This is a genomic window from Streptomyces calvus (assembly GCF_006782915.1).
Taxonomy (GTDB): Bacteria; Actinomycetota; Actinomycetes; order Streptomycetales; family Streptomycetaceae; genus Streptomyces; species Streptomyces calvus.
Genome location: NZ_VCNP01000048.1, coordinates 1 through 57449, shown reverse-complemented (window position 1 = coordinate 57449; position 57449 = coordinate 1). Strand labels below are relative to the sequence as shown.

Annotated in this window: 48 protein-coding genes and 3 tRNA genes (1 of these 51 running past the window's edge); 27 read left to right on the top strand and 24 right to left on the bottom strand. The window is 73.5% G+C overall.

Translation table 11 applies throughout. The annotated features are described in order from the left end of the window. The 3 genes from FGW31_RS23855 to FGW31_RS23845 all read right to left on the bottom strand — a co-directional run. Window positions 1–329: the start of a family 43 glycosylhydrolase gene (locus tag FGW31_RS23855; protein ID WP_142195543.1), read on the bottom strand. The gene continues 1105 nt to the left of window position 1, outside the view; only the first 329 of its 1434 coding nucleotides appear in the window; it begins with the start codon at window positions 327–329; its stop codon lies off the left edge, out of view. Further along, window positions 311–1297, bottom strand: coding sequence for an arabinan endo-1,5-alpha-L-arabinosidase (locus FGW31_RS23850; protein WP_142195542.1), 987 nt, complete (start codon window positions 1295–1297; stop codon window positions 311–313). Before FGW31_RS23850 ends, FGW31_RS23855 begins: the two co-directional genes overlap by 19 nt. Before the next feature lie 330 nt (window positions 1298–1627). Next, window positions 1628–2281 (bottom strand): DUF4360 domain-containing protein, encoded by a 654-nt coding sequence (locus FGW31_RS23845; RefSeq protein WP_142195541.1) that lies wholly within the window; start codon window positions 2279–2281, stop codon window positions 1628–1630. A 317-nt stretch (window positions 2282–2598) separates the two neighbouring features. Here FGW31_RS23845 and FGW31_RS23840 point away from each other — a divergent pair, with 317 nt between their 5' ends. Next, window positions 2599–5460 (top strand): glycoside hydrolase family 35 protein, encoded by a 2862-nt coding sequence (locus tag FGW31_RS23840; protein WP_142195540.1) that lies wholly within the window; start codon window positions 2599–2601, stop codon window positions 5458–5460. Window positions 5461–5511: 51 nt separating this feature from the next. On the opposite strand, the gene arfA is transcribed toward FGW31_RS23840, so the two are convergent. From arfA to FGW31_RS23815, 5 genes are read right to left on the bottom strand one after another with little or no spacing between them, the layout of a single operon-like run. Continuing rightward, window positions 5512–7017, bottom strand: a complete 1506-nt coding sequence (gene arfA / locus FGW31_RS23835) for an arabinosylfuranosidase ArfA (protein ID WP_142195539.1) — start codon at window positions 7015–7017, stop codon at window positions 5512–5514. A 26-nt stretch (window positions 7018–7043) separates the two neighbouring features. Next, window positions 7044–8012 carry an arabinan endo-1,5-alpha-L-arabinosidase gene (locus FGW31_RS23830; RefSeq protein ID WP_142195538.1) on the bottom strand — a complete coding sequence of 323 codons (969 nt, stop codon included), beginning with the start codon at window positions 8010–8012 and terminating at the stop codon, window positions 7044–7046. 17 nt (window positions 8013–8029) lie between these two features. After that, entirely contained in the window at window positions 8030–8893 is an 864-nt protein-coding gene (locus FGW31_RS23825; RefSeq protein ID WP_142195537.1) for a carbohydrate ABC transporter permease, read from the bottom strand. Continuing rightward, window positions 8890–9831, bottom strand: a complete 942-nt coding sequence (locus FGW31_RS23820) for a carbohydrate ABC transporter permease (RefSeq protein WP_142195536.1) — start codon at window positions 9829–9831, stop codon at window positions 8890–8892. The genes FGW31_RS23825 and FGW31_RS23820 overlap by 4 nt, the downstream gene beginning before the upstream one ends. Further along, complete coding sequence (locus FGW31_RS23815; RefSeq protein ID WP_142195535.1) at window positions 9828–11177, bottom strand: extracellular solute-binding protein; 1350 nt, start codon at window positions 11175–11177, stop codon at window positions 9828–9830. The genes FGW31_RS23820 and FGW31_RS23815 overlap by 4 nt, the downstream gene beginning before the upstream one ends. Window positions 11178–11462: 285 nt before the next feature. On the opposite strand from FGW31_RS23815, the gene FGW31_RS23810 reads away from it, so the two are divergent. The 5 genes from FGW31_RS23810 to FGW31_RS23790 all read left to right on the top strand — a co-directional run bounded on the left by FGW31_RS23810 (window position 11463) and on the right by FGW31_RS23790 (window position 17149). Beyond that, on the top strand, window positions 11463–12698 hold the full coding sequence (locus tag FGW31_RS23810) for an MAB_1171c family putative transporter (RefSeq protein ID WP_142195534.1): 1236 nt from the start codon (window positions 11463–11465) through the stop codon (window positions 12696–12698). 109 nt (window positions 12699–12807) lie between these two features. After that, complete coding sequence (locus FGW31_RS23805) at window positions 12808–13311, top strand: toxin (protein ID WP_202432144.1); 504 nt, start codon at window positions 12808–12810, stop codon at window positions 13309–13311. After that, on the top strand, window positions 13308–14492 hold the full coding sequence (locus tag FGW31_RS23800; protein ID WP_142195532.1) for an MAB_1171c family putative transporter: 1185 nt from the start codon (window positions 13308–13310) through the stop codon (window positions 14490–14492). The genes FGW31_RS23805 and FGW31_RS23800 overlap by 4 nt, the downstream gene beginning before the upstream one ends. A 67-nt stretch (window positions 14493–14559) precedes the next feature. Continuing rightward, complete coding sequence (locus FGW31_RS23795) at window positions 14560–15756, top strand: MAB_1171c family putative transporter (protein ID WP_142195531.1); 1197 nt, start codon at window positions 14560–14562, stop codon at window positions 15754–15756. Further along, a complete protein-coding gene (locus FGW31_RS23790) occupies window positions 15746–17149 on the top strand; it encodes an FAD-dependent monooxygenase (protein WP_142195530.1) in 1404 nt (467 codons plus the stop codon). The genes FGW31_RS23795 and FGW31_RS23790 overlap by 11 nt, the downstream gene beginning before the upstream one ends. A 153-nt stretch (window positions 17150–17302) precedes the next feature. Here FGW31_RS23790 and FGW31_RS23780 read toward each other — a convergent pair whose 3' ends face one another. After that, window positions 17303–18157, bottom strand: coding sequence for an SMP-30/gluconolactonase/LRE family protein (locus tag FGW31_RS23780; RefSeq protein WP_142195529.1), 855 nt, complete (start codon window positions 18155–18157; stop codon window positions 17303–17305). Continuing rightward, window positions 18154–18927 carry an IclR family transcriptional regulator gene (locus FGW31_RS23775; protein ID WP_142195528.1) on the bottom strand — a complete coding sequence of 258 codons (774 nt, stop codon included), beginning with the start codon at window positions 18925–18927 and terminating at the stop codon, window positions 18154–18156. The genes FGW31_RS23780 and FGW31_RS23775 overlap by 4 nt, the downstream gene beginning before the upstream one ends. A gap of 126 nt (window positions 18928–19053) precedes the next feature. On the opposite strand from FGW31_RS23775, the gene FGW31_RS23770 reads away from it, so the two are divergent. Further along, window positions 19054–19710: a hypothetical protein gene (locus tag FGW31_RS23770; RefSeq protein WP_142195527.1), complete on the top strand. Its 657-nt coding sequence runs from the start codon at window positions 19054–19056 to the stop codon at window positions 19708–19710. On the opposite strand, the gene FGW31_RS23765 is transcribed toward FGW31_RS23770, so the two are convergent. Continuing rightward, entirely contained in the window at window positions 19691–20563 is an 873-nt protein-coding gene (locus FGW31_RS23765) for an ATP-grasp domain-containing protein (RefSeq protein ID WP_142195526.1), read from the bottom strand. The genes FGW31_RS23770 and FGW31_RS23765 overlap by 20 nt on opposite strands. Window positions 20564–20948: 385 nt before the next feature. Here FGW31_RS23765 and FGW31_RS23760 point away from each other — a divergent pair, with 385 nt between their 5' ends. Continuing rightward, window positions 20949–22049: a MerR family transcriptional regulator gene (locus FGW31_RS23760; RefSeq protein WP_142195525.1), complete on the top strand. Its 1101-nt coding sequence runs from the start codon at window positions 20949–20951 to the stop codon at window positions 22047–22049. Between the two features lie 14 nt (window positions 22050–22063). On the opposite strand, the gene FGW31_RS23755 is transcribed toward FGW31_RS23760, so the two are convergent. Further along, a complete protein-coding gene (locus tag FGW31_RS23755) occupies window positions 22064–22771 on the bottom strand; it encodes a FadR/GntR family transcriptional regulator (RefSeq protein WP_142195524.1) in 708 nt (235 codons plus the stop codon). Between the two features lie 176 nt (window positions 22772–22947). Between FGW31_RS23755 and FGW31_RS23750 the strand changes: the two genes are divergently transcribed. The 4 genes from FGW31_RS23750 (at window position 22948) to FGW31_RS23735 (ending at window position 28442) form a co-directional block, all read left to right on the top strand. Further along, complete coding sequence (locus FGW31_RS23750; protein ID WP_142195523.1) at window positions 22948–24291, top strand: SLC13 family permease; 1344 nt, start codon at window positions 22948–22950, stop codon at window positions 24289–24291. A 156-nt stretch (window positions 24292–24447) separates the two neighbouring features. After that, a complete protein-coding gene (locus FGW31_RS23745) occupies window positions 24448–25908 on the top strand; it encodes an acyl-CoA synthetase (protein ID WP_142195522.1) in 1461 nt (486 codons plus the stop codon). Continuing rightward, on the top strand, window positions 25901–27256 hold the full coding sequence (locus tag FGW31_RS23740) for a carboxyl transferase domain-containing protein (RefSeq protein WP_142195521.1): 1356 nt from the start codon (window positions 25901–25903) through the stop codon (window positions 27254–27256). The genes FGW31_RS23745 and FGW31_RS23740 overlap by 8 nt, the downstream gene beginning before the upstream one ends. 148 nt (window positions 27257–27404) lie before the next feature. Beyond that, the gene (locus tag FGW31_RS23735; protein WP_142195520.1) at window positions 27405–28442 is read left to right on the top strand and encodes a rod shape-determining protein; all 1038 of its coding nucleotides are present in this window, start codon (window positions 27405–27407) and stop codon (window positions 28440–28442) included. A gap of 123 nt (window positions 28443–28565) precedes the next feature. Here FGW31_RS23735 and FGW31_RS23730 read toward each other — a convergent pair whose 3' ends face one another. Continuing rightward, window positions 28566–29528, bottom strand: coding sequence for a sensor histidine kinase (locus FGW31_RS23730; RefSeq protein ID WP_142195519.1), 963 nt, complete (start codon window positions 29526–29528; stop codon window positions 28566–28568). Continuing rightward, entirely contained in the window at window positions 29525–29881 is a 357-nt protein-coding gene (locus FGW31_RS23725) for an STAS domain-containing protein (RefSeq protein WP_142195518.1), read from the bottom strand. Before FGW31_RS23725 ends, FGW31_RS23730 begins: the two co-directional genes overlap by 4 nt. A 245-nt stretch (window positions 29882–30126) precedes the next feature. Between FGW31_RS23725 and FGW31_RS23720 the strand changes: the two genes are divergently transcribed. The 5 genes from FGW31_RS23720 (at window position 30127) to FGW31_RS23705 (ending at window position 34522) form a co-directional block, all read left to right on the top strand. Then, window positions 30127–30843 carry an ANTAR domain-containing protein gene (locus FGW31_RS23720; RefSeq protein ID WP_142195517.1) on the top strand — a complete coding sequence of 239 codons (717 nt, stop codon included), beginning with the start codon at window positions 30127–30129 and terminating at the stop codon, window positions 30841–30843. Window positions 30844–30898: 55 nt separating this feature from the next. Continuing rightward, a complete protein-coding gene (locus tag FGW31_RS35100; protein WP_167530100.1) occupies window positions 30899–31054 on the top strand; it encodes a hypothetical protein in 156 nt (51 codons plus the stop codon). A gap of 179 nt (window positions 31055–31233) precedes the next feature. After that, on the top strand, window positions 31234–32475 hold the full coding sequence (locus tag FGW31_RS23715) for a GAF domain-containing protein (RefSeq protein ID WP_142195516.1): 1242 nt from the start codon (window positions 31234–31236) through the stop codon (window positions 32473–32475). 128 nt (window positions 32476–32603) lie between these two features. Next, window positions 32604–34121, top strand: a complete 1518-nt coding sequence (adh, locus tag FGW31_RS23710; protein ID WP_142195515.1) for an aldehyde dehydrogenase — start codon at window positions 32604–32606, stop codon at window positions 34119–34121. Beyond that, on the top strand, window positions 34121–34522 hold the full coding sequence (locus FGW31_RS23705; protein ID WP_142195514.1) for a DUF779 domain-containing protein: 402 nt from the start codon (window positions 34121–34123) through the stop codon (window positions 34520–34522). The genes adh and FGW31_RS23705 overlap by 1 nt, the downstream gene beginning before the upstream one ends. 44 nt (window positions 34523–34566) lie before the next feature. On the opposite strand, the gene FGW31_RS23700 is transcribed toward FGW31_RS23705, so the two are convergent. The 3 genes from FGW31_RS23700 to FGW31_RS23690 form a co-directional block, all read right to left on the bottom strand. Next, window positions 34567–34643 (bottom strand) — tRNA-Ile (locus FGW31_RS23700). Between the two features lie 176 nt (window positions 34644–34819). Beyond that, a tRNA-Asn gene (locus FGW31_RS23695) sits at window positions 34820–34892 on the bottom strand. A 5-nt stretch (window positions 34893–34897) separates the two neighbouring features. Next, window positions 34898–34970 (bottom strand) — tRNA-Asn (locus FGW31_RS23690). A 172-nt stretch (window positions 34971–35142) separates the two neighbouring features. On the opposite strand from FGW31_RS23690, the gene FGW31_RS23685 reads away from it, so the two are divergent. The 4 genes from FGW31_RS23685 to FGW31_RS23670 all read left to right on the top strand — a co-directional run bounded on the left by FGW31_RS23685 (window position 35143) and on the right by FGW31_RS23670 (window position 40741). Continuing rightward, window positions 35143–35448, top strand: coding sequence for a YtxH domain-containing protein (locus tag FGW31_RS23685; protein WP_142195513.1), 306 nt, complete (start codon window positions 35143–35145; stop codon window positions 35446–35448). A gap of 63 nt (window positions 35449–35511) precedes the next feature. Then, complete coding sequence (locus tag FGW31_RS23680) at window positions 35512–36966, top strand: FGGY family carbohydrate kinase (protein ID WP_142195512.1); 1455 nt, start codon at window positions 35512–35514, stop codon at window positions 36964–36966. A gap of 113 nt (window positions 36967–37079) precedes the next feature. Beyond that, window positions 37080–38813 carry an ABC transporter ATP-binding protein gene (locus FGW31_RS23675; protein ID WP_142195511.1) on the top strand — a complete coding sequence of 578 codons (1734 nt, stop codon included), beginning with the start codon at window positions 37080–37082 and terminating at the stop codon, window positions 38811–38813. Further along, entirely contained in the window at window positions 38813–40741 is a 1929-nt protein-coding gene (locus FGW31_RS23670; protein WP_142195510.1) for an ABC transporter ATP-binding protein, read from the top strand. Before FGW31_RS23675 ends, FGW31_RS23670 begins: the two co-directional genes overlap by 1 nt. Window positions 40742–40821: 80 nt before the next feature. On the opposite strand, the gene FGW31_RS23665 is transcribed toward FGW31_RS23670, so the two are convergent. The 5 genes from FGW31_RS23665 to FGW31_RS23645 all read right to left on the bottom strand — a co-directional run bounded on the left by FGW31_RS23665 (window position 40822) and on the right by FGW31_RS23645 (window position 47728). After that, a complete protein-coding gene (locus FGW31_RS23665; RefSeq protein ID WP_142195509.1) occupies window positions 40822–42084 on the bottom strand; it encodes an RNA polymerase sigma factor in 1263 nt (420 codons plus the stop codon). Between the two features lie 93 nt (window positions 42085–42177). Next, entirely contained in the window at window positions 42178–44106 is a 1929-nt protein-coding gene (gene dnaG / locus FGW31_RS23660) for a DNA primase (protein WP_142195508.1), read from the bottom strand. Window positions 44107–44212: 106 nt separating this feature from the next. Next, window positions 44213–45478 (bottom strand): NAD(P)/FAD-dependent oxidoreductase, encoded by a 1266-nt coding sequence (locus tag FGW31_RS23655; RefSeq protein ID WP_142195507.1) that lies wholly within the window; start codon window positions 45476–45478, stop codon window positions 44213–44215. Window positions 45479–45570: 92 nt separating this feature from the next. Then, window positions 45571–46887 (bottom strand): deoxyguanosinetriphosphate triphosphohydrolase, encoded by a 1317-nt coding sequence (locus FGW31_RS23650; RefSeq protein WP_142195506.1) that lies wholly within the window; start codon window positions 46885–46887, stop codon window positions 45571–45573. A 49-nt stretch (window positions 46888–46936) separates the two neighbouring features. Further along, the gene (locus FGW31_RS23645; protein WP_142195505.1) at window positions 46937–47728 is read right to left on the bottom strand and encodes a sirohydrochlorin chelatase; all 792 of its coding nucleotides are present in this window, start codon (window positions 47726–47728) and stop codon (window positions 46937–46939) included. A gap of 212 nt (window positions 47729–47940) precedes the next feature. Between FGW31_RS23645 and FGW31_RS23640 the strand changes: the two genes are divergently transcribed. Both FGW31_RS23640 and FGW31_RS23635 read left to right on the top strand, forming a co-directional pair. Further along, complete coding sequence (locus tag FGW31_RS23640) at window positions 47941–48642, top strand: SanA/YdcF family protein (protein ID WP_142195504.1); 702 nt, start codon at window positions 47941–47943, stop codon at window positions 48640–48642. A 105-nt stretch (window positions 48643–48747) separates the two neighbouring features. Continuing rightward, window positions 48748–50865, top strand: coding sequence for a molybdopterin oxidoreductase family protein (locus tag FGW31_RS23635; protein WP_142195503.1), 2118 nt, complete (start codon window positions 48748–48750; stop codon window positions 50863–50865). Window positions 50866–51181: 316 nt separating this feature from the next. Here the strand turns inward: FGW31_RS23635 and FGW31_RS23625 are convergent, their stop codons facing one another. Continuing rightward, entirely contained in the window at window positions 51182–52828 is a 1647-nt protein-coding gene (locus FGW31_RS23625) for a M4 family metallopeptidase (protein WP_142195502.1), read from the bottom strand. A 201-nt stretch (window positions 52829–53029) separates the two neighbouring features. Between FGW31_RS23625 and FGW31_RS23620 the strand changes: the two genes are divergently transcribed. Further along, window positions 53030–53503: a gamma-glutamylcyclotransferase family protein gene (locus FGW31_RS23620; RefSeq protein WP_142195501.1), complete on the top strand. Its 474-nt coding sequence runs from the start codon at window positions 53030–53032 to the stop codon at window positions 53501–53503. Between the two features lie 392 nt (window positions 53504–53895). Here FGW31_RS23620 and FGW31_RS23615 read toward each other — a convergent pair whose 3' ends face one another. Further along, window positions 53896–54480: an NADPH-dependent FMN reductase gene (locus FGW31_RS23615; protein WP_142195500.1), complete on the bottom strand. Its 585-nt coding sequence runs from the start codon at window positions 54478–54480 to the stop codon at window positions 53896–53898. A 323-nt stretch (window positions 54481–54803) separates the two neighbouring features. On the opposite strand from FGW31_RS23615, the gene FGW31_RS23610 reads away from it, so the two are divergent. The 3 genes from FGW31_RS23610 (at window position 54804) to FGW31_RS23600 (ending at window position 57435) form a co-directional block, all read left to right on the top strand. Then, complete coding sequence (locus FGW31_RS23610) at window positions 54804–55370, top strand: hypothetical protein (protein ID WP_142195499.1); 567 nt, start codon at window positions 54804–54806, stop codon at window positions 55368–55370. A 115-nt stretch (window positions 55371–55485) separates the two neighbouring features. Beyond that, window positions 55486–56142 carry a class F sortase gene (locus FGW31_RS23605; RefSeq protein WP_142195498.1) on the top strand — a complete coding sequence of 219 codons (657 nt, stop codon included), beginning with the start codon at window positions 55486–55488 and terminating at the stop codon, window positions 56140–56142. Window positions 56143–56397: 255 nt separating this feature from the next. Next, entirely contained in the window at window positions 56398–57435 is a 1038-nt protein-coding gene (locus tag FGW31_RS23600; RefSeq protein ID WP_142195497.1) for a C40 family peptidase, read from the top strand. Window positions 57436–57449: the final 14 nt, after the last annotated feature.

Genomic DNA, 57449 nt, shown 5'->3' with positions numbered 1-57449 from the left:
CCGGCGACGTAGTACAGGTACCAGCGTCCGTTGAAGTGGTGCAGCTCCGGTGCCCAGATGTTGCAGCACCGGGAGGCCGCGTCGCCCTGCCACACCTGCACGCTGGGGGCGGTGGCGAGGCCGCCGAGGGTGGGCGACTTGCGGACGGTGACGACGTCGGTCCAGGACGTGCTGACCAGGTAGTAGTTGCCGTCGTGGCGGACGATCCACGGGTCGGCGCCCTTCTGCGCCTTGACGGGGTTGCTGAAGGACGCCGCCTGCGCGGACGGCTGCCCGAGGGTGAGGGCGAGCAGCAGCGCGGCCAGCAGGGTCAGTAGGCGACGGGCCATCCGCTGCTCCAGTTCAGGAGGTTGATGCCGAGCTTGGGCGTGCCGTTGTCGTTGCCGTCGTAGTAGTGGTAGACGATCAGGTCGCCGTCGACGTCGTTCATGATCGACTGCCCGCCGGGGCCGATGACGCTGCCGTGCGACTCGAGCACCGGCGTCCCGCCGTTGTTCATCATCGACACGCCGTTCTTGTCGCGGTACGGCCCGGTGATGCCGGTGGCGCGGCCGACCTTGACCTTGTAGGTCGAGCCGGTGCCGGCGCAGCAGGTGTCGTACGACGCGAACAGGTAGTAGTAGCCGCCGCGCTTGACGATGAACGGCGCCTCGACGGCCTTCGTCCCGGAGGGGCGGGAGGCGAGGGAGTGGCGGGTGGTGTTCGAGGAGAGCTGCTTGCCGGTGGACGGGTTGATCTGGATCATCTTGATGCCGGTCCACCAACTGCCGAAGGACAGCCACCACTTGCCGTCGTCGTCGACGAAGAGGTTGGGGTCGATGGCGTTGTAGTCGCTGGAGGAGTTCGAGGTGTACACGGTGCCCTGGTCGGTCCAGCTGCCCGGCTGTCCGGTGCTGGAGGTGGCGAGCCCGATGGCGGAGGTGTTCGAGCCGAACTTCGAGACGGAGTAGTACATCAGGTACTTGCCGCCGTGGTACGAGATGTCGGGCGCCCAGGCCTCCGGCACGGAGGAGTAGTTCGACCACCAGCCGGGCCGGGACGGGAACGCGTCGGCGCCGGCGGAGAAGGCGGTGCGGTCGGTGGAGGTCTTGCTGCTGATGCCGCCGCCGGTGGCGTAGAGCAGGTACTGCCCGGAGGACGTGCGGATCATCGTCGGGTCGTGCGTGACGACGGACCCGGTGACGTGGCCGGGGTTGGGGTACGCCGAGGCGGTGGTCGGCATCAGTGCGAGCAGCGCGGCGGTGGGGAGCGCGAGCAGGGTGGTGCGCCTGCGGAGCGTGCGGAACGTGCGGCTCATACGGGTTCTCCTTGCGGTGGGGGTGACAGTGTGTTCGGAATTCCGAACAGCGATCGCAAGTTCGAACGGACCGTAGAATCGAACCACTTGCGCGTCAATGGCCCGCGCAGCCCCGATCGGCGCCGGCCGCGACCGGAAGGGCGAGGCGGACCCTCGGCCTGTCCTCTCCTGGCGTCACCTGGGCGGACTTCCTCACGTACGTCACGAAGCGGCCGCCGGGACCAGCCCTTCCAGCGCGCGTCCACACCGAAGTGCGGCCCGCGCGCCCACAGGAGGCACACGAGCCGCACCGGTTCCGGTTCGGTTCACCGCGTCACGGCATCACCGCGTTCACGGCGTCTCCGGACACTCCTTCCACGCCAGGTGGTAGACGGTGCTGATGTCACCGTCCGTGGAGTCCATCGTCATGAAGCTGACGTCGTTCGGGGAGGTCGTCCCCGCGCTCACGCGCAGCTCCGTGTTGATGTTGAAGTTGCGCTGGACCCCGCAGGGCGCCCAGACCAGTTGGGCCCAGTCGGTGGTGTCCGTGGCCTGCCAGTTGTCGTCGTACGGGCCCGCGAACCGGTGGCTGCGGTACGCCGTGTCCGAGGAGCCCTGGAAGTAGTACGACGCCTTCTGCGTGCCCGTGGCTCCGGGCTGGAGGGAGGCGAAGCCGCGGTAGTCCGCGCTGGCCACGGCGTACGTGAAGCCCTGCGGGACGTGCACCAGCAGACTGAGCTGACAGTTCTTGCGGTAGGCCGTGGGATCGGAGCCGCCCCCGGCCTGCGCGAGGTACTCGCTGTACGTCACGGTGAACGCGGTGTTGTCCGCGGAGACGGCGACCGCGGCGGTGTCCTCGGGACATCCGGAACCGTTCACTGTGGCGACATCGATGACGATCTTGTCCGGGGGCGGGTTGTCGAACCCGGACGACGGGCTGTGCGCGGGTAACGCAGCGGTGAGGAGCGCGGCCGCCGCCGCACTCAGGAGCAGGCCACCAGCCATGATTCTCCATCCTTCGGTGGGCGTGATGTCTCGCTTGGTTTCCCGGGAACTGGTTGAAGCGTCATGTACATGACAGAAATGCGCGCATGCGCTCCCGGCCCCGTGAAGGAGGCATGAAGGTGCGGTGAAGGCCGGGAGCGCTCGCATCGTATGGAGCCGCGGGAGCCTCCGACAGGCCGAACTCCGGCCATTCACTTCCGTCACTCCACGGCACACCAAAAGGCGCATACCGGGACCCTGATGTGAACGAGGAGGCTCCGGTTCATGGACAATGACGCACCGGCACCCCTTGTGGCACCACAACAGGAGGCGCTCCCTTGGAGCTCAGCAGGCGTACGTTCACGGCCCTGGCCGGCACGGCGGCGCTCGGTCTCGCGCTGGCCGGCAGTGGCGGAGCGGCGACCGGCACGAACGGGCCACGCACCGTGCCCACCGGCCCACCACCCCCACCGCCGAGCGCGGACGGCAGACGGCACAGGGTGGGCTTCGACCGCTACTCGATGCTGGTCGACGGCCGGCGCCTGGTGCTGTGGTCCGGCGAGATGCACCCGTTCCGCCTGCCGAGCCCGTCCCTGTGGCGGGACGTGCTGCAGAAGCTGCGCGCCCACGGCCACAACGCGGTCGGCGTCCCCGTGCCGTGGAACCTCCACTCCCCCGCACCCGGCAGGTACGACTTCACCGGCGTGCGGGACCTCGACCGGTTCCTCACCACGGCCGCCGAGGAACGCCTGTACGTCATCCTGCGACCGGGACCGTACCTCGGTGCCGACCTCGACGCCGGCGGCCTGCCGGGGTGGCTGACGGCCACCGGTGGCACCGCGCGGACCGACGACCCGGAGTACCTGCGGCACGTCGACGAGTGGCTCGGCGCGGTCGACGCCATCGCCGTACGGCACCTGTACACCGCGGGCGGCGGCACCGTACTGCTGTACCAGTTCGAGGACGGGTCCGAGGTGCCTGCCGACGATCCGGCAGGACGCGCCTACCTGAGCCACCTGTACACGAAGGTCCGCGCCGACCGCATCGACGTACCGCTGTTCCACGCCGACGCCCGCCTCGACGAACGCGGCGCCGGCCCGCGCACCCCCCGCATCAGGGCCGGGGAGAGCAGCGGGCAGGCCGACGCGTGGGGCGGTACGGCGTCCGGCGGCAAGGGGTACGGCGAGGTGCGGCGCGCCCACGACGCCGCGTCCGAACGCAGCCGCCGGCTGACCGCCCTGGCCGACGGCGTCACCGTGCACAACGTCCGCATGGCGTACGGCGGGACCTCCTGGGGCTGGCTGCCCGGCCCGGGCGTGTACACCTCCTACGACTGCGGCGCGCCGATCGACGAGGCCCGCCGGCCGACGCCGCACCTGGCCCCGTACCAGCAGTTCGGGCACCTGGTGCGGACCGTGCCCGACCTCGCGCGGCTGGACCCGGTGGGTCATGTGCGCGCCGACGACGACCGGCTGACGGTGCGCCACCTGGCCAACCCGGACACCGGCACGCAGGTGTACGTCGTGCGCAACGACTCCGCCGAGCCGGTCACCTCGATGCTGCCGGACAGCGGCATCGACGTGCCGGTCGCCGTCGGCCCGGGCGACGCCAAACTGCTCACCACCGGACTGCGCCTGGGCCGGCGCACACTCGCCTACACCACCGCGCAGCCCATGCTGAGCATGACCACCGGGCGGCAGGACATCGCCGTGTTCGCGGGCCGCGGCGGCGAGACCGCGCAGCTCGCGCTGGACTGCGAGACGCAGCCGGTCACCCACCGGGTCGACCCGGAGTCCGCGTGGTCCTACGACCGGGGCCGGCTGAACGTCGTGGTGCCGCTCGGCCGGGGCGGGCTCAACCGGGTGGTGGTCGAGGGCGGCGACTCCGACACGCCCATGGTGCTGCTGTTCGCCGACGACGCCACCGCGCTGCGCCTGTGGCCCTACGAGACGCCGTCCGGCCCGCTGCTGGTCTACGGGCCCGCGCTGCTGCGCTCGGCCACCCTGCGCGGCTCCACCGTCCACCTCGTCGGCGACGTCGTCGGCGAGACCGGTGTGGAGGTGTGGGGGCCGCGCGGCATCACCGACGTGACATGGAACGGGCAGCCGGTGCCCACCTACCTCGGCATGGCCGGGAGCCTGGTGATGAAGGGCCTGATGCCGGCCGCGCCCACGGTGCCGCTGCCCGTGCCGGGCGGCTGGCGGGCGCGCACCGAGAACCCGGAGTCCGAACCGGACTTCGACGACTCGGCGTGGCCGGTGGCCGACCGCACCGCCTCGCACAGCAGCACACCCGTGCCCGAGGGCGGCCCCGTCCTGTTCGCGGACGACTACGGCTTCCACTACGGCGACGTCTGGTACCGGGGCCGGTTCGAGGACGCGAGCGGCATCGCGTCGGTGTCGCTGTCCTACAGCACCGGCACACAAGGGCTGCTGATGGCCTGGCTGGACGGGCGGGCCCTGGGCACCCACCGCATGCCCGTGCCGGACGAGGACACCGCGCGGCAGGGCACCTGGACGGCGACGGCCACCTTCGAGGTGCCGGCGGCACTGCGCGCGCCGGGGCCGCACGTGCTGTCCCTGCTCGTACGGCCCATGCAGCACGCCGGGGCCGAACGGGCCCGGGGCACGGCGGACGGCACGGCGAGGGACACCTACCGGGCCGCCCGCGGGCTGGTGTCCGTGGAGTTCGGCGGCGGCTCGCCGGCCGTGGAGTGGCGGATCCAGGGGGCCGCCGCACCGGACCGGGTGCGCGGGCCGCTCAACAACGGCGGACTGTACGGGGAACGGAAGGGCTGGCACCTGCCCGGGTTCGACGACCGGGAGTGGCGGACCGCGGAACTGCCGCGCGCGGACCGCTGGCAGGGCGTCGTCTGGTACCGGACCCGCTTCCGGCTGGACGTCGACCCGGACATGGACGCGTCCGTCGGGCTCACCCTGGACGACGACCCGGACCGCGCCTACCGCGCGCAGATCTTCCTCAACGGCTGGAACCTGGGCCAGTACATCAACGACGTGGGCCCGCAGCACACGTTCGTCCTGCCGAACGGGATCCTGCGCACACGGGGCACGAACACACTGGCCCTGGCGGTGCTGTCGGACGGGACCACACCGGCCGGTCCGGGTGACGTCCGGCTGACGCTGCTGGGCGCCGCGCGCGGCGGGATTCCGGTGAAGGCGGTGGACTCACCGGGAAGGTGAGTCTCCGAGGTGGGATTCACGGGTGGGTGAGTCCACCGGCTTCGGTGGGGCTCATGCCAGGCGGATCACGTTCCAGGACAGCGGCTCCAGGACGGCGGAGAGCCGCCCGTCGGCCAGGGTCGTCCCCTCGGCGGGGTGCGGGGTGACCCGCTCGGGCTCGGCGAGGGTGTTGCGGGCGTCCGGGTCGGCGTCCGACAGCACGCTGTGCTCCACGACCGACGTCAACTCCAGGCCGCTGAGGGCGACATCGAGGGGCAGCGCCTCGGTGCGGCTGCGGTTGACGGCGAACACGGTCACCGAGCCGTCCTCGGCGCGCACGGCGGTGGCGTGCAGCAGATCCGCCTCGCCGTACTTCTTCGTCCCGTACGTCGGCGAGTCCACGCGCACGTCCAGCACCTCGCCGCGGCCGTACCGCGAGGCCTGGGCGAACGGGAAGAACGTCGTCTGCCGCCAGGCCGGGCCGCCCGGCTCCGTCATGATCGGCGCGATCACGTTGACGAGCTGCGCCAGGCAGGCGACGGTGACACGGTCGGCGTGCCGGAGCAGCGCGATCAGCAGCGAGCCGAAGACGACCGCGTCGGTGACGCTGTAGTTGTCCTCCAGCAGACGCGGCGCCTCCGGCCAGTCGAGCGCGCTGACCTGCGCTTCGGTGCGGGACAGGTACCAGACGTTCCACTCGTCGAAGGAGAGGTTGATCTTCTTCTTGGACTTCAGGCGGGCGCCGACGTGGTCGCAGGTGGCGACGACGTTCTCGATGAACGACTCCATGTCCACGGCGGAGGCGAGGAAGGAGTCGACGTCGCCGTCGAGCGGCTCGTAGTAGGCGTGCAGGGAGATGTAGTCGACCAGGTCGTACGTCTCCTTCAGGACCGTCGCCTCCCACTCGGCGAACGTCTCCATGGACTGGCCGGAGGAGCCGCAGGCGACGAGTTCGACACCCGGGTCGATCTGCCGCATGGCGCGGGCCGTCTCGGCGGCGAGGCGGCCGTACTCCTCGGCCGTCTTGTGGCCGGTCTGCCAGGGGCCGTCCATCTCGTTGCCGAGGCACCACATGCGGATGCCGAACGGGTCCTTGTCGCCGTGCTCGACGCGCAGGTCCGACAGGGCCGTGCCGGACGGGTGGTTGGCGTACTCCTGCAGTTCCAGGGCCTCGGCGACGCCCCGGGTGCCCAGGTTGACCGCCATCATCGGCTCGGCCTGCGGGCCGATCTTCCTGAGGAAGGCGATGTACTCGGACAGGCCGAAGCGGTTGGTCTCCGTGGAGCGCCAGGCCAGGTCCAGGCGGCGGGGGCGGTCCTCCACCGGGCCGACGGAGTCCTCCCACTTGTAGCCGGAGACGAAGTTGCCGCCCGGATAGCGGATGGCGGTGACGCCGAGTTCGCGGACCAGGTCCAGGACGTCCTGGCGGATGCCGTCGGCGTCCGCGGTGGGGTGGCCGGGTTCGAAGATGCCCGTGTAGACGCAGCGGCCGAGGTGTTCCACGAACGAGCCGAAGAGACGGGGGTCGACCTCACCGACGGTGAAGGCGGGGTCGAGGGTGAAGCGGGCGGTACGCATGGGTTCCTTCCGGGGTTCGGTTTCGTCTAGCGGACGACGGGCCAGCCGTTCTTCTGCCACGTCAGGGCGTTCAGACCGAGCTTGGGGGTGCCTTCGTCCTCGGCGTCGTAGTAGTGGTACGCCAGCCAGTCACGGCCGCGGTCGCGGAAGACCGACTGGCCGCCCGTGCCGACGTACCGGCCGTGGCCGGCCAGGAGGAGGTCGCCGCCGCCCTCCAGGAGCGGGGTGCCTGTGCTGTCGACGTACGGGCCGGTGATGTCCGTGGAGCGGCCGACCTTGATCCTGTAGGTGCTGTTCACGCCCGAGCAGCAGGCGTCGTGGGAGGCGAACAGGTAGTAGTGGCGGCCGTGCTTGACGATCTCCGGGCCTTCGACGGCGTACGGCTCGTCGGGGCGGGTGGCCAGGTGGTGGACGGTCGCGCCCTCGATCGCCCTGCCGGTCGCCGGGTCCAGCTCCACCATGCCGATGCCCGTCCAGTACGAGCCGAACGTCATCCACAGGCGGCCGTCGGCGCGGACCACCGCCGGGTCGATGGCGTTCCAGTGGTCGGTGGTCTCGGAGGAGAAGGCCTTGCCGTGGTCCGTCCAGGTGCCGGGCAGGCCGGTGCGGGAGGTGGCCACGCCGATCGCGGAGTGGTTGGTGCCCCAGGAGGAGACGGCGTAGTAGAGCCAGTAGCGGCCGTCGCGCCAGAACAGGTCGGGGGCCCACGGGTCGCCGGTGTCGTTGTACTCGTACCACCAGCGCGGTGGTTCGGCGAAGGCGTTGCCCGCGTCGTCCCAGTGGACGCGGTCCTTCGAGGTGCGGGCTCCGATGACGCCGCCCGTCGAATAGGCCACGTAGCCGCCGGACTTCAGGCGCATCACGGTCGGGTCGTGGATGATCTGCCGGCCGGTGACCGGCTGCGGGTCCGGGTACGTGACGTCCGCGCGGGCGGAGGTCGGGAGGAGGGCCACGACGGCCGCGGCCAGGAGGGTGACGGTTCTCAGGCGTTTCACGACAGGGTCTCCCGGTGTCACTGGCCGGCCAGACCGGTGTGGGCGACGCCCGCCACGATCTGGCGCTGGAAGAAGACGAACACGACGATCAGCGGCAGGCCCGCCATGAGGCCGCCGGCCATGAGCTGGGCCCACTGGATGCCGTAGGAGTTCATGACGGTCGCGATGCCGTTCGGCATGGTCATCAGGTCGGGGTTGTTGGTCACCATGTACGGCCACAGGAAGTTGTTCCAGGAGCTGATGAAGGTGAAGATGCCGACCGCCGCGAGCGAGGGACGCGACAGCGGCAGGACGATCGTGAAGAAGATGCGCCAGCGGCCCGCGCCGTCGATGAACGCGGCCTCCTCCAGTTCGCGCGGGATGCCCTGGAAGAACTTGTAGAGGATGTAGACCATCGCGGCGGGCGCGCACTGCGGCAGGATCATGCCCCAGTAGGTGTCGACCATGCCCATCTGCTGGACGGTGGTGAACAGCGGGACGCCGAGGACCGCCGGGGAGATCATCAGGCCGGCCATCACCGCGCCCATCAGGACGGCCTTGCCGCGGAACTCGGTGCGGGCGAAACCGTATCCGGCGAGGGCGCTCACCAGCAGGACGACGGTGGTGACGCAGACGGAGACGACGAGGGAGTTCACGAACCAGTCGGTGATGTTGCCGGTCGCGAACATCGCCGACCACGCCTGGCCGGTCCAGTCCTTCGGCAGCCAGTGCGGGGGTACCTCGACGGCCTCCGTCTCCGACTTCAGGGAGGTGAACACGGCCCACGCCAGCGGCGACATGATCACCGCGGCGACGGCGGTGCCGAGGAGGGTGAGGACGATCTGGCTCGGGGTCCAGCTCCGGCGGGGCCTGGTCCGGACCGGTGCTGCGGCGGTGGTCATCGGCCGCCCTCCTCACGGTTGCGCAGCAGCCACATCCGTCCGAGGGCGACGGCCGCGATGAGCACGAAGAAGATGATGGAGATCGCGGAGGCGTAGCCCACGCGGTAGGCGGTGAAGCCCTCTTCGAGGGTGAACTGCACGAAGGTGCGGGTGGAGTCCTCGGGGCCGGGGCCGAAGTCCATCATGACGACGGCCTGGTCGAAGACCTGGAGCGAGGCGAGGATCTGCAGGGCGATCACCAGGCCGGTGATGTTGCGCAGCATCGGCAGGGTGATGTGGACCGTGCGGTGCCAGGCGTTCGCGCCGTCCAGCTTGGCCGCCTCGTACAGGTGGGCGGGAATGCCCTGGAGGGCGGCCAGGTAGAGCAGGAAGCTGAAGCCGACCGTCCACCACAGGGTGCAGATGACGACGGCGAGCATGGCGTACGACGTGTCCGACAGCCACGGCGTGTCGATGCCGAAGACGTGGTTGACCATGCCGGTGCCGGGGTTGAACAGCCACTGCCAGAGGTTGCCGGCGACGGTGGACGGCAGCAGGAACGGCATGAAGAAGCACAGCCGCCACAGCCACGCGCCGCGTTCGATGTGGTGGGCCAGCATCGCCAGCCCGAACGCCAGGACGGTGATGCAGGGCACGACCAGCAGCGTGAAGTAGGCGCTGTGGCCGAGGGAGTCCCACATCAGGTCGTCCCGGAGGGCCTCGCGGTAGTTGTCGAGGCCGACGAAGTTCGCGTCGTCACCGGAGATGTTGGCGTCGGTGAAGCTGAGCCACAGGCCCCGCAGCAGCGGCCAGATCACGAACAGCGCGAACAGCGCCAGGAACGGGGCGACGAACCATCCCCCGTGCTGGAAGCCCTGGCGGCGGCGGACGCCGGCGGTGCCGGCGGCGGTCCTTGCGCGCGCCGGGGCGACGACGGTCTCGGCACTGGCGGTCGTCATGCGGCCGCACCTCCCTCGGCGGCGGTGAGGCCGTCCATCGGGTTCTTCATGGCGAGCAGCTGGGCGAGGACGTTCTTCATCCGGCCGGCCGCGGTTCCCGGCTTGGCAGACCCGGCGGTGGAGGCCATCACGACGGGTCCGATGCGCTGGGCGAGCAGGCCGGTGGAGCCCGCGAACCACACCTTCGGCTCGGTGGCCTGGTGGTCCATCGCGGAGACGTACTCGCTCTGCGGCTTCAGCTTCCGGTACGCGGCCGAGGTCAGGGTCGGCGTGTGGGCGGGGATGTGTCCGCCGCCCGCCCACTGCCGGGCGTGCGTGACGACGTGGGCGGCCAGGCGGTGGGCGGCGTCGTTGCCGGTGCCGCCGCGGTCGGACTGGTGCGGCAGCACGAAGGCGTGGGACTCGGCGTGGGTGGCCTGCGTGCCGAAGACGGGCGGCAGCGGCACGGCACCGTAGTCGAGCTTCGCGGTGTCGAAGACCGGCACCGACCAGTTGCCCTCCAGGGTGAACGGGGCGCCGTTGACGAACTGTTCGGCGTCGGCGGCCCCGGGGACGGTGTAACCGTCGGTGATGTGCCGGCGCAGGAACTCCAGGACCTCGGTGGCCTTGTCGGTGTCGAAGGTGACCTCGGTGTTGCCCGCGTCGAACCAGGTGCCGCCCAGCTGGGTGTAGAAGGCGACGAACATCCACCACTGGATGTTGAGGTCGTTGACGTGCAGGCCGAGCGTCTGCAGTCCGCCGCGGGTGGCCTTCTTGGCCTCCTTCAGCATCGCGAACCAGTCGTCGGTCGACGTCACCGGCACCATCCGGCCGTCGTCGCCGAGCAGCCCCGCCTTCTTCAGCACGTCCCTGCGGTAGAAACAGAGTTGTACGTGGATGTCGAGGGGCAGGGCGTACAGCTTGCCGTCGACGACGGCGCGCCTCCACAGGTCCGGGTTGAAGTCCTTCTCGTGCACGCCGTACCGGGCGAGCAGGTCCACGTCCCAGGGGTCGAGGAGGCGGCCCGGCGAGAAGCCGGGGACCCGGCCGAGGTGCATCACGGCGAGGTCCGGCGCGCGGTTGCCCGCGGCGGCCATCGCGAGCTTGGTGTAGTACGGGTTGCCCCACTGGAGGGTGGAGTCCTTCACGTCGATGCCCGGGTGCTCCGCGCGGAAGGAGTCCAGCATCGCGATCATGTTGTATCCGTCGCCGCCGCTGAAGAGGTTCCAGTAGCGCACCCGGGTGTCCGCCCCGGAGGCGAGCGCGTCGGCCCCCGTTCCGAGCGCCGCGAAGCCGAAGCTGCCGGCGATCGTCAACCCGCCCATTCCGGCGAGGAGTTGCCTGCGATTCAGGCCAGGTCGTCCCATGCCCTGCCCCATCTGCTCATCGTATGTTCGAAATATCGGATGGCGCTCGTAACTTCGAACGGACCGTAAGTGTGATGGACCGGCACGTCAATGGTTCGCACAAGACTCGGGCCGGACTTTTCCCGGGCCCGCTCCGAGCACGAACGGGCACCGTCCGGTCGTCCACCGAGCGACAACGGTCAACGGATCGCATGACGCGGGCACTTCCGTCCGCGTAGGCTCGAACGGCCTCGAGTACGACGAGTACGGCGGCGAGTACGGCGCGAGTGGGAGCGAGGGAGCGGAATGGGGTTCGCGGACGCGGCCATGGGCCCGGCCTCGTTCCTCAGCGAGTTCTACACGTCCTTCTGGTGGATCCCGGCCGCCGTGCTGGCCGCCGCCCTGGCGATCAAACTGCCCACGATCTTCCGGCTCTGGACGGACCCGCTGCTGCGCGCCGTCGGCGGGCTGCTGCTGCTCGCCTGCGCCGTGTTCGTCTTCGTCGCGCCCTCGACGATCGTCTGGGTCAACCGGGTCACCGGCGTGCCGAACATCTCCGCGCCCTGGGTGTACTCGCTGCTCACCGCGTTCTGCGGCTCCTGCCTGCTGCTGATCATCGCCTGGCGCGACGGCCTGTCGGAGCACTCCGCGCCGACCCGCCGCGCCACCCGCCTGGTCGTCGCCGCCTACGGAGGCGTGATCGTCGCGCTGTGGGTGCTGTTCGCCCTCGCCGACGTGCCCGTGGAGCGGACCCGGGACCTGGACACCTACTACGCCAACACGCCGTTCATGCGCGAGGCGATCCTGCTGTACCTCCTCGCCCACACCACCGCCGGACTCGTCACGTCCAAGCTGATCTGGAACTGGATCCGCACCGACGGACTCGACGCCTGGCTGCGCTGGGGACTGAAGTTCCTGGGCGTCGGATACGCGCTCAACCTGGCCTTCGACGCCGCCAAACTCACGGCGGTGGCGGCCCGTTGGACCGGCAACGACCTGGACTGGCTCAGCCTGAACGTGGCCCCGGCACTGGCCTGCGCGTCCGCCGTGTCGATCGCGGTCGGCTTCATCCTGCCGCACGCCGGCCAGTACCTGCACGGACGCTGGCGGATCCGCCTGGCCCACCGCCGGCTGCGGCCGCTGTACCGGCTGATGCGCGGCGTGCACGGCAGCGGCGTGCCACTGCTGCTGCGCGCCAGCCCCGAACTGCGCCTGACCCGCCGCGAGACCTTCATCCGGGACGTCCTGATGCCGCTGGCCCGGCGCACCGACGAGCGGCTGCGCGAACGGTCCTACGCCGCCGCCCTCGGCCTCGGCCACCCGCCGGAGCGGGCCAGGGCCCTCGCCGCGGCCGTGGTGATCCTCGACGCCGTGCGGGCCGGTGCGGAACCGGAGCACGGCGACGGCGGCCAGGGCCCCGACACCACGGAACTCCTCCGCGAGATCGGAGCCGTCTCACGCGCCCTGCGCCACCCCGACGTCATCCGGGAGGTCCGCGCCCGCGCCGCGGCACCCGAGGACACCGCGGCGGTCACCGAGTGACGGGCCCGCACACGGAACTGGCCGGGACGGCACCCGTCTTGGCATATTGCACAGGTGACCGAGCGACACCCAGGGGAACAGGGAGACAGCGGTGCGTACCAGGAAGGAGATGCGTCGTCTCGCTGACGCCCTCATCGACCCCATCCAGGTGGCCGTACCGGCCGACCCGGAGGTCCTGTTCGAGGCGCTCGTCGCGTCCGTCAGCACCTGGCGGGGACGCGACGTCGTCGTCCACCGCGCGTCGTTCCCGCCGCACACCGCGAGCGGACTGTGGCTCGAACGCGACACCCACGACGACGTGGTGGTGGACGAACGGGCCGCCGTGTGGCACCAGATCGTGATCTTCTGCCACGAGGTGTGGCACATGAACCGCCGCGACGCGGACGCCGAAACCGGCCACGGGCCCCGCCCGGTCGCCGCGCGCACCGACTTCAGCCTGGCCGAGGAACAGGAGGCCGACCGCTTCGGCATGCTGATGGGGCGCAGGCTGCGCACCTGGCTGGACGCCTCCACCGACTCGGTGTTCGCCGCGGAGGGCGGCGTCCCCGACGACCCGCAGGACCTCGCCGGGCGCATCGGGGCCGCGCTCAACTACCGCGGGACACGAAGATGAGCGGCCTGATCAACTACGTCAGCTGCGGGGTGCTGTGGCTCGGGCTGTTGGTGAAGGCACCCGACCTGCTGCGGCACCGGCACGATCCCTACCTGCGGGCGATCTGCGCGGTGCTGGGGCTGGCCGGGCTGTGCTTCTTCCTCGGGGCGCCGCCGACGGTCGGCGCGGTCAACCGGATCGGCGGCGTGCCGAACCTCGCCGCGCCGGTCACCTACGCGGCGATCACCGGCTACTGCGCCGCCTCGCAGGTGCTGATCGTGCACTGGCGCGGCGGGCCCCGCGTGCACCGCACCGCCCGCCGCTGGATCCTCGCCTACGCCGTCGTCGTCGTCGGCATCGCGGTGACCTTCACCCTCGGGGACGCGCCGGTGGAGCGCCGCACCGACCTGGACACCTACTACGCCACGACCCCGTTCATCGCCCAGATGATCGTGCTGTACCTGCTCGCGCACCTCACCACCGTCACCGTCACGACGGTGTCGTCGCTGCGCTGGGCGCGCCGGGTGCGCGGCGGACTGCGGGCCGGGCTGCTCCTGCTCGGGGCGGGCGCGCTGTGCGGCGCCGGGTACAGCCTCGCCAAACTGGTCGCGGTCGGCGCCCGCTGGTCCGGGCGGGACTGGTCGCAGCTCGGCACCACCGTCTCCCCCGCCGCCGCCGGACTGGGCGCGCTGCTCACGGTCGTCGGCGTGCTGGTCCCGCTCGCCACGCCCCGGGTCGCCGAGTGGCGGCTGGCCCGGCGGACGTACGCCCGGCTGGAGCCCCTGGAGCGGACGCTGGACGACCTCCTCACCCGCCGCACCCTGCGGCTGCCCCGGCCCCGGTTCGCCTCCCCCACCACCCGGCTGATGTGGCGTCAGACCAGCGTCCTCAACGCGCTCGGCCACCTCGACGTGTACTTCGACCCGGACCTGTACGACCGGACGCGCGCCGCCGTGCTGCGGGCGACGGGCGACGAGGAACGGGCCGGGGCCGCCGCCTGGGCCGCGGTGATCGACGCGGCGGTACGGCGGGAGGCGGACGCGGGACGGCAGGCCGCGCCGCCGGCCGGCGCCGGCCGGGCCCTCGACCGGGTGCCGGACCCGGCCGCCCTGCCCCGGATCGCCGACGCGCTGGCCGGCGGCGTCCCGCTGCCCGCGCCCTCCGCGGTGCCGACCGGTACGACGACGGCGGGCACCGTATGAGGGCCCGGAGCGGCGCGCACGGGCCCGGGCGGGCCGCAGCGGCACCGGCCGCGGGGAGGTGCCCGGCGTGAGCACCGTCGTCTACCTGGCCGCGTTCGTGTTCGCGATGACCTCCGTGCTGCTGTTCCGCCGCCCGCGCCGGGCCATGCGCAACCCGCTGACCCTGTCCACGTGCGTGGCGGTCGTCCTCGGCGCGCTGGTCTTCGTCTGCGCCGCCCCGGCCACCCTGGCCACCGTCAACCGCCTCACCGGCGTCCCCAACTTCGGTGCGCCGCTGACCTACGGGATGCTCTCCGCGTACAGCTGCTCCGTGCTCGTCCTGCTGATCAACTGGCGGGGCGGCTCCCGCGAACGGGTGCGGCGCCTGGTGCTGCGCTGCATGGCCGCCTACGGGCTGCTGATCGCCGCCATCGTGGTGCTGTTCCTGCTCGCCGAGGCGGACACCGAGCGGCTCAACGACCTCGACACGTACTACGCCAACACGCCGTTCATGCGGGAGATGATCCTGCTGTACCTGCTCGGGCACAGCGCGGCGATGCTGGCGATGTGCACGGTGTGCGTCAAGTGGGGGCGCGAGGTCGGCGGGCTGCTGCGGACCGGGCTGCGGCTGATCCTGGTGGGCTCGCTGCTGGACGTGGTGGGCTTCCAGGTCGCCAAGTACACGGCGGTCGTGGCCCGTTGGACCGGACACGACCTGGACTTCCTGTCCACCACGCTGGCGCCGCCGATGGCCTCGCTGGCCGCGCTGCTGTGTTCGGCGGGGTTCGTGCTGCCGCGGCTGCTGCCGTCGGCGCGGGCCCAGTGGCGGGCGCTGGGCGACTACCGGCGGCTGGCGCCGCTGTGGACCCTGGTGCGGTCGGTGTCCACCGCGCCCAAGCCGCCGACCGGCTGGTGGCAGCTGCCGCAGGCCCGCCTGCAGTGGCGCGAGGTGTCGATCCACGACGCGCTGCTCGCGCTCGCGCCGTACTTCGACCACCGCGTCCGCGAGCGGGTCCGCGACGGTGCGCTGCGCGCGGGCGGCACGCCGCACCGGGCCCGGCTCGCGGCGGAGGCCGCGATGCTCGCCGACGCGGCGCGGCGGGCCGCCGCCCGGGAGGAACCGCCCGAGGCCGCCGCCGCGTACCGGCTGCACGCCACCGAGATGTCCGGCACCAGCGGGCTGGTGGAGCTGGCCCAGGAACTCAACCGTCCGCCCGCCGCGGCCACCGCGCCCGGCGGCACGGTGCCGCCGCTGGCCGAACCCGAGGAGCCCCATGTCGCATAGAGCTGTCGTCGTCGGTGCCGGTCTGGCCGGCCTGCTGGCCGCGGCCGTGCTGTCCGCCGCCGGAGTGGACGAGGTGGTCGTGCTGGACCGGGACGACCTGCCCGAGGGCCCCGAGCACCGCAAGGGGCTGCCGCAGGGGCGGCACGCGCACCTGCTGATGACCGGCGGCATGGACGCCGTGGAGGAGCTGCTGCCGGGTGCGGGCGTGCGCGAACGGCTGCTGGCCGCGGGGGCGCACGAGGTCTCGCTCAGCTCGGGCATGCTGGCCCGCACGCCCGAGGGCTGGCTGCGGCGGTGGCGGCGCGAGGGCCCGGTCATGGTGACGTGCACCCGGGCACTGCTGGACTGGGTGGTGCGCACGGCGGTGCGGGAGCGGACCGCGGTGGAGTTCCGCCGGGCGGCGGCGGTGGGACTGACCGGCTCCCGGGATCGGGTGCGGGGGGTGCGGATCGCGGCGCCCGGCGGGGACGTGGACCTGGAGGCGGACCTGGTCGTCGACGCGAGCGGACGCGGCACCCGGGTGGTCGGCTGGCTGGGCGGGCTCGGGGTGAGCGGGGTGCGGGAGCGGGCGGTGGACTCCGGGCTGGTCAACGCGTCGCGGGTGTACCGGGTGCCGGACGGCGCGGAACGGTTCCCGCTGACGATCGTGCAGGCCGATCCGTACGTGTCCCGGCCGGGCCGCAGCGCGATGGTGATGCCGGTCGAGGGCGGCCGCTGGCTGGTGAGCTGCGGCGGCTCCCGCGGCGGTGAACCGCCGGCGGACCCCGAGGGCTTCCTGCGGTACACGCTCGACCTGCCGGACCCGATCGTGGGGCGGCTGATCTCCGGCGCGGAGCCGCTGACCGATGTGCATCTGAGCCGGTCGACCAGCAATGTGCGGCGCCACCTGGAGAAACTGCCGCACTGGCCGGAGGGGTTCGTGGTGCTCGGGGACGCGCTGGCCACGTTTAATCCGGCGTACGGGCACGGGATGTCGGTGGCCGCGTTCGGGGCGCGCGTCCTCGGCCGGGAGCTGGACCGGGCCGGCTCCCTCACCGCGCCCGGGCTCGCCCGGCGGGTGCTGCGGGGCGCGGCGCGCTCGGCGGACGCGGCGTGGACCATGGCGGTCAGCCAGGACGTCCTCTACCCGGGTGTGCGCGGCGGCCGCCCGACGCCGGGCGACCGCGTCCTCACCGCCTACACGCGCCGCATGATGAAGGCGGCCACCGGCTCGTACGCGGCGGCCTCGGCGATCTGGGACGTCACCAGCCTGCGCACGCCGCCGACCCGCATGTTCCGTCCCGGCGCCGTCCTCGCGGCCCTCGCCGGCTCCCCGCTGCCGCCGTCGACCGAACCGCCGTTGACCCCGGAGGAACGCAACGTCCTCCGGGGCCTGGACCGCACCGGCGTGTGACCGGACGCACCGGCGGGCGACCGGGCGCGGCGGCGTGCGATCGGGCGCGGCGGGCGGGGGCGGGCGACCGGGCGCGGCGGGCGGGGGCGGGCGACCGGGCGCGGCGGGCGGGGCGCGGCGGGCGGGGCGCGGCGGGAGGGGGCGGGGGTGGGGTCAGCCCGCGAACGCCGGCTGGGCCACCCCCTGACCCGCTCCCGGGACCACCAGCAGCGAGCCCGCGAGCGGGTGGGGTGCCGTCAGGCCGACGCGGGCCGTGGTGAGGTACAGGTCGGTCAGGTCGGGGCCGCCGAAGGCGCACGCCGTGACGCGGGGCACGGGCAGCGGGATCTCCCGGTCCAGGTCGCCGGCCGGGGTGTAGCGGCGGACCGCGCCGCCGTCCCACAGGGCGACCCAGACGCAGCCGTCGGCGTCGACGGTGAGGCCGTCCGGGAAGCCGGCGCCCTCCTCGATCGTGACCAGGCAGCGGCGGCCGGTGATCCTGCCGTCCGCCTCGCCGACGTCGAACACGTCGACGCGGCGGGTCGGCGAGTCGATGTAGTACATCAGCCGGCCGTCGGGGCTCCAGCCGATGCCGTTGCTCACCGCCACGTCGTCGAGGAGGGCGTGGACCGTGCCGTCGCCGGTGACGCGGGCGAGCGTGCCGCCGCCGGGCGCCTCGTCGTAGCGCATGGTGCCCGCCCACAGGCTGCCGTCGGGGGCGACGGCGGCGTCGTTGGCGCGGCGGCCGGGGACGGGTTCGCGGTGCAGCCAGCGGAAGGTGTCGTCGGCGTCGAGCAGGCCGATGCCGTCCCGCAGGTTCAGCACCAGGCCGCCGCCCGCGCGGGGCTTGACGGCGCCCACGTGCTGGTCGGTGCGGCGCAGGGTGCGGCGGCCGGTGGCCGGGTCGTAGGTGTGGACGCGGGAGCCGAGGATGTCGATCCACAGCAGGCGGCCGGTCGCCGGATCCCAGGTGGGCCCCTCACCGAGGGCCGCCTCCGCCCGGACGGCCACGTCGAAGGTGTGTGTCATGCCATGCTCCGGTGGCCCAGACGCTCGGACAGGTCGGCCGCACCCTTCACGGCGAGTTCCTCCAGTTCGCCCAGCCGCTCCTCGCTCCAGCGGATCATCGGCACGGAGATGGACAGCGCGGCGACCACCTGGCCGGTGCGGTCGCGCACCGGCGCGGCGACACAGCTGACGTCCGGATTGGACTCCCGGCTCTCCACGGCGACGCCCCGGGCACGGATCCCGGCAAGGGTCTCGCGCAGGACGGCCGGGTCGGTGATGCTGTTGGGGGTCATCGCGACCAGGTCCGCGTCGTCGGGAAGGCGCGCGGCGAGCTCGTGCTCGGGAAGGGAGGCCAGCAGCATCTTGCCGACGGACGTGCAGTGGGCGGGCAGCCTGCGGCCGGCCGCCGACACCATGCGCACCGCGTGCGTGGAGTCCACCTTGGCGATGTAGATGACGTCGGTGTCCTCCAGGATCGCCACGTGCACCGTCTCGTCGCAGGTCTCGGCGACGGCCCGGGCGACCTGCTGGCCCTCGGCGGCGAGGTCGAGGTGCTCGGCGTAGCGGGCGCCGAGCTGGTACGGGCGTACCCCGAGCCGGTAGCGGCCCGGCTGGCCGGCCACCGGGACGATGTACTTCCGGGCGGCGAGCGTGGTCACCAGCTCGTGGACGGTGGTGCGCGGCAGCTGGAGCCGGCGCACGATGTCGGGGGCGGAGAGCGTGCCGTCCCCGTCGAGGAAGAGCTCCAGAATGTCGAGAGCCCGGGTCACGGCTGGTACGAGGCGTCCCACGACCGGCCCCCTCCCTAATGTGTCTCAGGCGCCTGCGGTCGTTCGAGATTTCAACAGGCGATCGGAATGGCGAACACACAGGCTAGCCACACGGGCCGTACCGGGCAATGGGCCCACGGTCACCACATGCACCGGTCACCGCTCCACGACACGCACCGCCCGGTGCGCGACGATGGTTCCGTGCCCACCGGACGCCGTCCCGCCGCCCCGTTCACCCCGCGCGACTTCCAGCTCGTGCTGCTGCGCCGCATGGCCGACTTCAACCCGGGCCCGGTCGAGGACGCCCGGCGCGAACTGGGCGCCTCCCCCGCCGACCTGCGCGAGGCCAACAGGCGCTGGCAGGCGATGGTCCGCTCGCCGCGCTCCCGACCGGCCCTGTCCCGGTACCGCTCGGTGCTCGGCGAGCCGGAGTCCCGGACCCCGCGCCGGATCGGCGACCTCGACTGCGAGGCCTGGCAGTGGCCGCTCCCGCTCTGGCCGGACCTGCGCTTCGAGGTCCTGACCCCGGCGGCCGGGGGCGCGGTGTGGAACGAGTGGCTGGTCCGCGCGCCGTCCGCCGCGCCGCCGCCGCTGCGCACGGTGGAGGACCTCACGCCGTGGTCCTGCACGGTCGACGAGGCCGCCCGCGCCTTCGCCCCGGCCCGTCCCCTGGAGGGCACGGCGCCGACCCGCTGGGGCCTGGCCCTGACCGCACCGGACGCCCGCGGTGAACTCCGTGACGTGGTCGCGGAGTTCACGTGGGGGCTGTTGCAGCGTACGGCGGTCAGCGAGCCGCGGCGCTGAGCAGGTGCTTCACGACGCGCGGCACCGACTCCGGGTGCAGCCACAGGAACAGGTTGGGTTCGACCAGTTCCAGTTCCATCACCCGCGGCCGGCCGTCCTCGCCGTCCACGAGGTCGACGCGCGCGTACAGCAGCTCCGGTGCTCCGGGCACGGCGGCCAGCGCCCGCTCCGCGACGTCGAGTTCGGCGGCGGTGGGGGTCCAGGCGGTCAGCCCCGGGTGGGCGACCTTGCGCTGGTCGTAGGGCGTGCCCGGGGCGAGGACCGCGCCCTTGCGGCCGGCGTGCAGCAGGCTCCCGCCGAAGAACTGCACCGCCCGCTCCCCGGCGGTGTCGATGCTGCGCACATAGGGCTGCACCATCGCGGTGAACCCCTCGTCGTGCATGCGCCGCACATGCCGTACGGCCGTGTCGTGCTCGGCGGGCGTGTAGCGGGCGGCGAACCGGGCGCCGGCGCCGGAGGTCGGCTTGACCACGTACTCGTGGGTGTCGGGGAGGACGACGGTGTCGCCGGGCGCCAGGTACCGGGTGTCCACCACCGGCACCCCGGCCGCGGCGAGGTCCCCGAGGTAGCGCTTGTCGGTGTTCCACCGCACCACGTCCGCCGGATTGGCGAGCCGGGTGACGGCGGCGCACCGCTCCGCCCACGCGGTGAACTCGGCGGACCGCCAGCTGTAGTCCCACGTCGACCGGATCACGGCGAGGTCGAAGGCGCCCCAGTCCACGTCGCCGTCGTCCCACACCTCGGCGGACGCCTCCGCCCCGGCCTCCCGCAGGGCGGACACCAGCCCGGGCAGGTCCCGGTCCTCGGCCACGTCGGGCCCGGGCCGGCAGGTCACGAGCGCGATACGGGGCACGGCGACTCCTCCTTCTCCGCACAGCCGGCCGGCCACACGGCCGACCGACCGGCAGGCTAACAGCCCCGCTCCCGCACCCGGCGCCCGCACACCACCCGTCCGACCACGGTGACCTGCACCTTTACGGCCTTCCCGGCACGGCTGTCCGCGCCGACTGGCCGGCCTGGCGGCCTGGCGGCCGGTCGGCCGGTCGGCCGGTCGGGCGGGCGGTCGGCCGGCCGACGATGCGGACCAGCGCCACCGCGGGGCGCCCGGCGCTGCCCGGTCACCGCCGCCGGACGGGACCGGAGCGGGCGCCGGCAGCCGCTTGACCTTCCCCTTCGGGCAAGCCCCAGGATCGGTGGCGGAACGCGGCACGGCGGGACGGACGGAGCGGGGGAGGCCCATGGCCGGGGAGATGCTGACGATCGGTGCGTTCGCGCGGGCGTGCGGGCTGTCGCCGAAGGCGCTGCGGCTGTACGACGAGCTGGACCTGCTGCGGCCCGCCCGCGTGGACCCGGACACCGGCTACCGGTACTACACGGCCGGGCAGTTGGAGCGGGCCCGGCTGGTGGCGTGGCTGCGGCGGCTGGGCATGCCGCTGGCGCAGATCCGCCGGGTGTGCGCGCTCGGCGCCGACGCCGCCGCCGTGGAGGTCCGGGCGTACTGGGCCCGGGTGGAGGCGGACACGGTGGTACGGCGGGACCTGGCCGCGTTCCTGGTCGATCACCTGACGGACGTGTCGAGAAGGGACACCACCATGAGCACCGGCACACTCGAACTGCGGTACCACGCCCACTCCGACCGGGGCCGGGTCCGCACGGCCAACCAGGACGCGGCGTACGCGGGCCGGCGGCTGCTGGCCGTGGCCGACGGCTTCGGTCCCGCGGGCGGACCGGCCGCCGGCGCGGCGGTGGCGGCGCTGCGCCGCCTGGAGACGCGGGAGGTCCCGGCGGGCGGGGTGCTGAACCTGCTGGAGGACGCGGTGCGCGGCGCGGCGCGGGCCGTGCGGGACGTGGCCGCCGGCGCCGAGGAGGCCGGCACCACGCTGACCGCCGCGCTGTGGACGGGATCGCGGCTGGCGCTGGTCCACATCGGGGACTCGCGGGCGTACCTGCTGCGCGGGGGCGAGCTGTTCCGGGTCACGCACGACCACACGGTGGTGCAGTCGCTGGTGGACGAGGGCCGGCTGACCGAGGAGGAGGCGGCCTCGCATCCGCAGCGCACCCTGCTGCTGAAGGCCCTCACCGGCGCGGAGGCGACGGCCGCGCCCGACCTCCGCCTGCACGACGTCCGCGCGGGCGACCGCTGGCTGCTGTGCTCCGACGGCCTGCCGCGCGCGGTCCCGGACGCCGACGTGCGGCGTCTGCTCGTCGCCTCGGCCGGCCCGGCCGAGGCGGTCGGGGCGCTGATCGGCGCGGCCGACGAGGCCGGCGGTCCGGACAACGTCGCCTGTGCGGTGGCGTACGTGGTGGACGCGGCGGACGCGGCGGACGCGGCGGCCTGACCGTCAGGAGGCGGTCAGCGCTCGGCCTCCGGATCCCAGTCCAGCAGGCGGACCTTGGCGACCGTGCGGACGTGGCGGCGCATCGCGGCGGCCGCCCGGCGGGGCTCGCCGGCGGCGACGGCGTCGAGGATGGCCTGATGCTGGGCCAGGGAGCGGTGCGGGCGGCCGGGCTGGCGCAGGGACTCGGTGCGGCTCTCGGCGATCTGCTCGCTGATGGACCGCATGAACTCCGCGAGCAGAGCGCTGTGGGCGGCCGCCGTCACCGCGGCGTGGAACAGGCGGTCGCCCTCCACGCCGTGGCCGCCCGCCTCGATCTCGTCGGCCATGTGCGCGAGGGCCGAGCGCAGCGCGGCGAGGTCCTCGTCCGTGCGGCGTTCGGCGGCCAGTTCGGCGAGCTTCGTCTCCAGCGCCTCCCGGGCCTCCAGTACGTCGGGCAGGCGCCGGCGGCGTTCCACCAGCCGTTCGACCGGTTCGACGTCGAGGCTGTCGCGTACGAGGTAGGTGCCGCCGCCGTGGCGCGCCTCGACCAGGCCCTGGACCTCCAGGACCACGATGGCCTGCTTCACCGAGGCGCGGCTGACGCCGAGCCGCTGGGCGAGGTCCCGTTCGGGCGGGAGGCGGTCGCCGGCCCGCAGGCCGCCCTCGGTGACGTACTGGCGCAGCCGGTCCAGTACCTGTTCGTACAGGCGCTGTCTGGGCATCGGACGCAGGGCGTCGGTCACGGGGTCCCCCTCTCGTCGGGAGACTAGCACCGGGCCGGAACAGTGGACGAGTGGCTGAGCCAATTCATGCGCGACCCCTTGACGGGCCCTTCCCCGGGGCCCACGCTGTCCAGCCAAACGGACCACGCCACTCCAGTGGAAAAGTGGTTCAGCCACTCATCCACTCGGGAGCCCGCATGTCCCCCGAACTCGTCTCGATCCTCGTCCTGGCGGTGGTGTTCGTCATCGCCACCACCCGCTCCGTCAACATGGGCGCGCTGGCCTTCGCCGCCGCCTTCGGGGTCGGCACGCTCGTCGCCGGCCTCGACGCGGACGGCGTCTTCGCCGGTTTCCCCGGCGACCTGTTCGTCGTCCTGGTCGGCGTGACGTACCTCTTCGCCATCGCCCGCGCCAACGGCACCACCGACTGGCTGGTGCACGCCGCCGTCCGGCTGGTGCGGGGCCGGGTGGCGCTGATCCCCTGGGTGATGTTCGCCCTCACCGGCGCGCTCACGGCGATCGGCGCGGTCAGCCCGGCCGCGGTCGCCATCGTCGCGCCGATCGCGCTGAGCTTCGCCGCCCGGTACCGGATCAGCCCGCTGCTGATGGGGGCGATGGTGGTGCACGGCGCCCAGGCCGGCGGCTTCTCGCCGATCAGCATCTACGGCTCCATCGTCAACGGCATCGTGGAGCGCGAGAAGCTGCCCGGCAGCGAGATCACCCTGTTCCTCGCCTCCCTGCTGGCGAACCTCCTCATCGCCGCCGTGGTGTTCGTCGCCTGCGGCGGGGTGCGGCTGTGGAGCCAGGGGGCCGTGGACGACAGCGGGAGCGCGGGCGCCGGCGGCGGTTCCGTCACCTCGGGTGCGGGCAGCGGCGGCGGCACCGGTACGGCCTCCGCCCCCGCCGCCGTGGCCACCCGCCCCGACGCCCCCGCCGCCGTCCCGCTCACCGCGCCCGTCGTCGCCACCCTGGTCTCCCTGGTCGCGCTCGTCGTCGCCGTCCTCGGCTTCGACCTGGACGCCGGACTCACCGCGATCACCCTCGCCGTCGTGCTCAGCACCGTCTGGCCGGACGACAGCCGCACGGCGGTCGGCCAGATCGCCTGGCCCACGGTCCTGCTGATCTGCGGCGTCCTGACCTACGTCGGCGTGCTGGACGAGATGGGCACCATCACCTGGGCCGGTGAGGGCGTCGGCGGCATCGGCGTCCCGCTGCTCGCCGCGGTGCTGCTCTGCTACATCGGCGCGATCGTGTCGGCGTTCGCCTCCTCCGTCGGCATCATGGGCGCGCTGATCCCGCTGGCCGTGCCGTTCCTCGCCCAGGGGGAGATCGGGGCGGTCGGGATGGTGGCCGCGCTCGCGGTGTCGGCGACGGTGGTGGACGTCAGCCCGTTCTCCACCAATGGCGCGCTCGTCCTGGCCGCCGCGCCGGACGTCGACCGCGAACGGTTCTTCCGGCAGCTGATGGCGTACGGGGGGATCGTGGTCGCGGCGGTCCCGGCGGTGGCGTGGCTGGTGATGGTCGTGCCCGGCTGGGGGTAGGCCACCCTGAACCCGGGACCCGAGCACCTGGTCCGGGCCCGCACACGGCCCGCACACGGCCGGCCCGGGGCCCGCACCCGCGCACCGGCCCACGAGCACCCGAACACCCGAGCACCCGACCGCTTCCGAACAACAGCTGGTTAAGGAGTACGACGCGTGTCCTCTCTCTTCCCCGCCCTGACCGCCGGCCCGGCGGCCGCCGACCGGCCCGCCCTGCGCTTCGGCGAGCGCGCACTGACGTACGGGGACCTCGCCGCGGCGGCCGGCGCGGTCGCCGGGGACCTCGCGGGGGCGCGGCGGGTCGCCGTGTGGGCCGCGCCGTCGCTGGAGACCGCCGTCGCGGTGACCGCGGCACTGCTCGCCGGGGTCACCGTGGTGCCGCTCAACCCGCGGTCGGGCGAGAAGGAACTCGGCCACATCCTCTCCGACAGCGCCCCCGGCCTGGTCCTCACCGCGCCCGGCACCGACCTGCCCGCCCCGCTCGCCGGCCTGCCGCGCATCGACGTGGACCCGGCGGTCCGGGCCCCGGGCGCGCTGCCCGACGACCGGGACCTGGACGACGCCCACCCGGCGCTGATCGTGTACACCTCCGGCACCACCGGCCCGCCCAAGGGTGCCGTCGTCCCCCGCCGCGCGATCGCCGCGACCCTCGACGCGCTCGCCGACGCCTGGCAGTGGACCGGCGACGACGTGCTGGTGCACGGGCTGCCGCTGTTCCACGTGCACGGCCTCGTCCTCGGCACCCTCGGCCCGCTGCGCCGCGGCGGATCCGTGCGCCACCTCGGCAGGTTCACCACCGAGGGCGTGGCGCGGGAGCTGAACGACGGCGCGACCATGCTGTTCGGCGTGCCGACGATGTACCACCGGGTCGCGGAGGCCCTGCCCGGCGCGCCGGACCTGGCCAAGGCGCTGGCCGGGGCCAGGCTGCTGGTGTCGGGTTCCGCCGCGCTGCCCGTGCACGACCACGAGCGGATCGCGGCGGCGACCGGCCGCCGCGTCATCGAGCGGTACGGCATGACGGAGACGCTGATGAACACCAGCGTCCGCGCGGACGGCGAGGCCCGCCCGGGCACGGTGGGCGTACCGCTGCCCGGCGTCGAACTGCGGCTGGTGGAGGAGGACGGCTCCCCGGTCGCCGCGTACGACGGCGAGACGGTCGGCGAGATCCAGGTGCGCGGGCCGAACCTGTTCACCGAGTACCTCAACCGGCCGGACGCCACGGCCGAGGCGTTCACCGCGGACGGCTGGTTCCGCACCGGCGACATGGCGGTGCGCGACCCCGACGGCTACGTCCGCATCGTCGGCCGCAAGGCCACCGACCTGATCAAGAGCGGCGGTTACAAGATCGGCGCGGGTGAGATCGAGAACGCGCTGCTGGAGCACCCGGGGGTGCGGGAGGCCGCGGTCACCGGGGAGCCGGACGCGGATCTGGGCGAGCGGATCGTGGCGTGGGTGGTGCCGGCGGACCCGCAGTCCCCGCCGACGCCGGAGGCGTTGGCCGACCATGTCGCCGGGCGCCTGGCCCCGCACAAGCGGCCGCGCGTCGTCCACCACCTCGACGCGCTGCCGCGCAACGACATGGGCAAGATCATGAAGCGGGCGCTGCACCGTGGCTGACCGCCTCTCCGCCCGCGCGGCGATCGCCGTCGTCACCGACGACTTCACCGAACTGCCGTACCCGGAACGCCCATCGGCCCCGGACGGCCCGCTCGGCTGGCCCGGCTACGACGCCGCCCGCGCCCGCGCCGCCGAACGCACCGGCGAGCGGGAGTCGGTGATCTGCGGCACGGCGGTCGTCGAGGGCACCCGGGCCGTCGTCGTCGCGTTCGAGTTCGGCTTCCTCGGCGGTTCCCTCGGCGAGCGCACCGGCGACCGGCTGGAGGCGGCGTACGTCCATGCCCGCGCCCACCGGCTGCCGGTGGTGCCGCTGGTCGCCACCGGCGGCAGCCGGATGCAGGAGGGCATGCTCGCGCTCACCCAGCTCCAGCGGGTCGCGCGGGAGTCGGCGCTCACCCGGCAGGCCGGGCTGCCGCAGATCGCGGTGGTGCGCGATCCGACGACCGGCGGCGGCTGGGCCACCCTGGGCGCGGGCGCCGACGTGGTGCTGGCGCTGCCGGACGCGCAGGTCGGGTTCGCCGGTTCACGGGTGCGGCCCGCGGACGCCGACCCGGCGGCGTACACGGCGCGGGCGCAGGTGGCGGCGGGCGCGGCGGACACGCTGGTGCGGCCGGAGGACCTGCGGGAGACCCTGGGCCGCTGGCTGCGGCTGCTGACCCGCCCCGCCACCGCGCCGGCCCCACCGCCGCACGCGCTGGGCGCGGCCGGTCCGCCGGCCGCCGGCTCGGACGCGGTCCGCCGCGCCCGCGCGCCGGAACGCCCGCGCGCCGCCGCCTACCTGGACGCCTACTTCACCGACCGCGTCACGCTCAGCGGCGACCGCTGCGGCGGCACCGACCCGGACGGCATGCTGTGCGGCTTCGGCGAGCACGAGGGCCGTACGGTCGCCTACGCGGCGCAGACCGGGACGGCCACCCGTCCCGCCGGCTACCGCACCGCCGCCCGGCTGGTGCGGCTCGCCGACCGGCTCGGCATCCCGGTGCTGACGCTGGTGGACACGCCGGGCGCGGCGAACGACGCGGAGGCGGAACGGCAGGGCGTGGGCGCCGCCATCGCCGACCTGTTCGGTGCCGTCGCCGCCGCCCGCACACCGGTCACCACGCTGGTCGTCGGCGAGGGCGGCTCGGGCGGCGCGCTGGCCCTGGCGGCCCCCGGCAACACCTGGGTCACTCCGGACAGCTACTTCTCGGTGATCGCACCGGAACTCGCGGCGGCCATCCTCAAGCGCCCGCCGGACGCGGTTCGGACGACGGCGGACCAACTCCGCGTCCGTCCGCAGGACCTGGTGGCGCTCGGCGTGGTCCGGGGCGTCGTCGGGCCGGCGGGCGCCGGGGCTCCGCCCGGGTGAGGAGCACCCCGGCCCGGGTGGGCTGCCGCCCGTTCGGCGGCCCCCCACCCGGCCCCCCAGGAAAGGCGGGGCCGCGGCCCGGCGCGCACGATGCCTGAGAGGTCCGCCGCCCGGCGGGCCCCAGGGCGCGCACTCGGGAGGAACTGCCGTGACCGCAAGTCTGGAGCAGCTGCGCCGCTGCCACTTCGCCGTCGACCTGGGCGCGGCCCGCACCCGGGTGTACGTCAAGGGCGCCGGGCTCGTCGTCGACCAGCCGTCCGTCGCCGCCGTGAACACGCGCACCGGCGCGCTGATCGCGGTCGGTGAGCTGGCGGAGAAGATGACGGGCCGTACACCGGACTACATCCGCGTGGTGCGGCCGGTGTCCGGCGGCACGGTGGTCGACATCGAGATGGCGCAGCGCATGCTGCGGCAGCTGCTCGGCGACCGGATCCGCCGCACCCTGCGCCGCAAGCCCCGGCTGCGGGCCGCGGCCTGCACCCCGCACGACGCCGACCCGCTCGCGCAGCGCGCCGCGATCGAGACCCTGGTGGGTCTGGGCGCCCGCCGGGTGGAGCTGGTCGACACGCTCATCGCCGCCGCCGTCGGCTGCGGCCTGCCGGTGGAGCAGCCCGAAGCGACCATGATCATGGTGTGCGGGGCGGCGGCCACGCAGGTGGCCGTGCTCTCCCTGGGGTCGATCGTGACGGCGGAACGCATCCCCGTGGGCGGCGAGGCCGTGGACAACGCGATCGTGCAGCACCTGCGCCACCAGCACGAGCTGATGCTGCCGAGCCAGTCGGTACGGCCCCTCCAGCTCGCCCTGCACGGCAACGGGCTCACCCCCGAGGGCCCGGAGTCGACGGAGATCCACGGCCGGGACGTCGCCACCGGTCTGGCCCGTTCCGTGCGGGTCGACACGGAGGCGGTGCGGCAGGCCATCCAGACGCCGCTCACCGCCGTCCTGGACGGCATCGGCAAGGTGCTGCGCGGGTGCCCGCCCGACCTGGTCGCCGACCTCGCCGACCGCGGGATCATGATGGTCGGCGGGAGCGCCCTGCTGCCGGGCCTGGACCAGATGCTGCGTCAGGCGACGGGCATGCCCGTGCACATCGCCGAACGGCCGGACGTGTGCGCCGTGCAGGGGCTGGGCGAGATGCTGGAGGGCAGGATCGCCCCGATCGTCCTGAACCCCCTGGGCGCCTGAGCACCGCACCCACCCGACGACGGGCACGCCCCCGGCCCGGTGCCACGCCCGACCGCCCCGCGCGTCCGACCTCCGAACGCAGGGCGGCGCGTACCGCTGAAGGCCTGCGGGGAGCGCTGCCGCTCAGGGCCGGCGGCGCGGGAACCAGCACCTGATCGTCGTGCCGTCGTCCCCGGTGTGCACGCGCACCAGGTCGGCGATCAGGTTGACCAGCAGCAGCCCGCGCCCGCCGCGCCGGCCGCCGGCCGCGGGCCTGCGGCCGGCGAGCGGGTCGGTGAGCCGGCCACCGTCGCGGACGTCGCACAGCACATGGCCGTCCTCGGCCCAGATCCGCAGCACGCCCGAACCGCCGCCGTGCAGCACGCTGTTGGTGGTCAGCTCGGCCGTGGCCAGGGCCAGGTCCTCCAGGGTGACGCCGGTGAGGCCGAGCCGCCGTCCCTCGTCGGTCGCCGCGTGCCGGGCCGCCGTCAGCGACTCGGCGACGAACGGGAAGGTCATCGCGTCCGCCACCGGCGGCAGCGGCTCGTTGTAGCGGGAGACGACCGCGTCGGGGGCGTACGCCGCGCTGTCCCGCACCGCGCGGGATCCGGCGGGGATGACGGTCGGGTGGGTGGCGTACGCGTCGTCGAGGACGGGACCGGGCAGCCGTACGGCGTCGTAGGGGCACAGGATGGTCACCGCACGGCCCCGGAAGGCGGCGTTGATCAGCGCCTCGTGCTGGACGCAGGCCGGGTACTCGGTCTCGGTGCGGCCGGCCCAGATGGGTTCGCCGATGATCCGTACCCGCTGGCCGGCGGGGTGGCTGTCGGCGAAGGCGCGCAGCACGCCGGGGATGATCCGGCCGGGGTTGCGGCCGGCCTCCCGCATGTCGAGGAGCCGGACGTGTGCGGCGTCGCCGCCCAGCGCGTCCCCGATCAGCCGCAGCCGCTCGCCGGGCACGGCGACCGCGACGGGCTCCCCGGCCGCGAGGCCCTCACGGACGAAGGAGACGGTGCCGTCCAGGTACTCCTGCTCGTCCCGGTAGAAGAGCGCGGGGTGGACGAACGGGTCGTGGGCGGTGGTCACGGGTCCGGCCGAGGTGGTCATGTCGTCGACACCTCGACCCCCGGCTGGTCGGGCCAGAGCATCTCCAGCACCCGGCGCAGGCCCGGCGGCGGACGGCGCACCACGAACCGGCGTCCGTCCCCGAGCCGCTCGGCGGCGGCCACGAGCGCTCCCGCGCCGGCGACGTCGACGAACGTCACCTCGGACAGCTCCAGGTAGTACACGGTCTCACCTCCGCGCACCGCCTGCTCCAGCACGCGCTCCCAGATCATGTGGGTGCCCAGGCCGACCTCTCCGGCCGCGCGGACACCCCCGCACCCTTCCAGCGGGCGCACCGTCAGAATCGGCCGCGGGCCCTCGGGCCCGTCCGGCGTCCGCTGCCGAGAGTCCGACACCCGTCTCCTCACTCCCGGGGTCGCACGTACCCCGTCGGTTCCCGGCCATTCCCCGGCTGCGTGTGTAGTACGCCGCAGGGCGGGCAGGCGCACCCGCAGCGCGGCCGGGACCGTGCGCAGCCTACCTCTCCGGTGGGGGCGGTGGCACGGCTCGGTTCTTCCCGCACGGATCCGACCGCGTCCACCGAACGTTTTCCCGCTTCCCCCGAAGCTCCGTCCACCCCGAGCACCGACAAGGCGGTGACATGACCTCCGCGGCATCGTGGCCCCTCCCGGGAAGGCCGACCCCCTTGGTCATCGACGGTCGTACGGACGCGGACCGGGCGCTTCTCGTGCCGCGCGGCGAGCTGGTCCGCGGGTGCGCGGACGCCCTGGCCGAGCGGCTGGCACGGCTGCCCGCCGGTGTGGCCCGGGTCGACCTGGACATGAGCGGTGTGCACTTCATGGACTCGGCGGGCCTGGACTTCCTCGAGGTGCTGCGCGACCACGCCCGCCGGCGGCAGGTCCGGGTCACGGCCACCCGGTGGAACGGCCAGCCGCGCCGCATCCTGGAGCTCGCCGGCCTGGACACCGCGGATCCGCTGCGCCCGCCGGAGCCGGGCGGCGGGCCGCGACCTGGCGGCGGGCCGGAGCGGGGCGGCGGGCCGGAGCCGGCCTCCTCGGCGGTGGCGCTGGAACGGCAGGAGCGGCTGCGGCTGCTCCAGGAGGAGGTCGAGCAGCTGCGGCAGGCGATCGCCTCCCGCCCGGTCATCGACCAGGCCCGCGGCATCCTGATGGCCACCCACGGCTGCTCCTCGGACGAGGCCTGGCACATCCTCCGGGAGGCCTCGCAGCTGTCCAACACCAAACTCCGCGAGGTCGCCGCCGCCGTGACCGCCGGCGCGGCCGCCGAGGGCACTCCCCCGCCGCCCGAGGTGCGCACCGCCCTGTCCCGGGCGCTCGCCCGCCGCGCCGCGCGGTGATCCCGGCACCCCGGGGTACCCGGCGGGCACGGGCCCGCGTTCAGGAGGAGGCACGATGAGCGAGCACACTCCGTCCCAGGCCGAGGGCGACCGGGACGACGACGAGTGGACCACCCCGGACGTACCGCACACGACCCCGTCCCAGGCCGAGGGCGAACGCGACCCGGCGGACGCCCCCACGGCGGCGGACGACGACGCCGGCGGCGGCTGAGGCACCCGAGCCCCGCACGGGACCGGCCGGCAGCCGCCCGGTAACCCTGCCGTGGCCGCCCGGGCACCTCGTTCTGCCGTCCGGAACCTTGCTTTTGCCGCCCGGTTGGCCGATAACTCTGTGTGCAGGCCGGTCTACGGACAAGAGTCGGTTGTCCCCGTTCGACGGCAGGGGAGCACATGGCAGGCAGCAGCGACCTGAGGCGGCGCAGGGCCACCCTGGAGGACGCGTGGTCCCGCTGGGTACCGAGGATGCGGGCTGCCGGACCGAGACCGAGCGGTGTCGCGGCGCTGCGCGACGACGTGGCCGAGTCCTGGGTGCGCTCGCTGAGCAGCGTCGACCCGACGCAGGACAGCGCGCCCGCCGCCGACGGCGACGCCGTGCGCCACCGCTGGAACGCCTCGCCGCTGCGCCGCCCGGTCGACGGGCTCGCCGAGGAGCTGCGCAGCATCGCCGAGGACGCGGGCTTCGTCACCGCGGTCACCGACGAGTCCGGCACCATCCTGTGGACGTGCGGCGGCCGCACCATGCGCCGGCGGGCCGAGCGCGTGAACTTCGCGCCCGGCGGCCGCTGGGACGAACCGGCCATGGGCACCAACGCCCTGTCCCTCGCGCTGCGCACCGGCCGGCCCAGTTCCGTCTTCTCGGCGGAGCACCTGGTGACGGCCCTGCACGGCTGGGTCTGCTACTGCGCGCCCGTCCACGGCCCCGACGGGCGCCTGCTCGGTGTGCTGGACATGTCCACCACCTGGGACCGGTCCCATCCGCTGGCCATGTCCACGGTGCGGTCGCTGGCCGCCACCATCGAGGCCCGGCTGCGCGCCGAGGCCCCGCGCCGGGCCCCTCGCGCACCGGCACCGGTGCGCCTCACCTGCCTGGGATCGGAGCAGGCCGTCCGCGAGGGCGGTGTCCCCCTCGTCCTGCGCCCGCGCCAGCTGGAGATCCTCACCCTGCTCGCGCTGGAACCCGACGGCTTCCCGCCCGAGCGGCTCCGCACGGCCCTGTACGGCGACCGGCCGGTCACCGCGTCCACGTTCAAGGCGGAGATCTCCCATCTGCGCCGCGCCCTGGACGGCGGTGTCACCACCCGCCGCTACGCGCTGACCGCGCCCGTGTCCTGCGACGCCGCGGACGTGCTGCGGGCGCTGGAGAGCGGGGACGCGGACACCGCGCTGGACCTGTACCGCGGCCCGCTGCTGCCCCGGTCGGTGGCCCCGGGCATCGAGGCGTGGCGCACCTTCCTGGAGGTGGCCGTGCGGGAGGCGGTCCTGGCGAGCGGCCGCCCGGAGCACGCCCTGCGCCTCGGCGAACGCGCCCCGTACGACGCCGAGGTGCACGAGCACGCGCTGCGCCTGCTCGACGCGGGCGATCCGCGCCGCGCCGTCGCGGCCGGCCGGCTCGCCACCGCCCTGCGCGACTGACCCCGTTCGGGCTCACGGGCGTACGGCGCCAACCTCGCACCAACCTCCCCGGGCCACAGTGCGGCACAGCACGACGGCGCGGGAGCCGTCGCAAGCACCGCACTCCGCCACCGACCGAGGAGAGCCGCATGGTGTACGCCCAGCCCGGAACCGACGGAAGCATCGTCGAATTCGCCGCCCGCTACGACAACTTCATCGGCGGCGAGTGGGTCGCCCCCGTCGAGGGCCGGTACTTCGAGAACCCGACGCCGGTCACCGGCAAGGTGTTCTGCGAGGTGGCCCGTTCCTCCGCCGCGGACGTGGAACTCGCGCTGGACGCCGCGCACGCGGCCGCGCCGCGCTGGGGCCGCACGTCCACCACTCAACGGGCGAACATCCTCAACCGGATCGCGGACCGCATCGAGGAGAACCTGGAGAGGATCGCCGTCGCCGAGACGTGGGAGAACGGCAAGCCGGTACGCGAGACGCTGGCCGCCGACATCCCGCTGGCCGTGGACCACTTCCGGTACTTCGCCGGAGTGGTGCGCGCGCAGGAGGGCAGCATCGCGGAGATCGACGCGGACACCGTCGCGTACCACTTCCACGAACCGCTCGGCGTGGTCGGCCAGATCATCCCGTGGAACTTCCCGATCCTGATGGCCGCCTGGAAGCTGGCGCCCGCGCTGGCCGCCGGGAACTGCGTGGTCATCAAGCCGGCCGAGCAGACGCCCGCCAGCCTGCTCTACGTGGTGGAGCTGATCGCCGACCTGCTCCCGCCGGGCGTGCTGAACGTCGTCAACGGCTTCGGCGTGGAGGCGGGCAAGCCGCTCGCGTCCAACTCCCGGGTCGCGAAGGTGGCGTTCACCGGCGAGACCACCACGGGCCGTCTGATCATGCAGTACGCCAGCGAGAACATCGTGCCCGTCACGCTGGAACTGGGCGGCAAGAGCCCGAACATCTTCCTGCCCGACGTGATGGCCGCCGACGACGACTACCTGGACAAGGCGGTCGAGGGCTTCGTGATGTTCGCGCTGAATCAGGGCGAGGTGTGCACCTGCCCGTCCCGCGCCCTGATCCACTCCTCGATCTACGACGCCTTCATGGCTCGCTGCATCGAGCGCACCGAGGCCATCGTGGGCGGCGACCCGCTGGATCCGGCCACCATGATCGGCGCGCAGGCGAGCAACGACCAGTTCGAGAAGATCCTGTCCTACATCGACATCGGCAAGCAGGAGGGCGCGCAGCTGCTGACCGGCGGCGACCGCCGCACGGTGCCCGGCCTGGGGGGCGGCTACTACATCCAGCCGACCGTCTTCCGCGGCGACAACGAGATGCGGATCTTCCAGGAGGAGATCTTCGGCCCGGTGGTGTCGGTGACGACGTACGACTCGGTCGACGAGGCCCTGAAGATCGCCAACGACACGCTGTACGGCCTCGGGGCGGGCGTGTGGACGCGGGACGGGAACACCGCCTACCGGATGGGCCGCGAGATCAAGGCGGGCCGCGTGTGGACCAACTGCTACCACGCCTACCCGGCGCACGCGGCGTTCGGCGGCTACAAGAAGTCCGGCATCGGCCGCGAGAACCACAAGATGATGCTGGACCACTACCAGCAGACGAAGAACCTGCTGGTGAGCTACTCCGGCCAGAAGCTCGGGTTCTTCTGATGACGGCCCGCACCAGGCGCGTCGAGCTGACCCCGGCCGCCGAGGACCTGGTGCGGCGGCTGGCCGGGCTGCACGGGCCGGTGATGTTCCACCAGTCCGGCGGCTGCTGCGACGGCAGCGCCCCGATGTGCTACCCGCGCGGCGAGTTCCGCGTCGGCGCCTCGGACGTCCTGCTCGGCCACGTGGCCGGCGACACCCCGTTCTGGATGAGCGCGGACCAGTACGCGTACTGGTCGCACACGCACCTCACCGTGGACGTGGTTCCCGGCCGCGGCAGCGGCTTCTCGCTGGAGGCGCCGGAGGGCGTGCGGTTCCTGATCCGTTCCCGGCTGCTCACCGACACCGAGTGGCAGCGCATCGAGGCGGAACCGCCGCTTCCCACGGGGGCGGACATCGCCTGAGACGAGCGCGGGCGGCGCGCGCACGCCCGCGCTCACAGGGGGCCTGGTGGGGCGGGTGGGACTCGAACCCACGGCCGACGGATTATGAGTCCGCTGCTCTAACCGGCTGAGCTACCGCCCCATAGCGGCGTGTCGCGTACATGTGTGCGCGCCGTCTGCCGCAGCATAGCCGCTCATACGATCTCCTGCTCCGGATGGTCGGCTGCGTACGGCTTCGCGACCATGGAGACTTCGCCGAGCCCCGCACGGTTCCCGCGCACATGAAAAAGGACCCCTGCGGGGTCCTCGTTCAGCATGCTCCCCCGACTGGACTCGAACCAGTAACCTGCCGGTTAACAGCCGGCTGCTCTGCCAATTGAGCTACGGAGGACCGAGCTCCCCCGACTGGACTCGAACCAGTAACCTGCCGGTTAACAGCCGGCTGCTCTGCCAATTGAGCTACGGAGGAATGCCTCGTCTGCATCGAAAGCGTCGGCCTGGGTATTCGCCAGGGGGCGCGCGCTCGCTGCGACACATACATTAGCGCAAGCAGGGGGGTGCTCCGCCAATCGGTACTCCCCGACGCTGCAGCGGCGCGGAATACCTACGCAGACCTGAACAGAACGGGAAGGGTGGCCGCCATGCGTTACCGGCTCACGTTCGTCGCCGGAGTCGTCCTGGGATACGTGCTGGGCACGAAAGCAGGGCGCGAGCGCTACGAGCAGATGAAGAGGTCCGCGCAGCAGTTCACGCAGAACCCCGCCGTCCGCAACACCGCGGAGACCGCCGCCCACCAGGGCCGCGAGTTCGCGGACAAGGCGTACCACGCGGTGAGCGACAAGGTCGGCGACCGCATGCCCGACTCCGTCGCCCAGCGGGTGCGCACCCTGCGCGAACGCACCGCGCACGGCCCGGCGGAGGACGACTGGGGCACCAGCAACACCTGACGTCACCTCCGCGCCGGACCACCGGCGCCCGGGCAGCCCGACCCGTGCGGCAAAATCTGATGCATGGGGATAGTCGCCGGGCTGGACAGTGCGCCCGATTTCACTCGCATCGTCGTCTGCGACACGGACACCGGAGCCGTGCTCAGGCAGGGGTATGCCCAGCATCCGGTGCAGGGCACCGACGGCGGCGGCCGTCCCTCCGACGTCGATCCGCAGGCCTGGCTGCTGTCACTGGGCGAGGCGGCGGGCGGCGGACTGCTGGAGGGCGTGCAGGCCATCGGGGTGTCCGCGCAGCAGAACGCGCTGGTGCCGCTGGACGCGCAGGGCAACACGGTGCGGCCCGCCATCGTCGGCGGTGACAGGCGGGCCCAGGTCGCGGCCGCCGATCTGGTCGACGCGCTCGGCGGGCGCGAGGCGTGGGCGCAGGCCGTCGGCTGTGTGCCGGGCGCCGCGCAGCCGGTGACCAAGCTGCGCTGGCTGGCGCGGACCGAGCCGGAGAACGCCGCCCGCACGGCCGTACTGCTGCAGGCGCACGACTGGCTGGTGTGGCAGTTGCTGGGCCGGCCGGTGCGGCGGACCACCGACCGGGGCGGCGCCTCCGGCACCGGGTACTGGGCGGCCGCCACCGGCGCGTACCGGCCGGATCTGGTCGAACTGGCCCTCGGCCACCAGGTGATGCTGCCCGAGGTGATCGGCCCGTCGGACGCGGCGGGCACGACGCCCGAGGGGCTGCTGATCTCGGCCGGTACGGGCGAGACGATGGCGGCGGCGTTCGGGCTCGGCATCGGGCTGGGCGACGCGGTGGTGTCGCTGGGCGCGTCCGGGTCCGTGATGGCCGTGCACCCCGAGGCGCTCGTCGACCAGCACGGGATGATCACCTCCCTGGCCGACGCGACCGGCATGCACCTGCCCGTCGTCACCACCCTGAACGCGGTGCGCACCCTGCGCGGGACCGCCGAACTGCTCGGCGTGCCCGATCTGGAGGGTCTGTCCGAGCTGGCGATGAAGTCGACGCCGGGGGCGCACGGGCTGGTGCTGCTGCCGTACCTGGAGGGCGAGCGCACCCCGAACCTGCCGCACACCGCCGGAACGCTGGCGGGGCTCAGGCGCGAGTCGATGAAGCCGGAGCACCTGGCGCGGGCCGCGTTCGAGGGCATGCTGTGCGGGCTCGCGGACGCGCTGGACGTGCTGCGCGGCCGGGGCGTGGAGGTGCGCCGGGTCTTTCTGCTGGGGCCGACGGCGGAACTGCCCGCGGTGCAGGCGGCGGCGCCCTCGCTGTTCGGAGCGCAGGTGGTGGTGCCGGCGCCCGCGGACTACGCGGCGATCGGCGCGGCCCGGCAGGCGGCGTGGGCGCTCGGGGTGTCGCAGGGGACGCTGGATCCGCGGACGCCGCCGGTCTGGCAGGGCGCGGTGGCGCAGGTGCTCGATCCCGGCGAGGAACTGGCGGTGGGGCAGGCGGTGCGGCAGCAGTTCGTGTCGGTGCGCGAGCAGACCCATCCGGGGGCCTTCCGCGTCTGATGGCGGGCAGGCCCCGGGCGGGATTAAATCGCTTGAGGTAACGCGGGTGGAGTGTTCGACGATAGGGGCCACGGGCAACCAACGCCCCCGCCGACCACTCCGAGAGATTCAGCGTGCTCATACGACTCCTGCGGGCCTTTCTCAGGCCCTACCAGAGACCCATCGCCCTGCTGGTCCTGCTGCAGTTCGTGCAGACCTGCGCCACTCTCTACCTGCCCACACTCAACGCTGACATCATCGACCGCGGTGTCGTCGAGGGGGACACCGGCTACATCCTGAGCTACGGCGCCGTGATGATCGGCGTCTCGCTGGCCCAGGTGGTGTGCAACATCGGTGCCGTGTACCACGGCTCGCGGACCGCCTCGGCGCTCGGGCGGGACGTGCGGGCCGCCGTGTTCGACCGGGTGCAGTCGTTCTCCGCCCGCGAGGTGGGCCACTTCGGCGCGCCCTCGCTGATCACCCGTACGACGAACGACGTCCAGCAGGTGCAGATGCTGGTCCTGATGACGTTCACCCTGATGGTGTCGGCGCCCATCATGTGCGTGGGCGGCATCGTGATGGCGCTCGGGCTGGACGTCCCGCTGTCCGGGGTACTGGTCGCGGTGGTGCCGGTGCTGGGCATCTGCGTGACGCTGATCGTACGCGGGCTGCGTCCGCTGTTCCGGACCATGCAGGAGCGGCTGGACACGGTGAACCGGGTGCTGCGCGAGCAGATCACCGGCAACCGCGTCATCCGCGCCTTCGTGCGGGACACGTACGAGCAGCGGCGGTTCCGGCGGTCCAACACCGAACTGACCGACGTGTCGCTGGGCGCGGGCAATCTGCTGGCGCTGATGTTCCCGGTGGTCATGACGGTGGTGAACCTGTCGTCGATCGCGGTGGTGTGGTTCGGCGCGCACCGCATCGACAGCGGCGGGATGCAGATCGGTGACCTGACGGCGTTCCTCGCCTATCTGATGCAGATCGTCATGTCCGTGATGATGGCCACCTTCATGTTCATGATGGTGCCGCGCGCGGAGGTGTGCGCCGAGCGCATCCAGGAGGTGCTGGACACCTCCTCCAGCGTGGTGCCGCCCGTCGCGCCCGTGACCGAGCTGCGCCGGCACGGCCATCTGGAGATCCGGGGCGCGGGCTTCCGCTATCCGGGCGCCGAGGAGCCGGTGCTCAGGGACGTCGACCTGGTGGCGCGGCCCGGCGAGGTCACGGCGGTGATCGGGTCGACCGGCAGCGGCAAGTCCACGCTGCTCGGGCTGGTGCCGCGGCTGTTCGACGCGACCGACGGGGAGGTGCTGGTCGACGGCGTGCCCGTGGCGGACATCGAGCCGGCGCTGCTGGCGAGGACGGTCGGGCTGGTGCCGCAGCGGCCGTACCTGTTCGCGGGGACGGTGGCGACGAACCTGCGCTACGGCAATCCGGACGCCACCGACGAGGAGCTGTGGCACGCGCTGGAGGTGGCGCAGGGCAAGGACTTCGTGGAACGGCTGGAGGGCGGCCTCGACGCGCCGATCGCCCAGGGCGGGACGAACGTCTCCGGCGGTCAGCGCCAGCGCCTGGCGATCGCCCGGACGCTGGTGCAGCGCCCGGAGATCTACCTGTTCGACGACTCCTTCTCCGCGCTCGACTACGCCACCGACGCGGCGCTGCGGGCGGCCCTCGCGCGGGAGACCGCCGAGGCGACCGTGGTGATCGTCGCGCAGCGGGTGGCGACCATCCGGGACGCCGACCGGATCGTGGTGCTGGACGAGGGCCGGGTCGTCGGCACCGGACGGCACCACGAACTCATGGCGGACAACGACACCTATCGGGAGATCGTGCTCTCCCAGCTGACGGAAGCGGAGGCGGCCTGATGGCGGGGCCAGGAGGCCGGATGATGGCCGGGGGCGGCCCCGACCAGCGGTCGATCGACTTCAAGGGGTCCAGCAAACGGCTGCTCGCCCAGTTCAGACCCGAACGCCTCACCCTCTACGGGCTGTTGGCGTGCGTCGTGCTGAGCGTGGCGCTCAGCGTGATCGGGCCGAAGATCCTCGGCCACGCCACCGACCTGGTCTTCGCGGGCATCGTCGGCCGGGAGATGCCTCAGGGCGCGAGCAAGGAGCAGGTGCTCGACGCGATGCGGGAGCGGGGCGACGGCGATGTCGCCGACATGCTCCGCGGCACCGACTTCACGCCCGGCGAGGGCATCGACTTCACCGCCGTCGGCAACGTCCTGCTGTTCGCGCTGGCGGTGTTCGTGGTCGCCGGCCTGCTGATGGCGGTGGCGACCCGGCTGGTGAACCGGGTCGTGAACCTCACCGTGTTCCGGATGCGCGAGGACGTGCAGAAGAAGCTGTCGCGGCTGCCTCTGTCGTACTTCGACCGGCGGCAGCGCGGTGAGGTGCTGAGCCGTGCGACCAACGACATCGACAACATCGGGCAGACGCTCCAGCAGTCGATGGGCCAGCTGATCAACTCGCTGCTCACCATCATCGGTGTGCTGGCGATGATGTTCTACGTGTCCTGGATCCTCGCGCTGGTCGCGCTGGTGACGGTGCCTCTGTCGTTCGTCGTCGCCACGCGGGTCGGCAAGCGGTCGCAGCCGCACTTCGTGCAGCAGTGGCGCACCACCGGCACGCTCAACGCGCACATCGAGGAGATGTACACCGGGCACACGCTGGTCAAGGTGTTCGGGCGGCAGGAGGAGTCGGCGGCGAAGTTCGCCGAGGAGAACGAGGCGCTGTACGAGGCCGGGTTCAAGGCGCAGTTCAACAGCGGCATCATGCAGCCGCTGATGTTCTTCGTGTCGAACATCAACTACGTGCTGGTGGCGGTCGTCGGCGGTCTGCGGGTCGCGTCGGGGTCGCTGTCCATCGGTGACGTGCAGGCGTTCATCCAGTACTCGCGGCAGTTCTCCATGCCGCTGACGCAGGTCGCGTCGATGGCGAACCTGGTGCAGTCCGGCGTCGCCTCCGCCGAGCGGGTCTTCGAACTGCTGGACGCCGAGGAGCAGCAGGCCGACCCGGAGCCGGCCGAGCGGCCGGAGCGGCTGCGCGGGCGGGTGGAGCTGGAGCGGGTGTCGTTCCGCTACGCCCCCGACAAGCCGCTGATCGAGGACCTGTCGCTGACGGTCGAGCCGGGCCGGACGGTGGCCGTCGTCGGCCCGACCGGCGCCGGCAAGACGACGCTGGTGAACCTGCTGATGCGGTTCTACGAGGTGTCCGGCGGGCGCATCACCCTCGACGGGGTGGACATCGCGCGCATGTCGCGGGACGACCTGCGGGCCGGGATCGGCATGGTGCTCCAGGACACCTGGCTGTTCGGCGGCACCATCGCGGAGAACATCGCGTACGGGGCGGCCCGCGAGGTCACCCGGGAGGAGATCGAGCAGGCGGCGCGGGCGGCCCACGCGGACCGGTTCGTGCGGACGCTGCCCGACGGGTACGACACGGTGATCGACGACGAGGGCAGCGGGGTCAGCGCCGGTGAGAAGCAGCTGATCACGATCGCGCGGGCGTTCCTGTCCGATCCGGTGATCCTGGTGCTGGACGAGGCGACGAGTTCCGTGGACACGCGGACGGAGGTGCTGATCCAGAAGGCGATGGCGCGGCTGGCGCACGGGCGTACGTCGTTCGTGATCGCGCACCGGCTGTCGACGATCCGGGACGCGGACACGATCCTCGTGATGGAGAACGGGGCCATCGTGGAGCAGGGCGCGCACGAGAAGCTGCTGGCGGCGGACGGGCCGTACGCCCGCCTGTACAAGGCGCAGTTCGCCCAGGCGGTCGCGGAGGTCGACTAGCTCGCTTCGCCCCCGCCGCCCTCTCCCGCCCGGCCCGGGGCTCCGCCCGGGACCGGGGAGGGGCGGCGGGGGCGAGGACTTCAGTCCAGGTATCCGCGCAGTTGGTCCGCGAAGGCGTGGTCGCGGAGCTTGTTGAGGGTCTTGGACTCGATCTGCCGTATGCGTTCGCGGGTCACGCCGAAGATGCGGCCGATCTCCTCCAGGGTGCGGGGCCGCCCGTCCACCAGCCCGTAGCGCAGCTGCACGACCTTCCGCTCCCGCTCCCCCAGCGTCGACAGCACCGCCTCCAGGTGCTCCCGCAGCAGCAGGAACGCCGCCGACTCGACGGGACTCGCCGCGTCGCCGTCCTCGATGAGGTCACCGAGGGCCACGTCGTCCTCCTCGCCCACGGGGGCGTGCAGGGAGACCGGTTCCTGGGCGAGCCGCAGGACCTCGCCGACCCGCTCGGGCGGCAGGTCCAGGTGGGCGGCGACCTCGGCCGGCGTCGGCTCGTAGCCGCGTTCCTGGAGCATGCGCCGCTGGACGCGGACGACGCGGTTGATGAGTTCCACCACGTGGACGGGGACCCGGATGGTGCGGGCCTGGTCGGCCAGCGCGCGGGACATGGCCTGACGGATCCACCAGGTGGCGTAGGTGGAGAACTTGTAGCCGCGGGCGTAGTCGAACTTCTCGACCGCCCGGATCAGACCGAGGTTGCCCTCCTGGACCAGGTCGAGCATGGTCAGGCCGCGGCCGACGTACCGCTTGGCGACGGAGACGACGAGCCGCAGGTTCGCCTCGATCAGCCGGCGTTTGGCCATCCGGCCCATGACGACGAGACGGTCCAGGTCGTGGGCGAGGCGGTTGTCCAGGTCGGGGGTGAGGCGCAGCTTCTCCTCGGCGAACAGGCCGGCCTCGACACGGCGGGCGAGTTCGACCTCCTCGGCGGCGGTCAGCAGCGGAATGCGGCCGATCTCGCGCAGGTACTGGCGGAACAGGTCCGAGGTGGGGCCGCCGGTCTCGGGGCGGACGGGCGCGGCGACCGGCTCCGCGGACAGGGCCGGCGCGTCGGCCGGCTCCAGCGCCTCGGCGGGGCATTCGGCCGGCTCGGGCGGCGTCTCGGGGTGGTGCGCGGCGCGGCTCTGCGCGGGCACCGCGGGGAGAACACCGGCGTCGGGCTGGGTGAGGGTCTGGGTCTGCACGGGGGCGACCTCCAGGATGATCGCTGCCATGGAGGGCGGCAGCGGTACTTCGGGGGCGGAGTCGGCGGCCTCGCCGCAGTCCGTCCCGTACGCGATGAGCGGAACCGCGGATGTCCGGGACCCGTCGGTGACGGATCGGCCGCGCTCCGAGGACTCAGGCACCGCCACCCAGTGTGGGGTACGACACATCGTCCCCACGAGGGGCGTGCGATGACTTTTTGCGTCCGGTCCGTGACGGCCTGGTGATGCCCGCCGCTACAGCGCCGCGGCGCCGTGCTCCCGCAGGGCCTGGTCGTACTGCTGGAGGACCCACAGTTCGTTCTGCACGGCGGCCAGTTCGGACGGGTCGCCGTGGGCGCCGAGGCGGGTGAGGCGGCTGGTGATGTCGCGGATGCGGCGCTCGACGGCGCGGCGGCGGACGGTGACCAGCTGGGCGCCGGCGTAGGTCTCGTCGACCTCCTTCACGCCCCGGTGCAGCATGATCGCCTCGACGGCGAGTTCGGTGACCATGGCGCGGACGGTGTCGTCGGGGGCGGCCTCGCGAACCCGGATCAGGTACTCCTGCGGGTCCGTCGTGCCGTACTCGGCGCCGCCGGCGTCCTGGATCGCCTGGCGCACGGCGGCGTAGGGCGGGGCGGTGAACTCGTCGACGCCGTACGCGTCGAAGGCCGGTGAGACCAACTCGGGGCGCTGGAGGGCGAGTTTGAGCAGTTCGCGTTCGGTGGCGAAGACGGGGTTGCGGAGGTTGAGGGCGGGGCCGCGCGGGGCGGTTCCCGCGGGCGCGGCGGCGTACTGCTGCGGGCCGCCGCCGCGCTGCTGCCGGTCCGGGGCGGGGCCCTTGCCGCCGCGGTCGCGGGCCCAGCGGGCGAGCTGGGCGACCCGCTTGACGACGAACTGGGTGTCGAGGATGCCGAGCATGCCGGCGAGTTCGACGGCGACCTCGTGCTGGGCGCCGCTGTTCTTGATGCGGGCGACGATCGGCGCGGCCTCGTCCAGGGCGGCGGCGCGGCCGGCCGGGGTGTCCAGGTCGTAACGGCGCACGATCTGGCGCAGCGCGAACTCGAAGAGCGGGGTGCGGGGTTCGACCAGGTCGGCGACGGCCTCGTCGCCCTTGGCCAGGCGCAGGTCGCAGGGGTCCATGCCGTCGGGGGCGATGGCGATGTAGGTCTCGGCGGCGAACTTCTGGTCGTCCTCGAAGGCGCGCAGGGCCGCCTTCTGGCCGGCCGCGTCGCCGTCGAAGGTGAAGATCACGCGGGCGCTGCCGTTGTCCATGAGGAGCCGGCGCAGGATCTTGATGTGGTCGCCGCCGAAGGCGGTGCCGCAGGTGGCGATGGCGGTCGTCACACCGGCGAGGTGGCAGGCCATGACGTCGGTGTAGCCCTCGACGACGACCGCGCGGGAGGACTTGGCGATGTCCTTCTTGGCCAGGTCGATGCCGTAGAGGACCTGGGACTTGCGGTAGATCGCGGTGTCGGGGGTGTTGAGGTACTTGGGGCCGTTGTCGGCCTCGTACAGCTTGCGGGCGCCGAAGCCGACGACGTCTCCGCCGATGTCGCGGATGGGCCACATCAGCCGGCCGCGGAAGCGGTCGATGGGGCCGCGGCGGCCCTCCTGGGCGAGCCCGGAGAGGATCAGTTCCTTGTCGCTGAAGCCCTTGCCGCGCAGGAACCGGGTGAGGTGGTCCCAGCCCTGCGGGCTGTAGCCGACGCCGAAGTGGACGGCGGCGGCCTGGTCGAAGCCGCGCTCGGCGAGGAAGACCCGGCCGGTCTCGGCCTCGGCGGAGGTCGCGAGCTGTTCCGCGTACCACTCGGCGGCGATCTTGTGGGCCTCGACCAGGCGGATGCGTTCGCCGCGCTGGTGGGTGGGGTTGTACCCGCCCTCCTCGTAGCGCAGGGTGATGCCGGCCTGTCCGGCGAGGCGCTCGACCGCCTCCGAGAAGGAGAGGTGGTCGATCTTCATCACGAACGTGATGGTGTCGCCGCCCTCCTGGCAGCCGAAGCAGTGGAAGAGTCCCTTGCTCGGGCTGACCTGGAAGGACGGCGACTTCTCGTCGTGGAACGGGCAGAGGCCCTTGAGGTTGCCGCCGCCCGCGTTCCGCAGCTGGAGGTACTCGGACACCACGGCGTCGATCGGGACCGCGTCCCGTACCGCCTTCACGTCCTCGTCGTTGATCCGTCCTGCCACACGTGGATTCTACGGGGGCCGGGCGGCATCCCCGGGCGGTACCGCGGGGCGCGACCGGTCACGGCGCTCCCCCGGCCCGCCCGCTGCGACCCGACCCGGCGGCCGCCTACGCGGCCAGGCTCTCCAACGGCACGTGCGGGTCCGCCAGCGCCTCGGTGTCCACCGGCGCACCGGAGCGGATCAGCCGCTGGATCGGGTCGGTGACATCCCACACATTCACGTTCATCCCCGCGAGCACGCGCCCGTCCTTCACCCAGAACGCGACGAACTCGCGCCGGCCCGCGTCGCCGCGGATCACCACCTGGTCGTAGGAGCCCGGCGGTGCCCAGCCGGAGTACTCCATGCCCAGGTCGTACTGGTCGGTGAAGAAGTAGGGGACGCGGTCGTAGACCTCGTCCCGGCCGAGCATCGCGCGGGCGGCCGCCGGACCGCCGTTGAGGGCGTTGGCCCAGTGCTCGACGCGCAGCCGGGTGCCGAACAGGGTGTGCGGGAAGGACGCGACGTCGCCGGCCGCGTGGATGTCGGGGTCGGAGGTGCGCAGCCGTTCGTCGACGAGGACGCCGCCGCCGTCCGCGCGGTCGGCGAGCTCCAGGCCGGCCGCCTCGGCGAGGGAGGTGCGCGGGGCCGCGCCGATCGCCGCGAGGACGGCGTGCGCCGGGTGCTCCTCGCCGTCGTCGGTGCGGGCGGCGAGGACCATGCCGTCCTGGCCGGTGATCTCGGTGAGGGTGGCGCCGAAGTGGAAGCGGACGCCGTTCTCACGGTGCAGTTCGGCGAAGAGCTGGCCGAGTTCGAGGCCGAGGACGGAATGCAGCGGGCCCTGCCCCCGGTGCACGACGGTGACCTCCGCGCCGTACTGGCGGGCCGCCGCCGCGACCTCCAGGCCGATCCAGCCGGCGCCCGCGATCACCAGGTGGCCGTTGTCGCGGCCGAGGGCGGCCAGGACGCCCTTGAGGCGTTCGGCGTGGGCGATGCGGCGCAGGTGGTGCACGCCGGCCAGATCGGTGCCCGGGATGTCGAGGCGGCGGGGCTCCGCGCCGGTGGCGAGCAGCAGCTTGTCGTAGCGGACGGTGGTGCCGTCCTCGCCGAAGCGCACGGTCTTCGCGGCGCGGTCGATGCCGGCGACGGTCTGGCCGAGGTGCAGTTCGACGTCGTGGCGCGCGTACCAGGCGGGTTCGTGCACGAAGACGCTCTCGCGTTCGTCCTTGCCGAGGAGGTAGCCCTTGGACAGGGGCGGACGCTCGTAGGGGCGGTCGCGTTCGTCGCAGATCAGTATCACGCGGCCGGTGAAGCCCTCCGTTCGCAGCGTCTCGGCTGCCTTCGCGCCGGCCAGGCCGCCTCCGACGATGACGAAAGTCTGATCCGCGTCGACCACGTGATGCCTCCTTTTAACGGTGCCGCCACCTGCGAGCGTCCCGCACCGGCGGGGCTGCGGGAAGGGGGAGTGACCCGATCAGGCCAGCCGGGTCACGTCCGGCCGGTGAGACGGGCGTGCAGGGAGCGGGCCGAGGCGTCGGTGAGCGACGCGATCTGGTCGACGACGACGCGCTTGCGGGCCCGGTCGTCGGCGGCCCGGGAGAACAGGGTGCGGAACTGCGGGTCGAGTCCTTCGGGGGCGCGGGCGGTGAGGGCCTCGGCGAGTTCCGTGACGACGATCCGCTGGTCGGCGCGGAGCCGCTCCTGCTCGGCGCGCTGCATGACGTACCGGTCGGCGACGGCCTTGAGGACGGCGCACTCCATGCGGGTGCTGCGCGGGACGACCAGCTCCGCCCCGTACCTGGTGAGCCGCCCGCCCCCGTGGGCCTGCCGGGTGGCGCCCTCGGCGGCGAGGCAGAAACGGCCGATGAGCTGGCTGGTGGCGTCCTTGAGGCGGGCCTGGGCGACGGCGGTGCCGTCGTAGCCGTGCGGCCACCACTCCTGGGCGAGGAGGCGGTCGAGGGCCTCGGCGAGTTCCGCGTGGTCGGTGCCGGCGGGCACGTAGCGGCCGACGGCGACGGCGAAGACCTCCTGCCGTTCGGGCTCGGCGTGCAGGCAGTTGGGGTCGATGTGGCCGGCGTGCAGGCCGTCCTCCACGTCGTGCACCGAGTAGGCCACGTCGTCGGCCCAGTCCATGACCTGCGCCTCGAAACAGGTGCGGGTGCCGGGCGCGTCCTTGCGGACCCAGTCGAAGACGGGACGGTCGTCGTCGTAGACGCCGAACTTCACGGAGGCGGGGTCGGTGGGGTGGGCGCCGCGCGGCCAGGGGTACTTGGTGGCGGCGTCCAGGGCGGCGCGGGTGAGGTTGAGGCCGACGGAGCCCTCCGGGGTGAACCGCTTGGGTTCGATGCGGGTGAGCAGGCGCAGCGACTGGGCGTTGCCCTCGAAGCCGCCGCAGTCCTCGGCGAACTCGTTCAGCGCCTGTTCGCCGTTGTGCCCGAACGGCGGGTGCCCGAGGTCGTGGGAGAGGCAGGCGGCCTCCACGAGGTCGGGGTCGCAGCCGAGCGCGGCGCCGAGTTCCCGGCCGACCTGCGCGCATTCGAGGGAGTGGGTGAGGCGGGTGCGGGGGGTGGCGTCCCAGACGGGGTGGGACCCGCCCGGCGTGACCACCTGGGTCTTGCCGGCCAGGCGGCGCAGGGCCGCGGAGTGCAGCACGCGCGCGCGGTCGCGCTGGAAGGCGGTGCGGCCGGGCCGTTTGTCCGGTTCGGCGGCCCAGCGTTCGACGGCCGAGGGGTCGTAGCCGGCGGGCGGGACGTGGTTCTCGTACGGCGCGGGCGACGCGGGTGTGTCGGATGTGATGCCTTCCATGCACCGACAGTAGACGCCGCCGCGGGTGCGCGGGACGCCGGCGGCCGTTTCACGCCGGTGCGAGGGCCGCCGGTGCGGTGGTCGTCGCCGGGGTGCGCAGGGCCTGGTCGTAGCGGTGCAGGAGGAGGCGGGCCAGGGCCGGGTGGGTGCCGAGCGGCGCGGACACGGTGCCGGGCGCCGCCGCCGCGCATTCCGTGGCGAACCGGCCGGGCGCGGTGAAGCAGGAGGCGACGGCCACGCGGTGCCGGCCCCGGGCGGCGAGCGCGCGCACGGCGTCGGGCACGGTGGGCGCGGCGGCGGAGGCGTAGGCGGGGACGACGGGCACGCCGAGCCGTGCGGCGAGCCGGTCGGCGGTGCGGACGATGTCGGCGCGCGCGTCGGGGTCGCGGGATCCGGCGGCGGCCAGGACGACGCCGCTCGCTCGGCGCGCCGCCGCGTCGGCCGGGGTGCGCCAGCCGGCCTCGGTGAGCCGGGCGTGCAGGGCGTCCACGAGCAGCGGGTGCGGTCCGAGCGGGGCGGCGACCCGCGTGTGCAGCCGGGCGCCGGCGGCCAGCTCGGGGATGTCCCGCTTGACGTGGTGGCCCCGGCCGAACAGCAGCGGCACCAGGACGGCGGCCCGGGTGCCGTGCGCGTCCAGCCCGGCGAGGGTGTCGGGCAGCAGGGGCGCGTTCAGCTCGATGTGCCCGAGGTGCACGGGCAGGCCGGGCCGCACCGCGCGGACACGGTCCAGGAGCTGCCGTACGGTGCGCAGCGCGCGCGGGTCGCGGCTGCCGTGGGCCACGACGACGAGCGCGGGAGGCGGTGCGGCCGCGCGGTTCTCGGGATACGGGTACGTCGTCATGCTGACGATCGTGACGGCGGGACGTTGCCTCGCCGTTGCGCGGGTGTCACGGGGGTTTTCCGGCGGTTCACCGCGCGGAGCGCGGCCGGTGTGAGGGCGTACGGGCCGCGGGTGCGCGGGCGGGTGAAGCCGGTCACAGGGCGTCGGGCGAACCGGGCGGGGCGGCGGGGCGTCCTGGAGGTGGAGGACCGACCGGGGAGGGTTACCGTCCGATGCGCCGTTTCAGGCTTCGCCGACCTGCTCTGCCGCGCACCCGTACGGGGCGGCGGCGGCTGGTGCGGGCGGTGGTGGCGGGGTGCGTGCTGGCGCTGCTGCCGGCGACCTGGCTGCGGCTGACGACGGACGACCGGCTGCGCACCACCGCCGACGTGCCGCGCACCGACGTCGCCGTGGTGTTCGGCGCGGGCCTGTGGGACGGGGAGCCGTCGCCGTACCTCGCGCACCGGCTGGACGCGGCGGCCGAGCTGTACCGGGCGGGCCGGATCCAGGTGGTGCTGGTCACCGGCGACAACAGCCGCGAGGACTACGACGAGCCGGACGCGATGCGCGCCTACCTCACCCGGCACGGCGTCCCGGACACGCGGATCGTCAGCGACTACGCGGGCTTCGACACCTGGGACTCCTGCGTCCGCGCGAAGCGGATCTTCGGCGTGGACCGTGCGGTGCTGATCAGCCAGGGCTTCCACATCCGCCGGGCGGTGGCCCTGTGCCGGGCGGCGGGGGTCTCCTCGTACGGCGTGGGCGTCGCCGACCGGCACGACGCCACCTGGTACTACGGCGGTGTCCGGGAGCTCTTCGCGGCGGGCAAGGCGGCCCTGGACGCGACGTTCCGCCCGGACCCGCGCTTCCTCGGTCCCCGGGAGCCGGGCGTCGAGCGGGCGCTGGCGGACGCGTCCGCGGGCGCCGACGGATGACACGCCTGCCCTCACCGCGGGCCGCGCGGGGCGGGGGGGTCGCCGTACCGGGCGTGTAACAGGGGTCGGCCTGCCGTGTAACACCGGCGGCGCAGGCTGGGCCGCATGCAGAACACCGTGACGCCCACGCACTGCCCCTACTGCGCCCTGCAGTGCGGGATGAATCTGACGCCCGCCGCGGACGGGACCGTCGGGGTGAGCGAGCGCGCGGACTTCCCGGTGAACCGGGGCGCGCTGTGCGGGAAGGGGCGTACGGCGCCGGCCGTGCTGTCGGCGGCCGTCCGGCTGACCTCGCCGCTGGTGCGGTCCGCGGACGGCACGCTGGTGCCGGCGTCCTGGACGGAGGCGCTGGACCGGGTCGCCGACGGGCTGGCGCGGACGCGGGACGCCCACGGGGCGGACGCGGTCGGGGTGTTCGGCGGGGGCGGACTGACCAACGAGAAGGCGTACGCGCTCGGGAAGTTCGCGCGGGTGGTGCTGGGCACCTCCCAGATCGACTACAACGGGCGTTTCTGCATGTCGTCGGCGGCAGCGGCGGGCGGCAGGGCGTTCGGTCTCGACCGGGGGCTGCCGTTCCCGCTGGAGGACGTTCCGCGGACCGGCTGCGTGATCCTCGTCGGGTCGAACCCGGCCGAGACCATGCCGCCCGCACTGCGCTACTTCACCGAACTGAAGGAGAACGGCGGCACGCTGATCGTCGTCGACCCGCGCCGCACCAGGACCGCCGAGCAGGCCGACCTGCATCTGGCACCGCGCCCGGGCACCGACCTGGCGCTCGCGCTGGGCCTGCTGCACCTGGTCGTCGCCGAGGGCCGCACCGACGAGGAGTACATCCGGGAGCGCACCACCGGCTGGGAGGAGACCCGGGCGGCGGCGATGGCGCACTGGCCGGAGCACGTGGAGCGGATCACGGGGGTGTCCGTTCCGCAACTCCGGGAGGCGGTACGGCTGTTCTGTGCGCCGGAGGCCGCGATGGTGCTGACCGCGCGCGGGCCCGAGCAGCAGGCGAAGGGCACCGACACGGTGGGCGCGTGGATCAACCTGTGCCTGGCGACGGGCCGGGCGGGCCGGCCGCTGTCCGGGTACGGGTGCCTGACCGGGCAGGGCAACGGGCAGGGCGGGCGGGAGCACGGCCAGAAGGCGGACCAGCTGCCCGGGTACCGCAAGCTGACCGACCCGGCGGCCCGCGCGCACGTGGCCGGAGTGTGGGGCGTGGACCCCGACAGCCTGCCCGGGCCGGGGCGCAGCGCGTACGAGTTGCTGGACGCGCTCGGGACGGACATCCGCTCGCTGCTGCTGATGGGCTCCAACCCGGTGGTGTCGGCGCCGCGCGCCGCGCACGTCGAGGAACGCATCCGCGCGCTGGACTTCCTGGCGGTGTGCGACGTGGTGCTGTCGGAGACGGCCGCGCTCGCCGATGTCGTCCTGCCGGTGACGCAATGGGCGGAGGAGACGGGCACCACCACCAACCTGGAGGGGCGGGTGCTGCTGCGGCGGCGTGCGGTCCGCCCGCCGGACGGTGTGCGCAGCGACCTGGAGGTGCTGCACGAGCTGGCGGCGCGGCTCGGCCGCGGGACGGTGGCGGAGAAGGGGTTCCCGACCGATCCGGAGGAGGTCTTCGAGGAACTGCGCCGGGCCAGCGCGGGCGGCCCCGCCGACTACTCCGGGATCACCTACCGCCGACTGGCCGAGGAGAACGGCGTGTTCTGGCCGTGCCCGGCACCGCAGGCGGCGGAGGGCGCGGACGGGGCCGGCGTCCACCCCGGCACCCCTCGGCTCTTCCTCGACCGGTTCGCCACCGAGGACGGGCGGGCCCGGTTCGCGCCCGTGGCGCACCGTCCGATCGCCGAGGAACCCGACGAGGAGTACCCCGTGCTGCTGACCACCGGACGGGTCGTCGCGCAGTACCAGTCCGGCGCCCAGACCCGGCGCGTCGACGAGCTGAACGCCGCCGCTCCGGGCCCGTTCGTGGAGCTGCACCCGCGGCTCGCCCAGCGGCTCGGCGTGGCCGACGGCGACCCGGTGGCGGTGGTGTCGCGGCGGGGCCGGGCGGTGGCGCCGGGACGGATCACCACCGCGATCCGCCCCGACACGGTGTTCATGCCGTTCCACTGGCCCGGTGAAGGCCGCGCCAACACCCTCACCAACCCGGCCCTCGACCCGACGTCCCGCATGCCGGAGTTCAAGGCGTGCGCGGTGCGGGTGGAGGCGGTGCGGCCGTAGAGTCTGTCGTTTGGATCATGTCGGTTTCGCGGGGCGTGGCACGCACATCTGCTGCGTTGTCGTCGGTTGTCGACGCTCCGCGTCGCCGCCCTCCTCCGCCTTGCAGCTGCACGCACCACGCCCCGCTCGGGTGGGCTGAGAAGCGCTGCGTCTCCCAGCCGACCTGATCCAAACGACAGACCCTAGGGGCAGGGCTCGGGCCCTGTGGCCGGCAGGACGTGCGGCCGACGACGTGCGGAACGTGCGGCGTGCGGTCGGCAGGACGTGGTGGCCTGTGGCCGGCAGGGTGTGGGGCCTGCCGGCCGGTGGGGGCCGGTCAGGCCACGCCGACCGCGGTCCAGGCCGCCGCGACCGCGGCGTGCTCGGTGCCGCCCTCGCCGTAGAGGTCCGCGGCCGCCTTCAGGGTCGCCGTGCGGGCGGCCGCGTAGTCGGTCGAGGAGGTCATGTAGACCGTCAGCGCGCGGTACCAGATCGCGCCCAGCTTGTCGCGGCCGATGCCGGTGACCGTGGAGCCGTCGCAGGTGGGCGAGGAGTGGGCGACGCCGTTCACGGTCTTCGCGCCGCTGCCCTCGGCGAGCAGGTACGCGAAGTGGTTGGCGACGCCCGAGGAGTAGTGGACGTCGAGGTCCTTGACCGTGGTGTCCCAGCAGTCCGCGGACTTGCCGTCCTTGGACGGCTCGTCCATGTACCGCAGCGCGTCCCGGCCGAAGCCGTCCCGGACGATCTCCTCACCGATCAGCCAGTCCCCGGCGTCCTGCGCGTTGGCCGCGTGGAACTCCACCAGCGTGCCGAAGATGTCAGAGGTGGCCTCGTTCAGGCCGCCGGACTCGCCCGAGTAGGTCAGGGCCGCCGTCTTGGACGTCACGCCGTGCGTCATCTCGTGCCCGGCCACGTCCAGCGACACCAGCGGGCCCATCTGGGTGCCGTCGCCGTCGCCGTACGTCATGCAGAAGCAACGGTCGTCCCAGAACGCGTTGTTGTAGTTGTTGCCGTAGTGCACGCGGTTGTACGAGCCCTTGCCGTCGCCCGCGATGCCGCGGCGGCCGTGCACGTCCTCGTAGTAGTCCCAGGTGACGTCGGTGCCGTACTGCGCGTCCACCGCGACCGTGGCGCGGTCGGCGGTGTCGCCGCTGCCCCAGTGGTTGTCGGCGTCGGTGAAGGGGGTGGCCGGGGCGCGGTCGAGGCAGACGACCAGGACGCACCGGTCGGTGCTGTTGCCCGCGTCGCCGGTGTAGGTGCCGCCGCGCGTGGGGTCCTTCAGCTCGAATCCGGAGGCGGTCGGCGTGGTCTCCAGCGGGACGGTGCCGCCGTAGAGGGACCTGCCGTCGCCGGTGGCGCTCTCCAGGCTGTCCCAGGAATCGATGGCGGCGCCGGTGTGCGCGTCGGTGAGCAGGGTGCGGGCGACCGGGTTGCCGGCGGAGTCCTGGGCGACCGCGTCGGTGCGCCAGGCCAGCTTCGGGGCGCCGTGCAGGGCGTCGACGACCAACTGGGGTTTCGAGGTGAGGCTCTTGAGGGTCTCGCCGAGGTGGGCGGCGCGCAGGGCGTTCGCCGCGAGGTCGGCGGCCTCGGGCGCGGTGAGCGCCGGGGTGACGGTGGGCAGGTCGAGGGCGGCGCGGGTCGCCCGCGAGGCGGCGCGGTAGCTGCCGTCCGGGGCCAGGTGGAGCACGAAGTCGCCGCCGAGGACCGGGAGTTCGCGGTAGGTGCGGTCGTAGCGGACGTGCTGGGTGCCGTCCGGATCGACGACGACGTCGCGGACCTTCGTCCCCTGGGCCGCGGTGAGACCCAGCGCCCCGGCACGGTCGGCGAGGACCGCGGCGGCGTGGGCGACGGCGGTGGCGCGGGTGGGACGGTCGGCCGCACCGGCGGTGGTGGGGGAGAGTGCGGCGGCCAGCAGGGCTGCGCTGGTGACGGTCACGCCGGCGGTGACGAGACGGGAACCTCGGACATGCCGTATCCGGCTCAAGCGGTCTCCTAGAACGGGCGCCCCGGCATGGGTGGGGGGAGGGGCGGCGACGGGGATGTTGACCGCGATTCAAGTAGCGCGCGAATGTCATGTCCATAGCGCGGATGTGGGGGTGTGTGAGGGGTGAGAATCGTTCCTGCAAGGCTCCGGTGGCACTTCGGTGCAGAGGGGCTCAACCGACCGTCCGCGCAGGTGAAACGAGTGACGCTGCCCTTCTTCGTCTACGGCACCCTCCGCCCCGGCGGGACCAACCACGACCGCTTCCTGCGCGGCCGCACCCTGCGCGAGGAACCCGGCCGGCTCGCGGGCGCGGTGCTGTACGAAGGGCCCGGCTATCCGTACGCCGTCGAGGAGGAGGGCGGTGCGGTGGAGGGCTCGGTGGGCGGCTCGGTGGGCGGCTCGGTGGGCGGCTCGGTGGGCGGCTCGGTGGGCGGCGAGCTGGTGACCGCGCGGCCGGAGGCGTACGCGGACCTGCTCGCCGCGCTGGACCGGCTGGAGGAGTACGTACCGGGTGATCCGCGCAACCTGTACGAGCGGGTGGCGCGGGACGTCGTGCGGGACGCGGACGGGACGGTGGTGCGGGCGTGGGTGTACCTCGCCGCACCCGCCGTCGCCGCACGACTGCGGGCACGAGGGGTGCGGATCGAGGACGGGATCTGGCCCGTACGACGCTGACCGGGGACGCCGACCCGGACCCCGCACCCCCGGGCCCGCAGTGCCGGGCGAGCACCTCCGGGCCCCGCACCCCGGGGCACCGGCCCGCGCCCCGCACCCCGAGCCCTGCACCCCCGGTCCCTCGCACCCTCCGCCGCCAACCGCCGTACTGCACGTCCACACCCCGCACCCCGCGCCGTTCTGGCCGACGCCCCCCGTGCCCCGCACTCCCGGGCCCACGCACCCTCCGCCGCCAACCGCCGTACTGCGCGCCCGCACCCCGCACCCCCGGGCCCTCGCAACCCCTCACCGTCAACCGCCGTCTGCGCGCCCGCACCCCGCGCCGTTCTGGTCGACGTCCCCCGCGCGCCGCGCCGTCGCGGTCAGTTGCCCCCGCCCCCGCAGCTCGGCGGTCAGCCGCCGTACGGCCTGCGCCGGCGGGCCTCGCGGAGTGCCGTCGCCCACCACACCAGCTGGTCCAGCATCGTCTTCGCCGCCGCGTCCGGTCCCGCCGGATCCTTCAGGCGGCCCTCGTCGTCGAAGGCCGCGCCCGCGTTGTGGAAGGAGACGGTGTCGCGGACGGTGACGGCATGCAGTTCGGCGAAGACCTGGCGCAGGTGCTCGGCCGCGCGCAGCCCGCCGGCGAGTCCGCCGTAGGTGACCAGCGCGACCGGCTTGGCCTGCCACTCGCCGAAGTGCCAGTCGATGAGGTTCTTCAGGCCCGCCGGGAAGGAGTGGTTGTACTCCGGGGTCAGCACGACGAACGCGTCCGCCCGGTCCAGTTTCGGGGTGACGTCGGCCAGTGCCGCGGTGGCCCGGTCGGTCGGCTCCATGGTGGTGGGCAGGTCGAGATCGGCGACGTCCACGACGTCGACGGTGAGGCCGTCGCGGCCGCGGACGCGGTCGAGCAGCCAGCGGGCCACGACGGGCCCGAAGCGGCCGTGCCGGTTGCTGCCGACGACGACGGTGACATGGAGGGCATCGGTTGCGGTCTTCATGCGGCACAGCCTGATACCTCGACTTTGATTGAGGTCAAGTCGTGTCCGGCCGGCCCCGGTCACTCACCCGTTCACCGCCGCGCCGCCCCTCCTTCGGACACTTTCCCCGGCCGGACCCACGGGGCGCCGGTGACCTGCTGGAACGCGCCGCGCACCGGGTGCGGCCCCGGCCGTCTGACACCCGTTCAGCCCCTGCCCTGACGACCATTCAGGAAGCGGTACCGGGCCGGGGGCACTTACCTCGGAGGGGCAGGGACGCGTCCGACGGCGGCACATGGGGGTGCCGCGGGCCGTGGCCCCTTCGTGAGCTCGAGGGAGCATCGATGCGACGTACCGCCCGGCTGCTGACCGGCATGACCGGCACCGCGCTCGCCGTGGCCACCGCGGGGCTGCTCGCCGCGCCCGTCCACGCCGCGGACGTCAGGGCCCCCGCCGGTCCTGCGCACGGCACGTCGGCCGGGAGCCTGGAGGTGTACCCGTCCTCGGTCGCGCCGGGCGCGCAGGTCACCGCGACCACCTCGGCGTGCGCCGACGGGAAGGCGGCGGCCGGTGACGCCTCCGCCGTCGGCGCCGGACGGTTCACGCTGGCGCCGGACGCGCACGGGGACGGCCTGACCGGCCGGTTCGAGGTGCCGCCGGGCGCGCAGCCGGGGACGTACGAGATCGTCGCGACGTGCGCCGGGAGCGGCCGGCGGGTCGCCGGTGACCTGGAGGTCAGCCTGACGCCCGGGACGCAGCAGGTGTATCCCCGGGGCAGTGTGAAGACGGGGGTCGGAGGCGCGCTGGGCCCCGACCCCGTGCAGACCGCGGCCGGGGTGACGGCGCTCGCCGTCGCCGCCGCGGGCGGTACATGGCTCCTGCATCGCCGGGCGAGAGGCGACGGGATGTGACGGGCACCCTCCGCTGCCCGTCCCGCCGGTACCGCAACTCCCCTCCCCCTCCGGGTCCGACGCCCCTCGCGGCCCGGAGGGGGCACGGGGCCGATCGAGGTGAGGTCAGTTGGCCGTGCGCCGCAGGTTCCGCCGGACCGGGGGTCCGGGCAACGCAGCGATAGCCGCCGTCACCGTGTGCGCGCTGTGCTCCGGGCTGTGGCTGCTGCGCGACGGCACCGGGGAGGCCGCCCCGCCGCAGCCCTCCGCCGCCCAGGCGCACACCGCGGCCGGCGGCCGCGGCGCGGCCCGGTCCGCCGCTCCCGCCCTGCCGCCGTCCCCGCCCGCGCGCGTGCGCATCCCCGCGATCGGCGTGGACGCGCCGCTGACCGGGCTCGGTCTGACGGGCACCGGGAGCCTGGAGGTCCCGCCCGCCGACCGGAAGAACCTCGCCGGCTGGTACGAGGCCGGCACCACGCCCGGTGAGACCGGCACCGCGATCGTCGCGGGCCACGTCGACAACGCCGACGGCCCGGCCGTCTTCTACTCGCTCGGCGCGCTGCGCAAGGGCAGCACCGTCGAGGTGGACCGGCGCGACGGCGGCGTGGCCGTGTTCACGGTGCACGCCGTCGAGGTGTACGACGCCGACGACTTCCCCGACGCGAGGGTCTACGGCGCGGCGGACCGCCCGGAGCTGCGGGTCATCACCTGCGGCGGCGGCTGGTCACGGACGACCGGCTACCAGGGGAACGTCGTCGTCTACGCGCACCTGACCGGCGCGCGCGGCGCCTGAGCCGGGCCGGCGGCCGGGACGTCGGAGGAGGGGCGCGCGCCATGAGGGCGGTGTCGACGGGACACGGCCCGGCGCCGGACGGCCTCTTCCGCACGCCGGACCGCGGGTTTCCGCTTCCGGCACGAAGGCGGGCTCGCCGCCTCGGCAGGTTCCGTGCGGGGCAGGATGTACCGCAACCACCGCGGCCGGGTCCCCGCGTCCGTATGTCATGCGCACGTCATAACTGGCCGCTCCCAGCCCCCCACCAGGAGGACCATGTCCAGGCACTCCCGCACCCCACGCAAGGTCACCGGCGCCGTCGCCGTCGCCTCGGCCGCCGCCGTCGCACTGGGCGGCCTGCTGGCCGGTGGCCCGGCGACCGCCGCGCCCCGGGCACAGACCGTCGCCCAGGACGCCGGCCGGCAGCAGCACGCCGTCACCGCCGCGTACCCGTCCGTCACCCGGGCCGAAGTGCTGCGCCGCGCGGCGAAGTGGCTCACGGCGAACAACGGCGGGCCGGTGCCGTACAGCCAGAGCAAGGTGTGGTCCGACGGCTACCGGCAGGACTGCTCGGGCTACGTCTCCATGACGCTCGGCCTGTGGAAGCCGGGCCCCAACACCGTCGGGCTGGCGGGCGACCGGAGCCTGACCACTCCGATCCGCCTGGGCAGCCTGAAGCCCGGCGACCTGCTGATCGACGCCTCCGGCAGCAACACCACCCGTCACGTCGTCATCTTCGAGAAGTGGACGGACTCCTCGCGCACCTCCTACTGGGCCTACGAGCAGCGCGGCACCTACGGCACCACGCACCGCAAGCTGAGCTACGGCCTGAACGCGGGCAGCGAGTACAAGCCGTACCGGCCGGTGAACATCTCCGACGGCAGCACCCCGGCTCCGCCGCCGCCGTCCACCGGCAGCTGGCCCACCCTCGCCAAGGGCCGGACCGGTACGGACGTCAGGACCGCCCAGTACCTGCTCGCCGGCCGCGGCTACCGGCTCGCCGCGGACGGTGTCTTCGGATCCGACACCGACGCCAAGGTCAGGGCCTTCCAGAAGGCCAGGGGCCTCGCCGTGGACGGCGTCATCGGACCCAAGACCTGGTCCGCCCTGGTCCGTACCGTCAAGAAGGGCTCCTCGGGTCCCGCGGTGCGCGCCGCCCAGATCCAGCTCAACGCCCACGGCAGGAACCTCGTCGTCGACGGCGTGTTCGGGACGGCCACCGACGCCGCGACCCGCAGCCACCAGCGGTCCCGGCAGCTCGCCGTGGACGGGATCATCGGGCCCGTCACCTGGCGGTCCCTGGTCGGCGGCTGACCCGGCAGCCGCCC

Bases quoted from the DNA above. Each gene is read 5' to 3' on its own strand.
- FGW31_RS23790 (WP_142195530.1), top strand. From the start codon at position 15,746: ATGTCGCATAGAGCTGTCGTCGTCGGTGCCGGTCTGGCCGGCCTGCTG.
- FGW31_RS23650 (WP_142195506.1), bottom strand. From the start codon at position 46,887: ATGGAAGGCATCACATCCGACACACCCGCGTCGCCCGCGCCGTACGAG.
- FGW31_RS23705 (WP_142195514.1), top strand. From the start codon at position 34,121: ATGACGGCCCGCACCAGGCGCGTCGAGCTGACCCCGGCCGCCGAGGAC.
- FGW31_RS35100 (WP_167530100.1), top strand. From the start codon at position 30,899: ATGAGCGAGCACACTCCGTCCCAGGCCGAGGGCGACCGGGACGACGAC.
- FGW31_RS23645 (WP_142195505.1), bottom strand. From the start codon at position 47,728: ATGACGACGTACCCGTATCCCGAGAACCGCGCGGCCGCACCGCCTCCC.
- FGW31_RS23715 (WP_142195516.1), top strand. From the start codon at position 31,234: ATGGCAGGCAGCAGCGACCTGAGGCGGCGCAGGGCCACCCTGGAGGAC.
- FGW31_RS23730 (WP_142195519.1), bottom strand. From the start codon at position 29,528: ATGACCACCTCGGCCGGACCCGTGACCACCGCCCACGACCCGTTCGTC.
- FGW31_RS23820 (WP_142195536.1), bottom strand. From the start codon at position 9,831: ATGACGACCGCCAGTGCCGAGACCGTCGTCGCCCCGGCGCGCGCAAGG.
- FGW31_RS23615 (WP_142195500.1), bottom strand. From the start codon at position 54,480: ATGAAGACCGCAACCGATGCCCTCCATGTCACCGTCGTCGTCGGCAGC.
- FGW31_RS23845 (WP_142195541.1), bottom strand. From the start codon at position 2,281: ATGGCTGGTGGCCTGCTCCTGAGTGCGGCGGCGGCCGCGCTCCTCACC.
- FGW31_RS23805 (WP_202432144.1), top strand. From the start codon at position 12,808: ATGCGTCGTCTCGCTGACGCCCTCATCGACCCCATCCAGGTGGCCGTA.
- FGW31_RS23750 (WP_142195523.1), top strand. From the start codon at position 22,948: ATGTCCCCCGAACTCGTCTCGATCCTCGTCCTGGCGGTGGTGTTCGTC.
- FGW31_RS23720 (WP_142195517.1), top strand. From the start codon at position 30,127: ATGACCTCCGCGGCATCGTGGCCCCTCCCGGGAAGGCCGACCCCCTTG.
- FGW31_RS23810 (WP_142195534.1), top strand. From the start codon at position 11,463: ATGGGGTTCGCGGACGCGGCCATGGGCCCGGCCTCGTTCCTCAGCGAG.
- FGW31_RS23640 (WP_142195504.1), top strand. From the start codon at position 47,941: ATGCGCCGTTTCAGGCTTCGCCGACCTGCTCTGCCGCGCACCCGTACG.
- FGW31_RS23850 (WP_142195542.1), bottom strand. From the start codon at position 1,297: ATGAGCCGCACGTTCCGCACGCTCCGCAGGCGCACCACCCTGCTCGCG.
- FGW31_RS23815 (WP_142195535.1), bottom strand. From the start codon at position 11,177: ATGGGACGACCTGGCCTGAATCGCAGGCAACTCCTCGCCGGAATGGGC.
- arfA (WP_142195539.1), bottom strand. From the start codon at position 7,017: ATGCGTACCGCCCGCTTCACCCTCGACCCCGCCTTCACCGTCGGTGAG.
- FGW31_RS23825 (WP_142195537.1), bottom strand. From the start codon at position 8,893: ATGACCACCGCCGCAGCACCGGTCCGGACCAGGCCCCGCCGGAGCTGG.
- FGW31_RS23800 (WP_142195532.1), top strand. From the start codon at position 13,308: ATGAGCGGCCTGATCAACTACGTCAGCTGCGGGGTGCTGTGGCTCGGG.
- FGW31_RS23600 (WP_142195497.1), top strand. From the start codon at position 56,398: ATGTCCAGGCACTCCCGCACCCCACGCAAGGTCACCGGCGCCGTCGCC.
- FGW31_RS23760 (WP_142195525.1), top strand. From the start codon at position 20,949: ATGGCCGGGGAGATGCTGACGATCGGTGCGTTCGCGCGGGCGTGCGGG.
- FGW31_RS23685 (WP_142195513.1), top strand. From the start codon at position 35,143: ATGCGTTACCGGCTCACGTTCGTCGCCGGAGTCGTCCTGGGATACGTG.
- FGW31_RS23610 (WP_142195499.1), top strand. From the start codon at position 54,804: ATGCGACGTACCGCCCGGCTGCTGACCGGCATGACCGGCACCGCGCTC.
- FGW31_RS23780 (WP_142195529.1), bottom strand. From the start codon at position 18,157: ATGACACACACCTTCGACGTGGCCGTCCGGGCGGAGGCGGCCCTCGGT.
- adh (WP_142195515.1), top strand. From the start codon at position 32,604: ATGGTGTACGCCCAGCCCGGAACCGACGGAAGCATCGTCGAATTCGCC.
- FGW31_RS23770 (WP_142195527.1), top strand. From the start codon at position 19,054: ATGCACCGGTCACCGCTCCACGACACGCACCGCCCGGTGCGCGACGAT.
- FGW31_RS23670 (WP_142195510.1), top strand. From the start codon at position 38,813: ATGGCGGGGCCAGGAGGCCGGATGATGGCCGGGGGCGGCCCCGACCAG.
- FGW31_RS23680 (WP_142195512.1), top strand. From the start codon at position 35,512: ATGGGGATAGTCGCCGGGCTGGACAGTGCGCCCGATTTCACTCGCATC.
- FGW31_RS23635 (WP_142195503.1), top strand. From the start codon at position 48,748: ATGCAGAACACCGTGACGCCCACGCACTGCCCCTACTGCGCCCTGCAG.